Source organism: Paucilactobacillus salsurae, assembly GCF_054784995.1.
In genome coordinates this window covers 1-57,671 of record NZ_BAAHWX010000006.1, presented here as the reverse complement: position 1 = coordinate 57,671, position 57,671 = coordinate 1, and the positions used below count along the sequence as shown (strand labels likewise).

Annotated in this window: 58 protein-coding genes and 1 pseudogene (1 of these 59 running past the window's edge); 52 read left to right on the top strand and 7 right to left on the bottom strand. The window is 38.6% G+C overall.

What is annotated here, in order from left to right; all coding sequences use genetic code 11:
* From rsmI to tsaD, 6 genes are all read left to right on the top strand, one after another.
* Positions 1-778, top strand: partial view of a 16S rRNA (cytidine(1402)-2'-O)-methyltransferase gene (gene rsmI, locus ACYVQZ_RS06650; RefSeq protein WP_461240625.1) — the 3' portion only. Its footprint begins 89 nt before the window's first position; 778 of the gene's 867 nt are visible here — the last part of the coding sequence; its start codon lies beyond the left edge, outside the window; it ends in the stop codon at positions 776-778.
* 20 nt (positions 779-798) lie between these two features.
* A complete protein-coding gene (locus tag ACYVQZ_RS06645; RefSeq protein WP_461240624.1) occupies positions 799-1,548 on the top strand; it encodes an acyl-[acyl-carrier-protein] thioesterase in 750 nt (249 codons plus the stop codon).
* 56 nt (positions 1,549-1,604) lie between these two features.
* Positions 1,605-2,600: a UDP-glucose 4-epimerase GalE gene (gene galE / locus ACYVQZ_RS06640; RefSeq protein ID WP_461240623.1), complete on the top strand. Its 996-nt coding sequence runs from the start codon at positions 1,605-1,607 to the stop codon at positions 2,598-2,600.
* Between the two features lie 115 nt (positions 2,601-2,715).
* Positions 2,716-3,441, top strand: coding sequence for a tRNA (adenosine(37)-N6)-threonylcarbamoyltransferase complex dimerization subunit type 1 TsaB (gene tsaB / locus ACYVQZ_RS06635; protein WP_461240622.1), 726 nt, complete (start codon positions 2,716-2,718; stop codon positions 3,439-3,441).
* A complete protein-coding gene (gene rimI, locus ACYVQZ_RS06630; RefSeq protein WP_461240621.1) occupies positions 3,425-4,006 on the top strand; it encodes a ribosomal protein S18-alanine N-acetyltransferase in 582 nt (193 codons plus the stop codon). The genes tsaB and rimI overlap by 17 nt, the downstream gene beginning before the upstream one ends.
* Position 4,007: 1 nt before the next feature.
* Entirely contained in the window at positions 4,008-5,033 is a 1,026-nt protein-coding gene (gene tsaD / locus ACYVQZ_RS06625) for a tRNA (adenosine(37)-N6)-threonylcarbamoyltransferase complex transferase subunit TsaD (protein WP_461240620.1), read from the top strand.
* A gap of 48 nt (positions 5,034-5,081) precedes the next feature.
* On the opposite strand, the gene ACYVQZ_RS06620 is transcribed toward tsaD, so the two are convergent.
* Positions 5,082-7,007, bottom strand: coding sequence for an ABC-F family ATP-binding cassette domain-containing protein (locus ACYVQZ_RS06620; RefSeq protein WP_461240619.1), 1,926 nt, complete (start codon positions 7,005-7,007; stop codon positions 5,082-5,084).
* A gap of 171 nt (positions 7,008-7,178) precedes the next feature.
* Between ACYVQZ_RS06620 and ACYVQZ_RS06615 the strand changes: the two genes are divergently transcribed.
* The 4 genes from ACYVQZ_RS06615 (at position 7,179) to ACYVQZ_RS06600 (ending at position 12,022) form a co-directional block, all read left to right on the top strand.
* On the top strand, positions 7,179-7,829 hold the full coding sequence (locus tag ACYVQZ_RS06615) for a redox-sensing transcriptional repressor Rex (protein WP_461240618.1): 651 nt from the start codon (positions 7,179-7,181) through the stop codon (positions 7,827-7,829).
* Positions 7,830-8,008: 179 nt separating this feature from the next.
* Positions 8,009-8,293, top strand: coding sequence for a co-chaperone GroES (gene groES, locus ACYVQZ_RS06610; RefSeq protein WP_461240617.1), 285 nt, complete (start codon positions 8,009-8,011; stop codon positions 8,291-8,293).
* Between the two features lie 53 nt (positions 8,294-8,346).
* Complete coding sequence (groL, locus tag ACYVQZ_RS06605) at positions 8,347-9,972, top strand: chaperonin GroEL (protein ID WP_461240616.1); 1,626 nt, start codon at positions 8,347-8,349, stop codon at positions 9,970-9,972.
* A gap of 211 nt (positions 9,973-10,183) precedes the next feature.
* A complete protein-coding gene (locus ACYVQZ_RS06600) occupies positions 10,184-12,022 on the top strand; it encodes an APC family permease (protein WP_461240615.1) in 1,839 nt (612 codons plus the stop codon).
* A gap of 82 nt (positions 12,023-12,104) precedes the next feature.
* On the opposite strand, the gene ACYVQZ_RS06595 is transcribed toward ACYVQZ_RS06600, so the two are convergent.
* Entirely contained in the window at positions 12,105-12,743 is a 639-nt protein-coding gene (locus ACYVQZ_RS06595; RefSeq protein ID WP_461240614.1) for a YigZ family protein, read from the bottom strand.
* 64 nt (positions 12,744-12,807) lie between these two features.
* Between ACYVQZ_RS06595 and ACYVQZ_RS06590 the strand changes: the two genes are divergently transcribed.
* The 5 genes from ACYVQZ_RS06590 (at position 12,808) to prfB (ending at position 19,272) form a co-directional block, all read left to right on the top strand.
* Positions 12,808-14,127 carry an ATP-dependent helicase ComFA gene (locus ACYVQZ_RS06590; RefSeq protein ID WP_461240672.1) on the top strand — a complete coding sequence of 440 codons (1,320 nt, stop codon included), beginning with the start codon at positions 12,808-12,810 and terminating at the stop codon, positions 14,125-14,127.
* Between the two features lie 62 nt (positions 14,128-14,189).
* The gene (locus ACYVQZ_RS06585) at positions 14,190-14,810 is read left to right on the top strand and encodes a ComF family protein (RefSeq protein WP_461240613.1); all 621 of its coding nucleotides are present in this window, start codon (positions 14,190-14,192) and stop codon (positions 14,808-14,810) included.
* Between the two features lie 136 nt (positions 14,811-14,946).
* Positions 14,947-15,501: a ribosome hibernation-promoting factor, HPF/YfiA family gene (gene hpf, locus ACYVQZ_RS06580; RefSeq protein ID WP_461240612.1), complete on the top strand. Its 555-nt coding sequence runs from the start codon at positions 14,947-14,949 to the stop codon at positions 15,499-15,501.
* 216 nt (positions 15,502-15,717) lie between these two features.
* On the top strand, positions 15,718-18,081 hold the full coding sequence (secA, locus tag ACYVQZ_RS06575; protein ID WP_461240611.1) for a preprotein translocase subunit SecA: 2,364 nt from the start codon (positions 15,718-15,720) through the stop codon (positions 18,079-18,081).
* Between the two features lie 74 nt (positions 18,082-18,155).
* Positions 18,156-19,272, top strand: a protein-coding gene (prfB, locus tag ACYVQZ_RS06570; RefSeq protein WP_461240610.1) for a peptide chain release factor 2 whose coding sequence is annotated in 2 segments (ribosomal slippage) — positions 18,156-18,227 and positions 18,229-19,272 — 1,116 coding nt in all. Because the reading frame shifts where the segments join, the coding sequence is not laid out codon by codon here.
* A 39-nt stretch (positions 19,273-19,311) separates the two neighbouring features.
* Here the strand turns inward: prfB and ACYVQZ_RS06565 are convergent.
* Positions 19,312-20,067, bottom strand: coding sequence for a winged helix-turn-helix domain-containing protein (locus ACYVQZ_RS06565; protein ID WP_461240609.1), 756 nt, complete (start codon positions 20,065-20,067; stop codon positions 19,312-19,314).
* A gap of 181 nt (positions 20,068-20,248) precedes the next feature.
* On the opposite strand from ACYVQZ_RS06565, the gene ACYVQZ_RS06560 reads away from it, so the two are divergent.
* The 34 genes from ACYVQZ_RS06560 to ACYVQZ_RS06395 all read left to right on the top strand — a co-directional run bounded on the left by ACYVQZ_RS06560 (position 20,249) and on the right by ACYVQZ_RS06395 (position 53,456).
* Positions 20,249-21,112, top strand: a complete 864-nt coding sequence (locus tag ACYVQZ_RS06560; protein WP_461240671.1) for a phosphate ABC transporter substrate-binding protein — start codon at positions 20,249-20,251, stop codon at positions 21,110-21,112.
* A 13-nt stretch (positions 21,113-21,125) separates the two neighbouring features.
* On the top strand, positions 21,126-22,055 hold the full coding sequence (gene pstC, locus ACYVQZ_RS06555; protein ID WP_461240608.1) for a phosphate ABC transporter permease subunit PstC: 930 nt from the start codon (positions 21,126-21,128) through the stop codon (positions 22,053-22,055).
* Complete coding sequence (gene pstA, locus ACYVQZ_RS06550) at positions 22,045-22,935, top strand: phosphate ABC transporter permease PstA (RefSeq protein WP_461240607.1); 891 nt, start codon at positions 22,045-22,047, stop codon at positions 22,933-22,935. Before pstC ends, pstA begins: the two co-directional genes overlap by 11 nt.
* A 15-nt stretch (positions 22,936-22,950) precedes the next feature.
* Positions 22,951-23,745, top strand: a complete 795-nt coding sequence (gene pstB, locus ACYVQZ_RS06545) for a phosphate ABC transporter ATP-binding protein PstB (RefSeq protein ID WP_461240606.1) — start codon at positions 22,951-22,953, stop codon at positions 23,743-23,745.
* A gap of 13 nt (positions 23,746-23,758) precedes the next feature.
* Positions 23,759-24,514, top strand: coding sequence for a phosphate ABC transporter ATP-binding protein PstB (gene pstB, locus ACYVQZ_RS06540; RefSeq protein WP_461240605.1), 756 nt, complete (start codon positions 23,759-23,761; stop codon positions 24,512-24,514).
* 11 nt (positions 24,515-24,525) lie between these two features.
* On the top strand, positions 24,526-25,236 hold the full coding sequence (gene phoU / locus ACYVQZ_RS06535; RefSeq protein WP_461240604.1) for a phosphate signaling complex protein PhoU: 711 nt from the start codon (positions 24,526-24,528) through the stop codon (positions 25,234-25,236).
* A gap of 129 nt (positions 25,237-25,365) precedes the next feature.
* Entirely contained in the window at positions 25,366-25,509 is a 144-nt protein-coding gene (locus ACYVQZ_RS06530; RefSeq protein WP_461240603.1) for a hypothetical protein, read from the top strand.
* Positions 25,510-25,724: 215 nt separating this feature from the next.
* On the top strand, positions 25,725-26,039 hold the full coding sequence (locus ACYVQZ_RS06525; RefSeq protein WP_461240602.1) for a PspC domain-containing protein: 315 nt from the start codon (positions 25,725-25,727) through the stop codon (positions 26,037-26,039).
* A 15-nt stretch (positions 26,040-26,054) separates the two neighbouring features.
* Positions 26,055-26,414: a phage holin family protein gene (locus tag ACYVQZ_RS06520; RefSeq protein ID WP_461240601.1), complete on the top strand. Its 360-nt coding sequence runs from the start codon at positions 26,055-26,057 to the stop codon at positions 26,412-26,414.
* A 23-nt stretch (positions 26,415-26,437) separates the two neighbouring features.
* Positions 26,438-27,376, top strand: a complete 939-nt coding sequence (hprK, locus tag ACYVQZ_RS06515; protein ID WP_461240600.1) for an HPr(Ser) kinase/phosphatase — start codon at positions 26,438-26,440, stop codon at positions 27,374-27,376.
* Complete coding sequence (gene lgt, locus ACYVQZ_RS06510; RefSeq protein ID WP_461240599.1) at positions 27,377-28,201, top strand: prolipoprotein diacylglyceryl transferase; 825 nt, start codon at positions 27,377-27,379, stop codon at positions 28,199-28,201.
* 37 nt (positions 28,202-28,238) lie between these two features.
* On the top strand, positions 28,239-29,255 hold the full coding sequence (locus tag ACYVQZ_RS06505; protein ID WP_461240598.1) for an NAD(P)H-dependent glycerol-3-phosphate dehydrogenase: 1,017 nt from the start codon (positions 28,239-28,241) through the stop codon (positions 29,253-29,255).
* A gap of 60 nt (positions 29,256-29,315) precedes the next feature.
* Positions 29,316-30,215, top strand: coding sequence for a UTP--glucose-1-phosphate uridylyltransferase GalU (galU, locus tag ACYVQZ_RS06500; protein WP_461240597.1), 900 nt, complete (start codon positions 29,316-29,318; stop codon positions 30,213-30,215).
* A 136-nt stretch (positions 30,216-30,351) separates the two neighbouring features.
* The gene (gene trxB / locus ACYVQZ_RS06495; RefSeq protein ID WP_461240596.1) at positions 30,352-31,287 is read left to right on the top strand and encodes a thioredoxin-disulfide reductase; all 936 of its coding nucleotides are present in this window, start codon (positions 30,352-30,354) and stop codon (positions 31,285-31,287) included.
* A 289-nt stretch (positions 31,288-31,576) separates the two neighbouring features.
* The gene (locus ACYVQZ_RS06490; protein WP_461240595.1) at positions 31,577-32,359 is read left to right on the top strand and encodes an amino acid ABC transporter permease; all 783 of its coding nucleotides are present in this window, start codon (positions 31,577-31,579) and stop codon (positions 32,357-32,359) included.
* Positions 32,352-33,074, top strand: a complete 723-nt coding sequence (locus ACYVQZ_RS06485; RefSeq protein WP_461240594.1) for an amino acid ABC transporter ATP-binding protein — start codon at positions 32,352-32,354, stop codon at positions 33,072-33,074. Before ACYVQZ_RS06490 ends, ACYVQZ_RS06485 begins: the two co-directional genes overlap by 8 nt.
* A gap of 14 nt (positions 33,075-33,088) precedes the next feature.
* On the top strand, positions 33,089-33,946 hold the full coding sequence (locus tag ACYVQZ_RS06480) for a polysaccharide deacetylase family protein (RefSeq protein WP_461240593.1): 858 nt from the start codon (positions 33,089-33,091) through the stop codon (positions 33,944-33,946).
* Between the two features lie 18 nt (positions 33,947-33,964).
* Complete coding sequence (locus ACYVQZ_RS06475) at positions 33,965-34,810, top strand: polysaccharide deacetylase family protein (protein ID WP_461240592.1); 846 nt, start codon at positions 33,965-33,967, stop codon at positions 34,808-34,810.
* A complete protein-coding gene (locus ACYVQZ_RS06470) occupies positions 34,807-35,526 on the top strand; it encodes an aspartate/glutamate racemase family protein (protein WP_461240591.1) in 720 nt (239 codons plus the stop codon). The genes ACYVQZ_RS06475 and ACYVQZ_RS06470 overlap by 4 nt, the downstream gene beginning before the upstream one ends.
* Before the next feature lie 15 nt (positions 35,527-35,541).
* Positions 35,542-36,351: a transporter substrate-binding domain-containing protein gene (locus ACYVQZ_RS06465; protein WP_461240590.1), complete on the top strand. Its 810-nt coding sequence runs from the start codon at positions 35,542-35,544 to the stop codon at positions 36,349-36,351.
* 110 nt (positions 36,352-36,461) lie between these two features.
* A complete protein-coding gene (locus ACYVQZ_RS06460; protein ID WP_461240589.1) occupies positions 36,462-38,189 on the top strand; it encodes a phospho-sugar mutase in 1,728 nt (575 codons plus the stop codon).
* 76 nt (positions 38,190-38,265) lie between these two features.
* Positions 38,266-38,901 carry a YfbR-like 5'-deoxynucleotidase gene (locus tag ACYVQZ_RS06455; RefSeq protein ID WP_461240588.1) on the top strand — a complete coding sequence of 212 codons (636 nt, stop codon included), beginning with the start codon at positions 38,266-38,268 and terminating at the stop codon, positions 38,899-38,901.
* A gap of 107 nt (positions 38,902-39,008) precedes the next feature.
* Positions 39,009-41,012, top strand: coding sequence for an excinuclease ABC subunit UvrB (gene uvrB, locus ACYVQZ_RS06450; RefSeq protein ID WP_461240587.1), 2,004 nt, complete (start codon positions 39,009-39,011; stop codon positions 41,010-41,012).
* 17 nt (positions 41,013-41,029) lie between these two features.
* On the top strand, positions 41,030-43,867 hold the full coding sequence (gene uvrA, locus ACYVQZ_RS06445) for an excinuclease ABC subunit UvrA (RefSeq protein ID WP_461240586.1): 2,838 nt from the start codon (positions 41,030-41,032) through the stop codon (positions 43,865-43,867).
* A 79-nt stretch (positions 43,868-43,946) separates the two neighbouring features.
* Positions 43,947-44,417: an S-ribosylhomocysteine lyase gene (locus tag ACYVQZ_RS06440; RefSeq protein ID WP_461240585.1), complete on the top strand. Its 471-nt coding sequence runs from the start codon at positions 43,947-43,949 to the stop codon at positions 44,415-44,417.
* 181 nt (positions 44,418-44,598) lie between these two features.
* On the top strand, positions 44,599-45,822 hold the full coding sequence (locus tag ACYVQZ_RS06435) for an argininosuccinate synthase (RefSeq protein ID WP_461240584.1): 1,224 nt from the start codon (positions 44,599-44,601) through the stop codon (positions 45,820-45,822).
* Positions 45,823-47,208: an argininosuccinate lyase gene (argH, locus tag ACYVQZ_RS06430; protein WP_461240583.1), complete on the top strand. Its 1,386-nt coding sequence runs from the start codon at positions 45,823-45,825 to the stop codon at positions 47,206-47,208. It begins immediately after the preceding gene.
* A 69-nt stretch (positions 47,209-47,277) separates the two neighbouring features.
* Positions 47,278-47,817 carry an HdeD family acid-resistance protein gene (locus ACYVQZ_RS06425; protein ID WP_461240582.1) on the top strand — a complete coding sequence of 180 codons (540 nt, stop codon included), beginning with the start codon at positions 47,278-47,280 and terminating at the stop codon, positions 47,815-47,817.
* 74 nt (positions 47,818-47,891) lie between these two features.
* The gene (rapZ, locus tag ACYVQZ_RS06420; RefSeq protein WP_461240581.1) at positions 47,892-48,776 is read left to right on the top strand and encodes an RNase adapter RapZ; all 885 of its coding nucleotides are present in this window, start codon (positions 47,892-47,894) and stop codon (positions 48,774-48,776) included.
* Positions 48,773-49,771, top strand: a complete 999-nt coding sequence (locus ACYVQZ_RS06415; RefSeq protein ID WP_461240580.1) for a gluconeogenesis factor YvcK family protein — start codon at positions 48,773-48,775, stop codon at positions 49,769-49,771. Before rapZ ends, ACYVQZ_RS06415 begins: the two co-directional genes overlap by 4 nt.
* 19 nt (positions 49,772-49,790) lie before the next feature.
* Positions 49,791-50,726, top strand: coding sequence for a DNA-binding protein WhiA (gene whiA, locus ACYVQZ_RS06410; protein ID WP_461240579.1), 936 nt, complete (start codon positions 49,791-49,793; stop codon positions 50,724-50,726).
* A gap of 209 nt (positions 50,727-50,935) precedes the next feature.
* Entirely contained in the window at positions 50,936-51,403 is a 468-nt protein-coding gene (locus ACYVQZ_RS06405) for an FMN-binding protein (protein WP_461240578.1), read from the top strand.
* A gap of 3 nt (positions 51,404-51,406) precedes the next feature.
* Positions 51,407-52,165, top strand: a complete 759-nt coding sequence (locus ACYVQZ_RS06400; RefSeq protein WP_461240577.1) for an FAD:protein FMN transferase — start codon at positions 51,407-51,409, stop codon at positions 52,163-52,165.
* Between the two features lie 13 nt (positions 52,166-52,178).
* Complete coding sequence (locus tag ACYVQZ_RS06395) at positions 52,179-53,456, top strand: FAD-binding oxidoreductase (RefSeq protein WP_461240576.1); 1,278 nt, start codon at positions 52,179-52,181, stop codon at positions 53,454-53,456.
* Positions 53,457-53,515: 59 nt separating this feature from the next.
* On the opposite strand, the gene clpP is transcribed toward ACYVQZ_RS06395, so the two are convergent.
* The gene (clpP, locus tag ACYVQZ_RS06390) at positions 53,516-54,112 is read right to left on the bottom strand and encodes an ATP-dependent Clp endopeptidase proteolytic subunit ClpP (RefSeq protein ID WP_461240575.1); all 597 of its coding nucleotides are present in this window, start codon (positions 54,110-54,112) and stop codon (positions 53,516-53,518) included.
* 192 nt (positions 54,113-54,304) lie between these two features.
* Positions 54,305-54,451 (bottom strand): hypothetical protein, encoded by a 147-nt coding sequence (locus ACYVQZ_RS06385; RefSeq protein WP_461240574.1) that lies wholly within the window; start codon positions 54,449-54,451, stop codon positions 54,305-54,307.
* Between the two features lie 224 nt (positions 54,452-54,675).
* Between ACYVQZ_RS06385 and ACYVQZ_RS06380 the strand changes: the two genes are divergently transcribed.
* Positions 54,676-54,801, top strand: coding sequence for a hypothetical protein (locus tag ACYVQZ_RS06380; RefSeq protein WP_461240573.1), 126 nt, complete (start codon positions 54,676-54,678; stop codon positions 54,799-54,801).
* A gap of 99 nt (positions 54,802-54,900) precedes the next feature.
* Complete coding sequence (locus ACYVQZ_RS06375; RefSeq protein WP_461240572.1) at positions 54,901-55,821, top strand: L-lactate dehydrogenase; 921 nt, start codon at positions 54,901-54,903, stop codon at positions 55,819-55,821.
* Between the two features lie 95 nt (positions 55,822-55,916).
* Here ACYVQZ_RS06375 and ACYVQZ_RS06370 read toward each other — a convergent pair whose 3' ends face one another.
* The gene (locus ACYVQZ_RS06370) at positions 55,917-56,648 is read right to left on the bottom strand and encodes an MIP/aquaporin family protein (protein WP_461240571.1); all 732 of its coding nucleotides are present in this window, start codon (positions 56,646-56,648) and stop codon (positions 55,917-55,919) included.
* A 458-nt stretch (positions 56,649-57,106) separates the two neighbouring features.
* On the opposite strand from ACYVQZ_RS06370, the gene ACYVQZ_RS06365 reads away from it, so the two are divergent.
* Positions 57,107-57,589: a hypothetical protein gene (locus tag ACYVQZ_RS06365; protein WP_461240570.1), complete on the top strand. Its 483-nt coding sequence runs from the start codon at positions 57,107-57,109 to the stop codon at positions 57,587-57,589.
* Here ACYVQZ_RS06365 and ACYVQZ_RS06360 read toward each other — a convergent pair.
* Positions 57,554-57,671 (bottom strand): annotated as a pseudogene (locus ACYVQZ_RS06360) (IS5/IS1182 family transposase); the annotation flags it as partial. The gene ACYVQZ_RS06365 and the pseudogene ACYVQZ_RS06360 overlap by 36 nt on opposite strands.

Here is a 57,671-nt window from a genome sequence, read left to right as displayed (position 1 = left end):
TCGTGCGGTTGATACATTAAAGCAGGTTGATTTAATCGCCGCAGAAGACACCCGTAACACACAAAAGTTATTAAATCACTTTGAAATTGACACTAAACAAATTAGTTTTCACGAACATAATACGCAAGAACGGATTCCTAAATTAGTTGCATTGCTAAAAGAGGGGCAATCAATTGCACAAGTCAGCGATGCGGGAATGCCGTCAATTTCTGATCCGGGAAAAGAATTGGTTGCAAGTTGTGTGGCACAAAATATTACGGTGGTGCCATTGCCAGGCGCCAATGCGGGCTTAACCGGATTAATCGCTTCTGGGTTAGTACCACAACCATTTTACTTTTTTGGTTTCTTACCACGCAAAAAGACGCAACAAATTGAACAATTACAAGTGCTGTCACAAAGAGAAGAAACGATGATTTTTTATGAATCTCCGTATCGACTAAAAAAAACAATGCTTAATGTAGCTGCTGCGCTAGGGGATGACCGACAAATCGTATTGGCGCGCGAAATTACTAAGAAGTATGAGGAATTTGTGCGTGGACGTGTGGGTGAAATTAATGATTGGTTGCAAGACAATGAACCCCGCGGTGAATTTGTCCTGATTGTGCAAGGTCATCCACAAGAAGAGACAACTGTAGCAGTCTCACAAGATGATGCTCTGTCTGTTGTTGATGAATTGATTGCTGCAGGCCAAACACCGAATAGTGCCATTAAACAAGTTGCCAAACAGTTTGACTTAAATCGTCAAGAACTGTACAAGCAATACCACCACCTGGCCTAAAGGAGAGGATTTGATTTAAGATGCTTGCAAAAAACGAATTTGAAATGCCACATACAATTACATATTACGAGTGTGATCCAACCGGTAAATTATCGATTGACATGCTGATTAATTTAATCATGTCAGTTTCGGAAGAACAATCACGATCTTTAGCAGTTGATACAAAAGTTGTTGCTAAAATTGGTGGTGGGTGGGTTATTACCAACTACGAACTGCAGCTGACTGATTTACCTGCCGAGGGTGATCATGTGATTTTGGGCACCCGCGCAACGGCATACAATAAATATTTTGCTTTTCGTGAATTCTGGCTAAAAAACGAAACCGGTGATGAGTTGGTTCATATTAATGGCATGTTTGTCTTTATGGATTTTGCCACCCGGAAAATGGCCGCCATTCCAAACGCAATTATTGAACCATTTTCGTCCAAACAGGTTAAAAAGATTCCCCGCATTGATCGACCACAAAAGCTAGATACTGAAGCAATCGACACGAAACAAGATTATCGGGTCCGATACTTTGATATTGATTCAAACCAACATGTCAATAATGCGCATTATTTTAGCTGGATGCTAGATGCACTACCAGCTGATTTCTTGAAGCACCATCAATTAACAAAAATGACGATTAAATTTGAACGGGAAGTTCGCTATGGGCAAACGATTAATAGTCAAGTTAGTCAACCACAACCTGATGGTGACAAGTTATTTACTAATCACCAAATTGAATTAGATGGTGACATTCATGCGCAGGCAAATTGCTGGTGGCAATGAAACTTCGACTGACATTGTGGTAAACTAGAAACATTAATTATTCAAGGAGGAACAACATGGCTATTTTAGTAGCAGGTGGGGCTGGATACATTGGCTCACATATGGTGGCAAGACTAGTAGAACAGGGTCAAGAAACCGTTGTTGTTGATAATCTATCTACCGGACACAAAAAAGCAATTAACGCAAAAGCAAAATTTTATCAGGGCGATATTCGTGATCGTAAAGTGTTAGACACAATTTTTGAAAATGAATCAATTGATGCAGTCGTCCATTTTGCCGCATTCTCAATTGTGCCAGAATCAATGGAAAAACCATTGAAGTATTTTGATAACAATACGGGTGGGATGATTACCCTTTTAGAGGCAATGCAAGCACACGATGTTAAAAAGATTGTCTTTTCATCCACTGCGGCTACTTATGGTGTTCCAAAACAAATTCCAATTAAAGAAACTGATCCTCAAGACCCCATCAATCCTTACGGTGAAAGTAAATTAGCCATGGAAAAAATGATGCATTGGGCAGACGTTGCTTATGGGATTAAGTTTGTAGCATTACGATACTTTAATGTGGCCGGTGCTAAAGAAGATGGCACGATTGGTGAAGACCATGGACCAGAAACACATTTAGTTCCCATTATTATGCAAGTTGCTCAGGGTAAACGTGATGAATTGAGTATTTTTGGGGATGACTATAACACTCCAGATGGCACAAATGTGCGCGATTATGTTCACGTAATGGATTTAGCGGATGCTCACATTTTGGCACTTAAATATTTGAATGCCGGCAATGACAGTCAAGCCTTTAATTTGGGCTCATCAACTGGTTTTTCCAACAAACAAATGTTAGAAGCGGCGCGCGAAGTAACGAAACAACCAATTCCAGCTAAATTAGCTCCCCGTCGCCCTGGTGATCCAGATTCACTTGTTGCTGCGAGTGATAAGGCACGAACAATTTTGGGATGGCAGCCACAATTTGACGACGTTCATGATATTATTGAAACAGCTTGGAAATGGCATTCAACTCATCCTAATGGGTATGATGATCGTAAGTAATGATTAAATTATGCAAAAGAGCAGGGATTCTTGCTCTTTTAGTTTGCAAAAAAACCTAAATAGGTTAGTATTCGTTGTAGCAGGAATTATGTAAGAAGTTTCGAAGGGAAAATAAATGAAGATTTTAGCGCTGGATACATCTAATAAACCACTGAGTGTTGCTTTGTTGGAAGACACAAAACTGGTGGCACAAACCACCCTGAAAGTTGCCAAAAACCATAGCAGCTATTTGATGCCAGTGGTGGAAAATTTATTAGCAGTTGCTGATTGGCAACCAGAAGACCTCCAAAGAATTGTTGTGGCTGATGGGCCGGGGTCATATACGGGCATTCGGATTGCTGTGACAACTGCGAAAACGTTAGCAGCCACACTGAACATTGAATTAGTGGGTATTTCCAGCTTAGAGTTAGTTGCTCAAAATATTCTGACGGTCAGTCCAGAAAAAAATGCGATTGCTTTTTTTGATGCCCGTCGTCAAAATGCATTTGTGGGTGGTTATCAAATTAACCAGGGTAGCACGGTTAACTATTTACCCGATCAACATATTAGTATTAGTCATTTAATTGAACAAATTAAACAATACGCACAGCCGGTCGTCGTAGTAGGAACTATCACGGATGAGTTCAAAACATTAGCGGCAAGTGAGCCGTTGATTCAAATTGGCAGTCCGTCAGCTGCAGTGCCGCAAGCAGGTATATTAGGAATGCTTGGCATAAGTCGCCAACCAATTACTGATGTCGATGCTTTTATTCCCAGATATTTAAGAGTTACAGAAGCCGAAGCAGTATGGCAAAAATCACATCCAGGAGAAATTAATCAGACTTATGTTCGTGAAGTTTAAAAAATGGCTAAAAGATGGTCGCCAGCGACGTCGCAAAGATGAAATTGCTGACGCGTTAGCAATCAAAAATGCCATCGTTGATATTAACGATGTGGATTATTTTATTGCGCGAGCACAGATAACTGATGTGCCTGAAATTCTACAAGTGGAGCAACAAATTTATGGCGCTACGCCATGGAACGAAAATGCGTTTGTCCAAGAAATTCGTCGCAAGCGAGACCGACTTTATTTAGTTGTCCGTAAAAATGATATGTTGATTGGCTTTGTTGGCTGTTCATTTGATCGTGTCCATAATGAGTCGCATATTACAAATATTGCAATTACACCGGCCTATCAAAATAAGGGAATTGGTCGTTATTTGTTGCAGTATTTGTTGAAGATTTCTGCTGCTGTTGATATGCATGTAATTAGCTTGGAAGTGCGAATCAGTAATGAAAACGCGCAAAGACTGTACCGCAAAATGGGCTTTTTAAAACGAAAAATAAAAAAGGGTTATTACTTAGGTGATCATGAGGATGCACTCGAAATGGTTCTCGATTTATCCTATTTAAAGGAGCAAGATTAAGTTGGCAAAACGAAATTTAATTTTAGCATTTGAAACGAGTTGTGATGAAACTAGTGTGGCCGTTATTGAAGATGGCCATCAAATATTATCAAACGTCATTGCAACTCAGATTGCTAGTCATCAACGTTTTGGTGGTGTGGTGCCAGAAGTGGCTAGTCGTCACCACATTGAACAAATTACGCACTGCTTAAATGAAGCGTTAGAGATTGCAGATGTGAGTTACGAAGATCTGAGCGCGGTTGCTGTAACCTATGGCCCCGGATTAGTGGGTGCGTTATTGATTGGGGTTAGTGCTGCCAAAACGGTTGCATTTGCGCATCATTTACCATTAATTCCAGTCAATCATATGGCTGGGCATATTTATGCAGCACGCTATGTGACAGATTTTGAGTACCCACAAATGGCATTATTGGTATCCGGTGGGCACACAGAGCTTGTGTATATTGAATCTGAATATGATTTTAAGATTTTGGGTGAAACGCGAGACGATGCAGCCGGTGAAGCCTATGATAAAATTGGACGAGTATTAGGTGTTAACTATCCAGCCGGTAAAACCATTGATGAATGGGCTCATGAGGGGCGAGATACCTTTAATTTTCCGCGAGCTATGGATAAAGAAGACAATTTTGATTTCAGCTTTAGTGGCTTGAAAAGTGCTTTTATTAACACGGTTCATAATGCACAACAAAGACAGACACCGTTAGATAAAAAAGATCTTGCAGCTAGCTTTCAACAAAGTGTTGTTGATGTGTTGGCGCATAAAACTCAGCGTGCATTAAACGATTATCCAGTTAAACAGCTCATTTTGGCTGGTGGGGTAGCAGCCAACCAAGGTCTGCGAGACCGACTTACTGAAGAGGTTGCCAAACATCATCCTAATACTGAATTGATTATGGCACCATTAAAATTATGTGGTGACAATGCAGCAATGATTGGCGCAGCTGGTTATGTGGCTGCTAAACAAGGCGATAGAGCAGATATGGCGTTAAACGCCGATCCTGGACTCTCATTTGCATCATTAGCATAAAAAAACACTGTTTGCGAAATTTATTATTCCGACAACAGTGCTTTTTTGTTATGAGAAATTTTCAAGTTCTTCTTCAAGCTGAGTCCAATCACTTTCACAGATTGCAATTTTTTCCGCGATTGCCGTCATTTGTGCTTGTGCATCAGCTGATTTTTGGGCGTCAGAATAAACTTCTGGCGTAGCCATCGTTAATTCTAATTGCGCCTTTTGGTTTTCTAAATCATCAAGTTGCGTTTCTAGCTCATCCACTTGACGTTGGAGCTTACGTTGTTTTTTTTGCGTTTCTTTTTGTTGTTGATAATCTTGATTTGTGGGGACGGTTTTGGTTGTAGCAGTGACGGATGTTACTGCCGATGTTGCCTGCTTTTCGAGTTGTTCGAGATAGATGTCATAATCGCCCTTATAGTGGGTCATTTCAGTTTTAGTTAACGCTAAAATGTCTGTGGCCACTTGATTAATAAAGTAACGATCATGAGAAATAAACAGAACAGTGCCTTCGAAATCATTGATGGCTTGTTCTAAAATTTCTCGACTATCAATGTCTAAGTGGTTTGTTGGTTCATCCAAAATAAGAAAATTAGCTTCTTCGAATGTTAACTTGGTGAGTAACAAACGGGCTTTTTCACCACCGCTTAGGGCGTGGACAGGTTTAAACACATCTTCACCAATAAATAGAAAACTACCGAGCAAAGAACGTATTTCTTTTTCGTCAACTGTGAGATGATCATCCCAAATTTCGTCGAGTACCGTTTTATTTGGGTGTAATAGCTGTTGCTCTTGGTCGTAATAGCCAATTGTAACGTTAGTGCCTAATTTCATATCACCTTGAATAAAATCGATTTGATGTAAGATTGATTTTAGCAACGTAGATTTACCGACACCATTGGCACCAATAATGGCATAGCGGCGAGGTTTTCGCACTTCAAAAGTAATCGGGCCGGCAATTTTTTCTTGGTCATAGCCAATCACGGCGTGGTTGACTTGCAAGACAATTTCACCGCTGGAATGTTGGGCGTGAAATGAAAAATGCATAGATTGGCGATCATCTGTGACAGGTCGTTCCAAGCGCTCCATCTTTTCGAGTTGTTTTCGTCGCGCTTGAGCTCGTTTAGTTGTCGAAGCCCGCACAATGTTTTTATTAACAAAGTCTTCCAACTCATTAATTTTTGCCTGTTGTTGATCGTAATGTTTCTGTGCCACAATTAAATTATGAGCTTTTTGGTCAACAAAAGCCGAGTAATTACCAGTGTAGTGAGTGAGTTCATGATGATCTAAATCATAGACCTGTGTAATCACATGATCTAAAAAGTAGCGATCATGTGAAACGAGCAATAACGCACCTGAGTAACTTTTTAAGTAATCTTCTAACCAAGACAAAGTCGCCATGTCAAGGTGATTAGTAGGTTCATCTAAGATTAGAATGTCTGGACGTTGAAGTAATAGTTTTGCCAATGCGAGTTGTGTTTTTTGGCCCCCGGATAAAGAATTAATCGGTGTTTCGTAGTCAACGTTTTCAAAATGAAAGCCATGTAAGACACCCCGAATATTTGTTTCAATCTGAAAGCCCCCAGCCATATCGAAGTCATGTTGTAGCTGATCATATAAGGTTAACGTTTTTTCATAGTCCGGAGTTGCAGGATCTAGAGTGGTAATTTTTTGCTCAAGCTTGTGAATTTGTTGTTCCTGTGCATGTAGATCACTAAACACATTATCCATTTCAGCCCAAATATTATTTTGGCTATCTAAGCCTTGATCTTGCGCTAGGTAACCTAATGTTGCTCCTTTTTTGAGACTGACGGTGCCATCATCAGGGGTCGTTAGTTGCGCAATTATTTTTAATAAGGTGGTTTTTCCAGCTCCATTGCGGCCCACAAGACCGATACGGTCACTGGTTTGCACTTGCAGATTGATATTGTGAAATAAAACATCCGCACCAAATTGCCGTTTCACGTTATTTGTTTGTAACAGTAACATTTAATTTAACCTCATTTGTTTAATAACTTGATTGTATCATAAGTCTTGATCAAGCTTCGACTCACAAAAAATAAATAAATTATTTGCAAAAAGTTTCACAAATTGAGAAGTTATGCTAGAATATTAAGTAACGTGAATTTCACAATCAAGTCATTTAAGGAGGGAAGTATCATGGTGAACCGAAAGATTCCTCGGGCAACAGCCAAGCGACTTCCAATTTACTATCGCTATTTAAATATTTTATTGGATGCAAATAAACGCCGTGTTTCTTCAACAGAGCTCTCTGAAGCAGTGCAGGTTGACTCTGCCACAATCAGACGCGATTTTTCGTATTTTGGCGAACTCGGAAAGCGCGGATATGGGTACGATGTTGAAGATTTATTGAACTTTTTCAAAGAAATTTTGAATCAAGATAAATTGACTAATGTTGCTTTAATTGGTGTTGGTAATTTGGGACACGCGTTATTAAACTTTAATTTCCACCAAAATAGCAACGTACGTATCAGCGCAGCTTTTGATGTGAATGAAAATATTATCAATACTGTTCAAAGTGGTGTACCCGTTTATGCGATGGATGAAATGAGTGAACAACTCCAAGAACAACAAATTGATGTTGTCATTTTAACTGTACCAGAAAGCACAGCTCAAGGAGTGACCGATAAATTAGCTCAAATTGGTGTCCATGGTATTTTGAACTTTACACCATTACGTTTGTCTGTTCCAAAAACGTTGCGTGTTCAAAACGTTGATCTAACAAATGAATTACAAACATTAATCTATTTTATTGATCATTATACAAACAATAATGAACCAGAAGAATAGTTTCTAAACAGAGTCGTACCAGGTGGTAAGGCTTTTTTATTTTGTCATGATTTATGATTTGAAAAATGTGTTCGTAATTCTTGCAATTGAGTCAGAAAATGTTATAGTAGATTTTGTGATTAGCACTTGAGTATGTCGAGTGCTAAAAATAATATTTTTAAATTGATGGAGGGATAAACGTGTTAAAACCATTAGGAGATCGCGTTGTTCTACAAGCTGAACAAGAAGAAGAAAAAACAGTTGGTGGCATTGTATTGGCATCAAATGCCCAAGAAAAGCCAACTACTGGAAAGGTCATTGCCGTTGGTGCCGGAAAGACACTTGATAACGGTGATAAGCTTGCTCCTTCAGTTAAAGAAGGCGACCGTGTATTGTTTGATAAATATGCAGGTAACGAAGTTGAATATGAAGGCGAAAAATATCTAGTTGTTCATGAAAAAGATATTGTCGCAATCGTTGACTAGGGAATAATCGATTTTAAATAATCAAACAATTTTTTATGAGGTGAATTGAAATTATGGCAAAGGAATTAAAATTTTCTGAAGACGCCCGCACAAAAATGCTTAAAGGTGTCGACAAACTAGCAAATACAGTTAAAACAACAATTGGACCAAAGGGTCGTAACGTTGTGTTGGAACAATCGTATGGCTCACCAACCATTACAAATGATGGTGTGACAATTGCCAAGGCAATTGATTTGGAAGATCACTTTGAAAACATGGGTGCTAAGTTGGTTTCAGAAGTTGCTTCAAAAACTAACGATATTGCCGGTGATGGAACAACGACTGCTACTGTATTGACGCAAGCAATTGTCAATGAAGGTATGAAGAACGTGACTGCTGGTGCTAACCCAGTTGGTATTCGTCGCGGAATTGAATTAGCTACTAAAGCTGCAGTTGATGAATTACACAAGATGTCTCACGAAGTTAAGACTAAGGATGACATTGCCCAGATTGCTTCAATTTCAGCTGCTAACCCAGAAGTCGGTAATTTAATTGCTGATGCAATGGAAAAAGTTGGTAACGACGGTGTCATCACCATTGAAGAATCTCGTGGTGTTGATACAACCTTGGACGTTGTTGAAGGAATGCAATTTGATCGTGGCTATATGTCACAATACATGGTCACTGACAACGATAAGATGGAAGCCGATCTCGACAATCCATATATCTTAATCACAGACAAGAAGATCAGCAACATTCAAGACATTTTACCATTGTTACAATCAGTTGTTGAACAAAGCCGTTCACTATTAATCATTGCTGATGATATTACTGGCGAAGCTTTACCAACCCTTGTTTTGAACAAGATGCGTGGAACCTTCAATGTTGTTGCTGTTAAGGCCCCTGGTTTCGGTGACCGTCGTAAGGCACAACTTGAAGATATCGCTATTTTAACTGGTGGTACAGTGATTACTGACGATCTTGGTTTGAACTTGAAAGATGCAACGATTGATCAATTAGGTCAAGCTAATAAAGTCACGGTTACTAAAGAAAACACAACCGTTGTTGAAGGCGCTGGCGCCAAAGAACAAATTCAAGAACGTGTTGACCTATTGAAGGGTCAAATTGCTGAAACAACTTCAGACTTTGACAAAGAAAAACTTCAAGAACGCTTGGCTAAATTAGCTGGTGGTGTTGCTGTTGTCCGTGTTGGTGCCGCAACAGAAACTGAATTGAAAGAAAAGAAATATCGTATTGAAGATGCTTTGAATGCAACCCGTGCTGCCGTTGAAGAAGGATTTGTTTCTGGTGGTGGTACAGCCCTTGTTAATGCCATTGATGCCGTTGCTGCTGTGAAAGCAGATGGCGACGAAGCTACTGGTGTTAAGATTGTGCAACGTGCATTGGAAGAACCAGTTCGTCAAATTGCTGAAAATGCTGGTCTTGAAGGCTCAGTGATTGTTGAACACTTAAAGGGTGAAAAGCCTGGCGTCGGTTACAATGCTGCAACAAATGAATTTGAAGATATGGTTGCTGCTGGAATTGTTGATCCAACCAAAGTTACCCGTTCAGCATTACAAAATGCTGCTTCAGTTTCTGCCTTGTTGTTAACGACTGAAGCTGTTGTTGCTGACAAGCCTGAAGATAATCCAGCACCAGCACCTGCTGCTCCAGCAGGTGGTATGGGCGGTATGATGTAAGCTCAGTAAATTAAATAATAAAAGATTGCGACGTTAATGCCGCAATCTTTTTTTGTTTTAAAAGACAAGGCGAAGTCTGATTAGTTGTGTTAGAGTAATAGATGTCTATAATAAGAATTCCAAGAATTTCCGGAATTTTGGTAGTATTGTGAAATTTCGTGTAGTACAATTGCTTTTGTTCAATTTTTATTGACAATGAGGAGAGATTATCATGTGGCGTTATTTGAAGCGCTTATTAATTGGTAAACCATTAAAAACACTCGATGAAGGCAATCAACATTTAACTAAGTTTAAAGCGTTGGCGTTGCTATCTTCAGATGCCCTATCATCAGTAGCATATGGTACCGAACAAATTACAACGGTTTTACTGACATTATCTGCCGCGGCACTGTGGTATTCATTACCCATTGTTGGCATTGTTTTAATTTTACTGCTAGCGATTACGCTATCATATCGTCAAATTATTCATGCCTATCCTAGTGGTGGTGGAGCATATGTTGTTGCCAGCACTAACTGGGGCCAAGAAGGTGGCTTAGTTGCCGGTGGATCGTTATTGGTTGACTACATGTTAACGGTGGCCGTATCAACGACTGCCGGGACTGAAGCAATTACTTCCGCAATTCCAGCACTGTATCCATATTCAGTTGGAATTGCGGTCATCATTGTCTTTTTAATTATGGCAATGAATTTACGTGGTATGAGCGAAAGTGCTAATTTATTAACGATCCCAGTGTATTTCTTCGTTGTCATGCTCACAATTATGATTATCTGGGGTATTTTTAATATCTCGACTGGTCACATTGAGTACCATGCGACTTCTGCAATTGGGAGTTATGTACCAGGCATGTCTGCGGTACTTTTTATTCGGGCCTTTTCTGCGGGTTCATCTTCACTAACTGGTGTGGAAGCGATTAGTAACGCCGTGCCAAACTTTAATAAACCGCGTTCACGTAACGCCGCGAATACATTAGCAATTATGTGTTTGATTTTGGCATTCTTCTTAACAGGTGTTACGTTCCTGAGTTACTATCTGGGTACTATTCCATCAACGCATGCCACTGTTTTGTCACAAATTGGGGCATCAGTTTTTGGAGGACATGGTATTGGTTATTACTTACTCCAACTTTCAACAGCTATGATTTTAGCGGTTGCTGCGAATACTGGATTCTCAGCTTTTCCAATCTTAGCTTTTAACTTAGCAAAGGATAAGTTCATGCCACATGCATTTATGGACCGTGGTGACCGTCTTGGTTATTCTAACGGCATTATCATGCTAGCCATTGGTGCGGTTGTCTTAATTTTCATTTTCCATGGTCAAACCAATGCTTTGATTCCGCTCTATGCTGTTGGTGTGTTTGTGCCATTTACTTTGTCACAATCAGGGATGATCATTCACTGGTTTAGAGTTCGTGAAGGTTTTTGGTTAGGTAAATCACTGATCAACTTAGTGGGTACATTGATCTCATTTAGTTTAGTGATTTTCTTGTTCTGGCAACATTTTGATAAGGTATGGCCATATTTAATTATTATGCCGCTGTTACTGATGTTGTTCCATAAAATTCGTGAGCATTATAAGAAAGTTGCCAAACAATTACGCGTGGCTGGTAAAACACAAGTCCAAATCAAAGACTTTGATGGCGCTACAGTGATTGTGTTGGTCAGCAATGTGACGAGAGTGACCGCAGGAGCGATTAACTACGCCCGTTCAATTGGGGACTACGTGATTGCAATGCACGTTTCTTTTGATGAGAATCCGGGCAAGGAACATAAGACTGCTAATGAATTCAAAGCAGAGTTTCCTGATGTGCGATTCGTCGATATTCACTCATCATATCGTTCAATTGCAACACCAACCTTACGATTTGTGGATGTGATTGCTAAACGAGCAGCCGCTAGAAATTATTCAACGACTGTACTAGTGCCGCAATTTGTACCGCGTCATCCATGGCAACGTGCATTGCATAACCAAACTAGTCTACGATTGAGAACGGTGCTAAATTCACGTGAGAATATTATCGTTTCAACCTATAATTATCATTTAAAAGAATAGTGTGCAAAAAACACTGATTATTTTCTGGGAATTAACGTAAAAAAGGCATTATCACAAATTTTGTGATAATGCCTTTTTTGGGCTAACCGAGAAAAGGAATTTCATGATATCGAGGTTCACCAAGCGCAAAGGACACTTGATTGTGCAGCAAATCAACAATTTTCTGCTTCATGGCGTCAACATTTTTCTCATCAATAAAGATGGTAACAGTAACGTCCACACCATATTGTTCATCAACAATTTCTAAGTGTTGTTGCTGTAAAAAATAGGTCAATGTATCGTGATTTTGATAGGCAAATTCGATGGCTAAACTAGCTTGAAGGACCTTTTGAACTAATCCAGCCTCATGAATAGCTTGTGTGGTTGCATTGCTATACGCACGAATTAATCCTCCTGCACCTAACTTAATACCGCCAAAATAACGCGTCACAATTGCCAAAACGTTATGCACTTCTGTCAGTTGTAGCGATTCAAGAATCGGAACACCAGCTGTGCCACTTGGTTCGCCATCATCGCTCTGTCGTTGAATATGGTCCTGATCGCCTAGAACGTATGCAAAACAATTATGGTTGGCTTTGCGATGTTCTTTTTTGGTCACCGAAATGAAGTCTTTGGCCATTTCTTCATTTTCAATGCGAAATACGGAACAAATAAATCGTGATTTTTTAATAATTAATTCAGATTGATGATCATGTGCAATTGTTAAAGATGGTTTAGTCATTTGAATAAATCCTTTTTGAAGAAAATTGTTATTTTGTCGTATTTAAGTTTTGGAGGGTGATTTTATTAAAGTTGAAAATATGTACGGCAGAAGATTACTCACTACTGAAGTTAACGATAACGAAATTTTACCAAATTTACAACGCTTGCCAACCATGACGGTCAAAAAAGATTATGTGATTTGTCATCGTTGTAACTCCAAACTACCTAAACAAAGAGTTGCGCTACCAGCAGTACATTACTATTGTGATCAATGTCTTAATTTAGGTCGAGTCAGCACCTTAGAGCAGTTTTGGTATTTACCGGAGCCAAATCAATTTTCTGAAATAAAAAATTCGCTCACGTGGCAAGGACAATTATCCATGTTGCAAGAACGATGCTCGACAGAAATTTGTCAGGCGTTAGCAAAGCATGAACGCCATTTGCTGTGGGCAGTGACAGGTGCTGGGAAAACCGAAATGCTCTTTCAAGCAATTAGCCAAGCTTTGCAACGGGGTGAACGTGTCGCCATTGCTTCACCACGAGTGGATGTTTGTTTAGAACTTTACCCAAGACTGCAAGCTGCTTTTCAGCATCATGAAATTTGCTTATTACATGGTCGCCAAAAGCAGCCATATTTTTACGCACAGCTAACCATCTGTACGACGCATCAATTACTGCGCTTTTTTCACGCCTTTGATAACTTAATTATTGACGAGGTGGATGCATTTCCGTTTGCCGCAAATCAGCAACTTTTATTTGCGGCTGATCAAGCTGTCAAAAAAACAGGTGGCTGCTTATATTTAACAGCTACACCTAGTAAAGAATTATTAGCACAGACCAGAACAAAGAAATTAGCAATCACCTATTTGCCGTTAAGATATCATGGCCACTTATTACCAACGATTCAGCTCAAAATGGCGGTCAAATGGCGCACACAATTAAAACAGCAACGGTTACCACAATCACTTGTTTTAGCAATCAAAAATCGAATCAACAAAAAGAGACGATTCCTACTGTTTGTTCCTCACGTTGCAGATTTACCACATATTGCTGCAGCTCTTAAAAAAATAGTTTCTGATACCATCTTTATGACCGTTCATGCAGCCGATCCGCAGCGATTAGAGAAGGTACAAACTATGCGTGATCAAAAAATTCAATTTTTGGTAACGACGTCGATTTTGGAACGAGGGGTTACGTTTCCAGAAATCGATGTATTGGTGCTGGGCGCTGATGATTCCGTTTTTTCAAGTGCGGCGTTAGTTCAAATTGCAGGGCGTGCCGGAAGATCAGCAAAGCGACCGACGGGGGATGTTTTGTTTTGGGTGAGCTGCTATACCCGCAACGTACGTGCAGCGTGTCAGCAAATTAAATTTGTCAATCGAAAAGGCAAGGCACTGCAATGAATCAGTGTGTGTTGTGTCAAAAGGTAATTAACTTTAAATTATCTTTAAAGCAAGTACTGTGGTTGGGCCCAATTGAAGAACCGTTGGTTTGCCAAACGTGTTGGCAAACATTTAAAAAAATCGGGCCATCAATCTGTCCTGGTTGCGGGAACAGTCAAAATGATACTAGTATTTGTTTAGATTGTCAGAAATGGCAAAAACGCTATGGGTATCTAGTAAATAATAGGGCACTCTTTGAATACAATGATGCATTTAGCGACTACATGCAAAAATATAAATTTCAAGGTGATTATCAGTTAAGAGTTGTTTTTCAGGATATATTTAACCAGTTTGTGACTAGCATAGGAGCAGATATTATTATTCCTATTCCAATAACTCACCATACCATGGACACACGAGGCTTTAACCAAGTTATAGGTTTTTTAAAGACTAATTTTTATGATGAAACGGTATTAAAACATAAGTCTGAAAGTAAAGAAACTCAGTCATTAAAAACAAGACGAGAGAGGTTAAACATGATACAACCTTTTGAAATAGTATCCGGCAATTGTGACAAGCTAACTAATCAACATGTGTTATTAGTTGATGATGTCTACACAACAGGACGAACTTTGTATCATGCGGCACAGTTAGTCAAACGATACCAGCCACAATCGGTGACTAGCGTGACATTGGCGCGTTGATTATTTTTTTATAAAAACGTTACCATTTCAATTGTGTAACGGTCTGGACTCATCTATAATATAAGTAAGGATATGAGAAGAGTGGTCCTTCTGATATCAGAACAAGTATTGCTTGTACTGAAGGGAGAGATTTTCTATGCTTAAGTTTAATATTCGTGGTGAAAATGTTGAGGTTACACCAGCAATTCGGGAATATGTGACAAAACGAATTAGTAAATTAGAAAAATATTTCGACAATAACGTGGAAGCAACTGCCCATGTGAATTTGAAAGTTTATTCCAATAAGACTTTCAAGGTGGAAGTCACGATTCCATTACCATACTTAACATTAAGAGCTGAAGAAACATCACAAGATATGTATGGGAGTGCTGACTTGGTAACTGATAAACTCGAACGTCAAATTCGTAAATACAAGACTAAAGTCAACCGAAAATCTCGTGAAAAAGGATACAAAAATCTGGAGTTTGTTCCAAGTGAAACGCCAAAAGATGAAGAAGATAGCATTGATTTAAACATTGTGCGGACAAAGCAAGTTTCTTTGAAACCAATGGATAATGAGGAAGCAATTTTACAAATGGACATGTTAGGACATGACTTCTTTGTTTTTGAAGACGCTGAAACAAACGGTACAAGTATTGTTTACCGGAGAAATGACGGTCGCTATGGACTGATTGAGGCCAATGGTGATTAAGTAGTAACAGTAATTTAATCTAAATAAAAGCTGCGGTAAACTGTTGGTTTATCGCAGCTTTTATGTGATTTGTTGTTTAAGAAAATAGTTAATTGGGTGAATCTTAGTTCAATTGTTTTAATTATATGTAAATAATGATAGAATATAGCGTGATACTCTAATCAAAATTAAATTTTAAAAAATTAATCAGTATTTGGATACAGAAGGGGTTTATGAATGGCTAATGTACTAAAAAAAATGGTCGAAAGTGATAAAGGCGAACTGAGACGAATCAGCAAATTAGCTGATAAAGTTGAAGACCACGCGCAAGAATATGCGGATCTCACAGACGAACAATTAAAAGCAAAAACAGATGAATTTCGCCAACGTTATCAACAAGGCGAAACATTAGATCAATTATTACCAGAAGCATTTGCGGTAGCTCGTGAAGGAGCAAAGCGTGTCTTAGGATTGTATCCATTCCATGTACAAATTATGGGTGGAATTATTCTGCATGAAGGAAACATTGCAGAAATGAAAACTGGTGAAGGTAAGACATTAACTGCCACGATGCCGGTTTATTTAAATGCCATTAGTGGCCTGGGTGTCCACGTGGTCACAGTTAACGAATATTTGTCGGCTCGTGATGCAACAGAAATGGGTGAATTATATAACTGGTTAGGCTGTAGCGTTGGTATCAATGGTTCAGAAAAATCACCTGATGAAAAGCGGGCAGCTTACGCATCTGATATTACTTATTCCACAAACGGTGAAATTGGATTTGATTACTTACGTGATAACATGGCTGTCTATAAAGAAGATCAAGTTCAACGTGACTTGAACTTTGCGATTGTCGATGAAGTGGATTCAATTTTAATTGATGAAGCGAGAACACCACTGATTATTTCTGGTCCTGGAACGGGAACAAGTAAGCTGTATCAGCGAGCAGATCGATTTGTCAAAACGTTGACTGAAGAAGACGACTACACCATTGACTTGGAATCAAAGACTGTGGCGTTAACTGATCAGGGAATTAAAAAAGCTGAAAAGTATTTTAATCTAGATAATCTATATGACACAGACAACACTGCGTTAACTCACCATTTGGACCAAGCTTTACGTGCTAACTACATCATGTTACTTGATAAAGATTACGTGGTTTCAGACGGTGAAGTTTTGATTGTTGATTCATTTACTGGACGGACAATGCCTGGTCGTCGTTTCTCAGACGGTTTGCATCAAGCGATTGAAGCCAAAGAACATGTTGAAATTCAAGAAGAAAACAAGACAATGGCCAATATCACTTATCAAAACTTGTTCAGAATGTATAACAAGCTTTCCGGTATGACTGGTACTGCTAAAACAGAACAAGAAGAATTCCGCGAAATTTACAATATGGAAACTTTAAGTGTGCCAACTAACCGCCCAGTTGCGCGATTAGATGAACCAGACTTATTATATCCAACGCTCAAAAGCAAGTTTGCGGCAGTTACCAAACGGATTAAGAGCCTTTACGAAAAGGGTCAACCTGTATTGGTTGGTACTGTGGCAGTTGAAACATCTGAATACCTATCAGACCTTTTAGACCAAGAAAATATTCCACATGTGGTTTTAAATGCGAAAAACCACGCACGTGAAGCTGAAATTGTTAAAAATGCTGGTCAACAAGGTGCCATCACGATTGCCACCAACATGGCTGGTCGTGGAACGGATATCAAACTTGGACCGGGCGTGGTCGAACGCGGTGGTCTAGCCGTTATTGGAACTGAACGACATGAATCACGACGGATTGATAACCAACTTCGTGGCCGTTCTGGTCGTCAAGGAGATCCTGGTTTGTCACAATTTTATTTATCACTGGAAGATGACTTAATGCGCCGTTTCGGTGGTGATCGCATTAAAGCATTTTTGGATCGGATGAAAGTTGATGACGAAGATGCCGTTATCAAGAGTCGATTACTATCTCGTCAGGTTGAATCAGCTCAAAAACGTGTTGAAGGTAATAACTACGACTCCCGTAAAAATGTGTTGCAGTATGATGATGTGATGCGTGAACAACGTGAGATCATCTATAAAGAACGACAACAAATTATTACGGAAACTGATTCTTTGAAGTGGGTCCTCATGCCTATTATTGAACGCACGATCAAACGCAGCGTCGATAACCATACAATGGGTAATGAATCTGAATGGGAATTAGAAGACATCATTGAGTTTGCAACAGGTGTCTTGGTCAAGCCAGAAACCATCACAGAAAATGATTTGAAGGGCTTAAGCCGTGAAGAAATCATTAATAAACTCACTGGGCTTGCTAAAGATGTCTACGCAGAAAAAGAAAAACAATTATTTGATCCAGCTCAAATGTTGGAATTTGAAAAAGTTGTGCTATTGCGTGTAGTTGATGCGCATTGGACTGATCACATTGATACAATGGATCAATTCCGTCAGTCTGTGGGACTTCGTGGGTATGGTCAATTAAATCCCCTTGTTGAATATCAAACTGCTGGATACCATATGTTTGAAGAAATGGTTGCAGATATTGAATATGAATCAACTAGATTATTTATGAAGTCTGAAATCAGACAAAACGTTACTCGTTAATTTAAAGAGAAAGCCTTGGACATCCTTGTTCCTCGCTTTCTTTTTTATTGAAAAGCACCATTGGAGGAAATATTGTGGAATTAACAGATGCAAAAAAAAGTATAGAAGAAATGCAACAAGAAATTGCGAACTTCGGGAGGTCTCTTTGACCTCGATGCGTTGAATGAACGCATTGCAGAAAATGAAGCACGTATGGCTGAACCGGACTTTTGGAACGATCAAAATAGTGCACAGCCAGTGATTGAAGCGACCAATTTATTAAAAAACAAACGCGATAATTTTCTGACGTTACAAGATGGATTGGATAATTTAATTGTGACTTTGGAACTACTACAAGATGAGTCCGATGCACAAATGCTGGCCCAATTTGAAATAGACTTAAAAACGCTACAAACGCAGTTAGAACATTATAGATTGGATCAATTACTAGATGAACCTTATGATGCAAACGGAGCCATTTTGGAAATTCATCCTGGTGCTGGTGGCACAGAATCTCAAGACTGGGGTGCAATGTTACTCAGAATGTATACGCGTTGGGCGCAGCAACATGAGTTTACTGTTGAAACGGCAGATTATGAAGTTGGCGAAGAAGCGGGCATTAAAAGTGTGACTTTGATGATTAATGGGCATAATGCGTATGGTTATTTACGTTCTGAACGTGGTGTGCATCGGCTAGTTCGTCTTTCTCCGTTTGATGCAGCTGGACGGCGACATACTTCGTTTGCTTCGGTCAATGTTATGCCCCAATTAGATGACACGACAGAGGTTGATATTAATCCTGACGATTTGCGAATCGATGTGTTTCGTTCCAGCGGTGCTGGTGGTCAACACATTAATAAGACCTCATCAGCGGTCCGAATCACACATCTACCAACTGGAATTGTTGTTGCATCACAAGCACAACGTTCGCAACTGCAAAATCGGCAAACGGCCATGAGCATGTTAAAAGCGAAATTGTATCAATTGGAAGAAGAAAAGAAGGCTAAAAAGCGTGCAGAAATTCAAGGTGAACAACTAGATATTGGCTGGGGCTCCCAAATCAGATCGTATGTCTTTCACCCATATACGTTGGTTAAGGATCATCGAACTAATCATGAATCTCATGATGGTCAAGCAGTCATGGATGGAGATTTAGATCCATTTATTGACGCATATTTACAATGGAAACTCAGTTTAAAAAATCCGAATTAAAAAAATCCGTTATGTCTGTGAAATGACGTAACGGACTTTTTATTTGAAATTAAGTATTTTTTGATCAATCGGCGTTGTATTTTTAAAAATATAACCAAATCCGCGTGCCGTTTGAATCAGTTGCGGCTGTTTAGGATCATCCTCAATTTTATCACGTAAGTGGCTAATGTGAATATCAACCATCCGTGAGGTGCCAATGATATCGTATCCCCACACACCTTCTAATAATTGTTCGCGACTCAGAACATTATTTTGGTGTTTCATCAAATAAATAAGTAATTGAAACTCTTTAGCCGTTAAGCCAAGATCCAGTTTATTTTTATAAACTTTGTACTGATTTAAATCAATGCTGAGATTTTCATAGCTGACGGTATTATCAACTGAGGTGTCATTTGTTGTCTTATCTTCAGATATTGCCGGATTTAATTGTTGATACAGCCATAAACGATGTTTCAAAATGGCGAAAATGGTCGGATAATTAAACGGTTCAGTTAAGAAATCATCAATGTGCAAATCAAATAAGGCACCGATATCAACTTTATTTTTATCAGCAGTTAACAGCATGATGGGGCCGGTTAATTGTGAACGAAACTGAGTAATAAAGGTGGTGGATTCAGCCAAATTGGCTGAATCCAGATCCCAAATAACACCAGCCACTTTTTTTTGAGTTAAAGTCTCAGTGGCACTTGTGGCTGAAGTTGTGTTTTCAACGAACCAGCCTTCATTGTTGGCATGGGCGTTAATGGGAATAAATAAAGGAATTTGGTGTGTCATTAACAAAATATGCAAAGACAAAAGCAAACCTCCTCGTTTTCCGAATAGAAGCTACTTTAACTTTATCATAGTTGCACTGAAAACATAAAATATCTAATTGCATTATTCACATTAATTTACACAAAATTTACATAAAGACCATTTAGAATTTACATACTCCGTTTATAGTGAACTTATCAACTAACAAAGGAGCCTATGGATGATGAAGCGTAAGACCGGAATTGCCCTAATTGCTATTTTAAGCCTCTTAACGTTTGGATTATCAGCTTGTCAGTCAAAATCAGCCATCAAAAAAGTAACTGTAGTTGGATCAACAGCATTGCAGCCGTTGGTCGAACAAGCAGCGCAAACTTATCAAAATACGCATCAAAACGTCAATATTACCGTTCAAGGCGGTGGTTCGGGCACTGGACTGAGTCAAGTTCAAGAAGGTGCTGTGACAGTTGGTAATTCAGATGTCTTTGCAGAACAACAAAATGGTGTTAAAGCGCATAAATTAGTTGATCATCAAGTTGCGGTGGTCGGAATTGTGCCTGTGGTCAATAAAGATGTTGGAGTTACTAACGTTTCCATGACACAGTTACAACAAATTTTTACCGGTAAATTGACTAATTGGCGACAACTTGGTGGTAAAAACATCAAAATAACAATCATTAATCGTGCTCAAGGTAGTGGTACAAGAAAAACTTTTGAAGATACAGTTTTAAAGAAAAAAACACCGATTAAATCTCAAGAACAAGAAGCGAACGGGACGGTCCAAAAAATTGTGGCAAATACGCCAGGTGCGATTAGTTATGTGGCATTTTCTTACGTGAATAACCAAATCAAGGCTTTAAAAATTGATCATGTTACACCCAACTCCCAAAATGTCACAACTAATCGTTGGCAGCTTTGGTCCTACGAGCATATGTATACACTAGGTCAGCCAAATCAAACAACGACCCGCTTTTTAAACTATATTCAATCTGAAAAAGTTCAGACACAGGTTGTGAATAAAATGGGCTACATCAGCATTCATGATATGCAGGTTAAAAAAGATCAACATAATGTAGTCACACCAAAATAAGGAGGACTTTCTGATGGATGACATTAAAAAACGGCTCTTAAATCCGTCTAAAGCAACCCGGCAAGAATTTGTTGGTCACTGGATTGCCAGAATATGTATCGGTCTTATTATCGTCTTAGTAGTCAGTATTTTATACTTTATTACCTCACGAGGTTTGGCAACATTTTTTAATGATCACGTGAATGTGTTTAAGTTTTTATCGGAGTCAAATTGGAATCCTGGCAAGGTGGATGCAAGTGGTAACCAACAGGTCGGGGCGTTACCGATGATTGTGACTTCATTTGGTGTCACCATTTTAGCTGCATTATTAGCAACGCCGTTTGCCATCGGTATCGCCCTTTTTATGAGCGAAATTGCACCTAAAAAAGGCACTAAATTAATTCAAGCAGTGATTGAGCTGCTGGTCGGCATTCCATCAGTTGTGTATGGGTTTATTGGGTTAACAGTAATTGTTCCGGCCGTGCGTCATTTATTTGGCGGTAGTGGGTTTGGTATTTTGTCAGCCACCTTTGTCTTATTCGTGATGGTATTACCCACCATTGCTTCGCTATGTTTAGATAGCATTCGGGCGGTACCCCTGCATTATCGACAAGCATCCCTTGCTTTAGGTGCGACCAGATGGCAAACCATTCACAGGATTATTTTAAAAGCTGCACTACCTGGTATTTTAACGGCCATCATTTTTGGAATGGCCCGTGCTTTTGGTGAAGCACTAGCGGTACAAATGGTGATTGGTAATTCGGTCATGATGCCGCACAATTTAGTATCACCATCAGCCACTTTAACGAGTCAATTAACCACGCAAATCGGCAACACGGTAATGGGGACGTTGCCGAATAATGCACTTTGGTCACTAGCACTCATCTTGTTAGTCATGTCATTAATCTTTAATTTAATCATTCGATTTATTGGAAAGCGAGGCAGACGACAATATGAATCCTAAATCAACTGACAAATTAGCAACTGGTGTGATTATTGTATTGACTGCCAGCGTAGTTTTGATCCTGGTGGCGTTAATTGGCTTCATTCTCGCCAGTGGGGTCCCCCATATTTCATGGCATTTCTTAACGGGTGTTTCTGAATCTTTCAGTGAAGGTGGCGGGATTCGCGATCAGTTATTTAACTCTTTGTACTTGCTCGTTTTAACGTTACTAATTTCCATTCCGTTAGCTTTAGGAGCAGGAATTTATTTGGCTCAGTACGCACCAGATAATGTGATGACGCAAATTATTCGCACGACAATTGAAGTATTGAGTTCTTTACCATCTGTTGTTGTTGGACTGTTTGGTTATTTATTATTTGTGATTAAGTTCAATTTGGGTTTTTCTATTTTAGCCGGGGCAGTGGCACTTACCTTTTTCAACTTGCCACTGTTAACACGTAACATTGAAGAATCACTACGAGCAGTTCCAAACCTGCAACAAGAAGCAGGCCTTTCGTTAGGGTTATCTAATTGGAAGACAACGACCAAAGTGATTTTACCGACAGCGATTCCAAGTATTATTACAGGAATCATCTTAAGCTCAGGACGCATTTTTGGTGAGGCCGCCACTTTGATATACACCGCCGGGCAAAGCGCGCCGCAGGTTAGCTACACCAATTTTAATTTATTTGACCCAATCAGCTTTTTAAATCCAATGCGACCGGCAGAAACATTAGCCGTTCATATTTGGAAGTTAAATACGGAGGGCATTACACCCGATGCGAATATCATTTCTAGTGGGGCATCGGCCGTGTTAATTATCATTATTTTACTGTTCAACTTTGGTGCTCGCTATGTCGGTAATGCAGTTTACAAAAAATTAACTGCCAGTGAAAGTTAAAGAAGGGATTCGTCAATGAAAAATTACGATGTTCATGATCAATTCATTACAGAGATTCATGATGAAGTAGCACTATCAACCAACGATTTACAGGTATTGTATGGTGATCATCAAGTCGTGTTTGATGCGAATTTGAAATTTCCGCGGTTTAAAATTACCGCACTGATTGGTGCATCTGGTTCAGGTAAGTCGACCTATTTACGATCGTTAAACCGTATGAATGACAAAGTTGCCACCGTTCACGGCCAAATTATGTATCGTGATCTTGATATTAACTCGTCTCAAATCAACGTGTATGAGTTACGCCAACAAATCGGCATGGTTTTTCAACGCCCGAATCCATTTGCTAAATCGATTCGTGAAAATATTCTATTCGCCCCTAAGCAACATGGTGTTAGTGATAAGCACGAATTAGAGAGACGTTTAGAAGAGAGTTTAAAGCAGGCGGCGATTTGGGACGAAGTTAAAGATAATCTTGATAAGAGTGCTCTTTCATTGTCAGGCGGGCAACAACAGCGAATTTGTATCGCCCGCGCCATTGCCATGCAGCCGGATATTCTATTAATGGATGAACCTGCTAGTGCTTTAGATCCGATCTCAACCGCCAAAATTGAAGAGACAATGAAACAACTTAGTCAAAACTACACCATTATTATTGTGACCCACAACATGCAACAAGCATCGCGAATCAGTGATTATACAGCCTTTATGCACATGGGACGCATCTTAGAATTTAACCAAACAGCAACCATTTTTACACAACCGAAAATTAAAGCAACCGAGGATTATATTTCAGGTAACTTCGGCTAAGGAGGTGCAGGGTATGACGGCAATTATTACATCGGAAAATGTCCATTTATATTATGGCAAAAAAGAGGCTTTAAAAGGTGTTGGTCTTGATTTTGAGCGCAATCAAATTACGGCACTTATTGGTCCTTCAGGATGTGGTAAATCGACATATTTGCGGTGTTTAAATCGTATGAATGATTTGATTACTGACGTGACCATTACTGGAAGCATTCGCCTGAATGACCAAGATATTTATGCGCCAAACATGGATGTTGTCGCATTACGAAAAAAGGTGGGGATGGTGTTTCAACAACCAAATCCATTTCCGTTTTCAGTCTATGAAAATATTGTTTATGGTCTGCGACTAAGCGGCATCAAAGACAAGCAGGTGTTAGACGAGCGCGTAGAAACTAGTCTGAAACAAGCAGCCATTTGGGACGAAGTTAAAGATTCACTTCATAAAAGTGCGTTATCATTTTCAGGCGGCCAGCAACAACGAATCTGTATTGCTCGTGTGTTAGCCGTTTCACCAGAAGTTATTTTGCTTGATGAACCAACCAGCGCGTTGGACCCCATCTCAAGTGATAAAATTGAAGAAATGTTGGCAGAAATAAAAAAACAATACACGATTATTATGGTGACCCATAATATGCAGCAGGCATCACGAATTTCGGATAAAACAGCTTTTATGTTAGATGGACACTTGATTGAATACGATCAAACCAGTAAGCTATTTTTAAATCCAAGTCGCCAGGAAACAGATGATTACTTAAATGGAAAGTTTGGATAGGAGGATGAACCATGCACGAATTATTCGCCGATGAACTAAAAAAACTACAAGGCCGTTTCATGGAAATGGGAATTGATGTGAGTGAACAAATCTATCAGTCTACGAAGGCCTTTATTGATCATGATAAACAATTAGCAAATAAAGTAATTGATGAAGATGATGGTACCAATGATGAAGAAATCCAATTAGAAAAACGCGCGCTCAATTTGATTGCCTTGCAACAACCGGTGGCGACTGATTTTCGAATTATTATTACGATTTTAAAAGCTAGTACTGACCTGGAACGAATGGGTGACCACGCGGTGGGCATTGCCAGAGAAACAATTCGCGTCAAGGGAAATCGGCGCGTTAAGGAAATTGAAGAAGCAATTGCTGAAATGACTGCGACAGTTCGCTCTATGTTAGAGCAAGTGCTAGATGCTTATGTCAACGGAAACGAAAAGCTGGCGCGTGAGGTAGCAAAACAAGATTTGATCTTGGACAAGCAGAGCATTTTAATTCGCGACCGAATTATGAGTGAAATGAAAAAAGATCCACAAACAATTACTGCCAATTCCGGTTATTTGAATGTCAATCGCTTGATGGAACGCATAGGCGATCACATTGTCAATTTGGCTGAAGGAATTGTGTATGGTGTTTCTGGCAAAATTGTGGAATTAAATCCGGGGAAATCAGATCCCGAAGCGCTACAAAAGTTATTGAATGAAGAAGAACAAAAATAAACAGTCTAACGATATCTCATAACTTAAACAAAATTTGTGTCACTTTTCAAAATTAGCACTATAATGAACAGTGAAACATGATCAGACAATGATCAGGTTTGGTGTACTTTGTAAAGAGGTGAATCGAACATGGCAAAGCTTAGTAAGCAACAGAAAAAAGCAATGATCGAACAGGCCGAAGAACAACGTGCTAAAAATCCACAACCACAAAAAAAGGAATCTGGATTTGCAACCATTGATCACGAAGCTGAAAAGTTATCGGATCAAAACTAATTGACCAATTATTGATAACAGTTAAAACACGCGCAGGCGTGTTTTTTTTAATCAATCATTAAAAGAGTTGTAAGCCAATCTGCAATCTTTGAAACGGACTATAATTTTATGGTAAACATGGTAAAATAGGCGTATCGTTTGAAAAACTATTTTAAATTTGCGCTAAATAATCGTAAACGATATGATAAGACTAGTTCAGAATAGGGTGGAAAACTATGAGATCAAAAGAAACAAAAAAATTAACTAAATCAGCAACCGATAAAATGATCGGTGGTGTCATGGGTGGCTTTGGCCAATACTTTGGTATCAATTCAAACTACATTCGAGTTGGCTTTGTTATTTTATCAGTGTTAAGCAGCAGTTTTCCGGGCATTTTAGTTTACATTTTATTAATGGCAATTATGCCGGATGATCCAAAGCAACCAAGTTTAAAAGACTATTTAAATAAATTCACTGGTCAATCAGAACCAGAAAAGCCACAATCACGTAAAGTGGTTCATGATGCTGATGAAACAGATGAAAAAGACTAAGGAGTAACTGCAATAGTGGGATTTTGGACAAGAATTTTAATTAATACACTTTTATTTATTGCGATAGCGGGATTCTTTTCACACAGTGGTGCGTTTTACGTCTCTAGTATTTGGGTGGCTTTTGTAGCTAGTTTGGTTTTAGCAGTGTTGAATGCACTCATTAAACCGATTTTATTTATTTTGTCATTACCCATTACGATTGTTACGTTGGGTCTGTTCAGTGTCGTTTTAAATGCATTTATGCTACAAATGACGTCATATTTTGTCGGTTCAAATGAATTTCATTTTTCCTCATTTGGAATGTCAATAATTGTGGCCATTATCATTTCAGTATGTAATACCATCATTTCTAGTCACTTTTTGAGTCGTGATTAGACATTTCTAAGGAGGAGATTTTTTTGGCAGAAATTGTCACAGTGGCCGATTTGGTCAAAAATACAAGATTGACAGTCTTACAGGGCGATGACTTTTTAGATCGGCCAATTACGACGAGCGATATTTCGCGACCGGGGCTGGAATTAACTGGTTATTTCAAATATTATCCAGCAGCGCGAGTTCAATTGTTGGGCATTACTGAGACTTCATTTACCAAAAATATGACCCACGATGAATTACTAATGGTGATGCGCAAAATGTGTGCGAAGGAAACACCGGCTTTTGTGGTTTCAACTAACTTAGATGTCCCAAAAGAATTGAAACAAGCGGCGCAAGAAACGCATATTCCGATTTTGGGGACACGCCTGACGTCATCACGAGTACTTAGTAACATGACTTTTTATCTGAGTGGTCGATTAGCTCAACGGCAATCAATTCACGGTGTCTTAGTTGATATTAATGGCATCGGCGTTTTAATCACGGGTGATTCTGGTGTCGGTAAAAGTGAAACAGCGCTTGAATTAGTCCGCCGTGGTCATCGCCTGGTGGCCGATGATCGAGTGGAAGTCTATGCACAAGATGAACAAACATTAGTTGGTTCTGCACCAGCTATTTTGCAGCATTTAATGGAAATCCGTGGCATCGGCATCATTGATGTGATGAACTTATATGGTGCTGGTGCAGTGATGCAAGAAGACGATGTCGACCTCATTGTCCATCTGGCTTCTTGGTCACCCGATACACAATTCGATCGTCTCGGCGATAAAGGCGATAGCCAAACAATTCTAGATGTGATTGTGCCTAAGGTTTCAGTACCAGTGAAAACTGGTCGTAACCTGGCAATCATTATTGAATCAGCGGCAATGAATTATCGAGCACAAACAATGGGATTTGATGCTACGAAAGTGTTTGATGATAATCTTAATAAACTAATTCAAGAAAATTCGAAAAGAGATAGCTAAATGAATGACTTTCAACTTGCAGTTGCGGCCTTAAACCCAATTGCTTTAAGACTAGGACCACTACAAGTGCATTGGTATGGTGTGATTATTGCCTCTGGGGTGATTTTGGCACTTATTTTGTCAGTGGCTGAAGGAAAACGGGTCGGGGTTAAATCTGACTATTTCTATGATTATATTTTATGGGCATTACCAGTTGCACTCATTAGTGCGCGGGCCTATTACGTCATTTTTGAATGGCCGTATTACTCAAGGCATCCAAGTGAAATTATTGCCATTTGGGATGGTGGGATTGCCATCTATGGTTCCTTAATAGGGGCATTAATTGTGTTACTAGTCTTTTGCCGGTATTATCAGATTTCACCATGGCAGATGTTAGATGTCGTTGCGCCAACCGTTATTTTGGCCCAAGGAATTGGCCGATGGGGTAACTTCATGAATCAAGAAGCATTTGGCCATGTGACCAGCAAAGCATTTTTAACTGGGTTGCATTTACCAAATTTTATTGTCAATCAGATGTATATCCACGGGGCTTATCGGGTTCCTACTTATCTGTATGAATCTGTTTGGGACGTGTTAGGTTTCATTGTATTAGTTGCCTTACGGCATAAAACGCACTTGTTTAAACGAGGAGAAGTTTTTCTAGCTTACGTCATGTGGTATTCAGCAGGGCGCTTTTTTATCGAAGGAATGCGAACGGATAGTTTGATGATTGGTAATACGATTCGTGTTTCGCAGCTCCTATCACTAGTCTTATTCTTTGGTTCAATTATCATTATTATTTTTAGACGCAGAAAAACAACATTACCATGGTATTATAGTAAATAAAATCACCGTCACTAAATGTTAAAGGAGAATGGTTCCAATGGCAGAAAAAGTTGCAGTTCTAGGTGCAGGTTCATGGGGTAGTATCTTAGCTAATTTACTGACCGAAAATGGTCATGACGTAACCCTATGGTCCCATAATGAAGAACAAGTAAATGTGTTAAATACGCAACACGTTAATCCGCAATATATGCAAAACTTTACTTACTCAGATCAATTAAAAGCAACCACTGATTTAAAGCAGGCAGTTGATGGCGCAACTACGGTTTTGATGGTTATTCCAACTAAGGGCATCAGAGAAGTGGGTTCTAAGTTAGGCCAGGTGTTAGCTGACTTAAACCAAAAACCATTACTTATTCATGCCACTAAGGGTCTCGAACAAAATACGTATAAACGGCCATCGGAAATGTTGGCTGAAGAAATTGCACCTGCTAATCGTAGTGCAATTGTGGTCCTTTCAGGTCCTAGTCACGCTGAAGATGTTGCCCGCCGCGATTTGACGCTGGTTACTGCAGCCTGCAGTGATTTGAACGCTGCCAAAAAAGCACAAGATTTGTTTAGTAATGACTATTTCAGAGCTTATACTAACGATGATGTGATTGGTGCAGAATTTGGTGCAGCACTGAAAAATATTATTGCGATTGGGGCAGGAATTATCCACGGTCTCGGCTACCATGACAATGCCAAGGCTGCGTTAATTACTCGTGGTCTGGCTGAAATTCGTCGCTTAGGGGTAGCCTTTGGGGCTAACCCATTTACCTTCGTTGGGTTGTCTGGTGTCGGTGATTTGATTGTGACGGCTACTAGTGTGAATTCAAGAAATTGGCGTGCCGGTGATCAATTGGGTCAGGGTAAGTCACTAGATGATGTGATTGAAGACATGGGCATGGTCATTGAAGGTGTCTACACAACAAAAGCCGCTTATGAACTAGGCAAACAAAGAAATGTGAAAATGCCAATCACAGAATCAATTTATCAAGTGCTGTACGAGCATCAAGATGTGAAGGTTGCTATTGAAGGATTAATGCAACGAGAAGTCACATCTGAAATTGAATAATTAATATGGTAAAATGATAATTGTGATTCTGAGAGAACATGAAAGGACTACCTAGTTAAAATGAAAAAAGTAAGAAAGGCAGTTATTCCTGCCGCTGGATTGGGAACAAGATTCTTGCCAGCTACCAAAGCATTAGCAAAAGAAATGTTACCAATTGTTGATAAACCTACGATTCAATTTATCGTAGAAGAAGCTCGTAAATCTGGTATTGAAGATATTGTGGTGGTTGACGGTAAGAGCAAACGCTCAATTGAAGATCATTTTGATTCAAACCCAGAACTAGAAAATAATTTAATTGAAAAACATAAAGATGAAATGTTGAAATTGGTTCAAGAAACAACTGATATCAACCTTTACTTTATCCGTCAATCACATCCTCGTGGTTTAGGGGATGCCGTGATGACCGCTAAAGCTTTCGTTGGCGATGAACCATTTGTCGTGATGCTCGGTGATGATTTAATGGATGATAAAGTACCATTGACGCGTCAACTCATGGATAGTTTCGAAGAAACAGGTGCTTCAACTTTAGCTGTGATGAAGGTGCCTCACGAGGACACTGCAAAATACGGTGTGATTAATCCAAACAAGGAAGTTAAACCAGGATTATACAACGTATCTAATTTTGTTGAAAAACCAGAACCTGATAAAGCACCAAGTGACTTGGCCATTATTGGTCGTTACTTGTTAACACCAGAAATTTTTAAGGTGTTAGAAGAAACTGCTCCAGGTAAGGGTGGCGAAGTTCAACTGACAGACGCCATTGATACCTTAAATAAGACACAACGTGTATTTGCCCATGAATTTAAGGGTGAACGTTATGATGTTGGTAATAAATTTGGTTGGATTCAAACCAATATTGAATATGGTTTGAAGCATCCCCAAGTTAAAGATGAATTACGTGATTACATCAAAAAGATGGGCGCTAAATTATCTGCTGAAGATGCCAAATCAAAAAAATAATTTAAATCAGCGACTGAGCTTTTGCGCAGGCGCTTTTTTAGAACAAATTACTTACAAATGATAAGCTAAAAAATGGACAAATGAATCAATCCAGTGTATCTTATATTCATTATTCAAGATGAGGGGACGGATAAAAATGGCAAAAAGTTACGACGTTGTAGTAATTGGTGCAGGACCTGGCGGCATGACCGCTGCGCTCTATGCATCTCGAGCAAACTTATCAGTATTAATGCTTGATCGCGGTATTTATGGTGGTCAGATGAATAATACTGCTGAAATTGAAAATTATCCTGGGTTCAAGTCTGTTCTAGGACCAGACCTGTCAAAAGAAATGTATGAAAGTTCGACTCAATTTGGGGCCGAATATACTTATGGAACCGTTGAAAAAATTGAAGTAAATGGTGCCACTAAAACTATTACAACTGATATGGATACTTATGAAGCAAAAGCAATTGTGATTGCCACTGGCTCAGAATATAAGAAGTTAGGCGTCCCTGGTGAAGAAGACTTTTCTGGCCGTGGTGTTTCATACTGTGCGGTCTGTGATGGTGCATTCTTTAAAAATAAACACGTCGTTGTTGTCGGTGGTGGTGACTCAGCGATTGAAGAAGGTATTTACTTAACGCAATTAGCTGACAAAGTTACTGTTATCCATCGTCGTGATCAACTGCGTGCACAAAAGATTATTCAAGAACGTGCTTTTGCAAACGAAAAAATGGATTTTGTTTGGAACACGAATGTAGAAGAAGTGCTGGGTGATGAGCAAAAAGTCTCTGGTGTAAAGGTTAAAAATAATCAAACTGGTGAAGAATCTGTGATTGATGCCAGTGGTGTTTTCATTTACGTGGGTGTTCTACCAATGACTGAATCATTTACCGATCTAGGAATTTTAGACGAAAATGGTTGGGTAGAAACAAACGACCAAATGGAAACCAGTGTCCCTGGTATTTATGCCATTGGCGATGTGCGCGACAAGAAGTTGCGCCAAATTACCACTGCGATTGGTGACGGTGGAATTGCCGGCCAAGGTGTCTTCAATTACATTGAATCTTTAAAAGCACAGAAAGTATAGTTTTAAAATATAATTAGAAAGAGCAACGAATAAAAGTTCGTTGCTCTTTTTTGTATTTAAACATCAAAAGTATGAATATTTAAAACACTTAAAAAAATAGGGTCCAATAATTTGGATAGTAAATTACAAAAAAATGTTAATAATTCTATTTTTATACTTGACTATACGTGATAATAGAATTATTATTCATTATAATGTTTTGCCTTTGACGTAGTTACATAAAGAAAATTGAATTTTTAATCAATTTACGATCAAGTATATACATAAATTCATCTAAGGAGAGATAGTATTGGTCAAAAAAATAATCAAAATTCTATTATTAGCGACTTTATTTTTGATGGTCCCTCAAGTTGCGCATGCAGATGTGATTTCGAGTCATAACCAATTAATGAGTGCATTGAATGTCGGTAATATGCATTTGCAATTTGGCAGAATTTTTCCGTACAAAAACGTTTTTTTAAATGGATTACTCAATACGCTTAAAATTACTGCAATTTCACTAATTGGTGGAACAGTATTAGGTGTGCTGCTTGCAATGGCGAAAGTTTCAAAAATTAAAATATTGAAACCAATCGCACAAGTTTACACGTCAATTTTTCGTGGAACTCCTTTGATGGTACAACTATTTTTGGTATATTTCGCCACGCCTCAATTGTTTCATTATGATATTCCGGCATTTAGCGCTGCTGTGATCACTTATTCACTGAATTCGGGCGCTTATGTTTCTGAAATATTAAGAGGTGGAATTGAATCAGTTAATAAAGGGCAGACAGAAGCTTCATTAGCCCTTGGTGTCAGCTCGCGTGCGACAATGTTCGATATTGTTATTCCACAGGCGTTGAGAAGTGTACTACCGGCACTTGTCAATGAGGCAATTGCATTGTTGAAAGATTCATCCTTGGTTGCCACCATTGGAATGCTTGATCTTATGAGAGCCTCTCAAACTGCAATGAATGCAACCTATTTAGCATTTGAACCATTTATTTTGGTTGCAATTGTGTACTATATTTTGGTTATGATACTAACATCATTTGCTAAACAGTTGGAAAAGGGGATGAAAAAGAGTGCTTGAAATTAAGAATTTAAAAAAGAATTTCGGTCAACTGAAAGTTTTAAAGGGTGTTGATTTAACAGTTAATAAAGGACAAGTGGTGGCAATTATTGGCCCATCTGGTTCCGGTAAGTCAACACTACTCAGATGTATCAACTTGCTAGAAAAACCGAGTTCTGGATCGATTGAAATTATGGGTCAAGATATTCTAGCTAAATCAACAAATATTCAGAATATACGTGCAGAAGTTGGAATGGTGTTTCAACACTTCAATTTGTTCCCACACATGACGGTTTTAGAAAACATGATGTATGCTCCATTGAAGCATAAGCAGGGAAGCAAGAAAGAAATAGAAACACGGTCAATGAATTTGTTAAAAGAAGTTGGTCTAGTAGAAAAAGCACAGGTTTATCCAAATAAGTTATCGGGTGGCCAAAAGCAAAGAGTGGCCATTGCTCGTGCTTTAGCAATGCAACCAAAAATGTTGTTGTTTGATGAACCAACGAGTGCATTGGATCCAGAAATGGTCAAAGAAGTACTCAATGTCATTAAAGGATTGGTCAAAACAGGAATCACAATGGTGATCGTCACACATGAAATGGCATTTGCTAAAGAAGCAGCTGACAAAGTGTGCTTTGTTGATGAAGGTGTCATTGCTGAACAAGGAGCTCCAGATGAATTTTTTAATCATCCACAAACTGCAAGATGTAAGGAGTTTCTAGAAAAAATGCTATAAAAGGAGTGATTTGATTGAACTTTCAAACTCAAAAAACAAAAAAAGTGTGGCCAGATGGCAAAAAATTTGCTTTTTCGTTGTGTTTTGATGTTGATTCTTGGACCATCTGGAAGTTACGAGCAAACGATTATCAAAATGGCGATAACTACATTCGTTCACTGAGTTTGGGTGACTATGGTGTCGAATGTGGTGTCCAAAATATTTTGGATATTTTGGATCGTTATCATGTAACTGCCACTTTTTTCGTACCAGCAATTATTATGAAACAAAATTCTCAACTAATTAAGTTGATTCAATCAAAAGGGCATGAAATTGCACATCATGGGTATGCACATGAGTATGACTATGGTGAAACAGCAAGAGAGCAACTGAAGTATATAAATCAGTGCCAACAAATTTTTGAGGACGTTATTGGTCATCCAGCAACGGGCTTTCGACCTACTGGTTCACTATTACCCGAGGTAGTTGAAAAATTAAGTGAAAATTCAAATAATCTATATTTAATTTCAGAAAAAGGCGCAGAAAGACCTTATTATAAAAAAGTTAATGAAAAAACAACGTCTCTAATTGAATTGCCAGCCAGAATCGAATTTGATGATTACTATCAATTATCCTACAATTACTTTCCACCACAGCCGGAAAGTCTTGATCGAATTGCCCCGTATGAAGATGTTTTGACGAATTACAAAGCAGAAATAGACGGTGCTCACGAATTTCAGGCTCATTGTATTACTGCCTTTCATCCTCAAGTTTCAGGTACGCCAGGTAAATCAATAATTCTTGCTAAAATGATTGAATATTTACAAAGTTTTGATGATTTATGGTTGGCGCCTTGTAAAGAAGTAGCAATGTATTGGCGGCAAAATTTTTAAATGAAAGAGGGCAAGCTGATGAAGGATAAAAGTATTTGGCCTCAGTCTTATCAAAGTGCTAGTTCAGTGACCATCAACTTAGATGGACAGTATCGTTGGATGGGACTTTATCCTGATAAATCCGATAGTCAACTTAAAGCATTAAAAGTTATGGGGCAAAACAGTATTGAAAATGGTTTGCCACGCATGCTTGCAGTTCTTGAACAGCAAGCTGTTAAAGCCACGTTCTTTGTTTCTGGCACCATTGCCAGACATTATCCTGACTTAATTAAACAAATTGATAATGCTGGACACGAACTGGCTAGTTTCGGTGACCAAAATGAAAATTATGCACTTTTGAATACTCAGCAACAAGAAAAATTAATTATTAACAGTAAGAAAAGTATTGAAAATATTGTTGGACACTCAATTTATGGTTTTCGTGCACCTGAAGGGGAACTGACCACGCAAACATTACAACTTGCAAAAAAAGCCGGATATCGGTATTCGAGCAATCTTTTTAGCGATATTAAACCGTTTCAAAATAAAATTGGTGACCAACAGACTCTTCTAGAAATTCCGTCATCATGGGCATTAAACGATTTGCCATATTTTATTGCTAATTTTGAACCCGTTGAACCTGCTGGCCAGTGCCGTATTTCAAATTATGATGATGTGTTAAATAATTGGAAATTTGAAATTGACGGGTATCGACAACTTCACGGATGTAGTGTTTTTCAGTTGAATTCACAAGCAAGTTCAACGCTTGGACGTTTGCAACTGTTTAAAAAATTATTAATTTATTTAAAACAAAATTCTGATATTTGGTTAGCAACTTGTGGTCAGATTGCTCAACAAACAGCAGCAAGTGAGGGTGTTCAATGATGAAATTGGAAATTATTAATCCAGATTGTGGATTAATACGATCAGATCTTGAAAAGCGACAGAATTACTTGCAAAAGGTTACTGATGCTAACACAACGCTGTGGATGGATTCTACTCAAAATAATAATATTTATATTGATTCCATGACAGATGCAGCGTTAGCGACACCAGAAATCGTTCAAATCGGGATACAGGCTTATAAAAACGGATTTGATGGTATCGGTATTTATTGTTTCAGTGATCCTGGAGTCGATGCATTGCGAGAATTACTTCCAATACCAGTAATCGGAGCAGGCATGACGTCTATGAGTGTTAGTACATTGCTAGGTGAAAAAATTTCTTTAATTATAACTAGTAGTTCTTTGATTAAAGAGAAATATTTATTTTTAAGAAGAAATGGTATTGATTTAAATCGTATTTCTTCAATCAGAGGACTAGATTTAGAAAGCAATGATACAAAAAAAATAACGCAAAAATTTGTAGATGTTGCCAAACAATGTGTGAATGATGGTGCTGATGTGATTGTGATCGCTTGTCTTGCCTACAATCAATACGCAGAAAAAATTATGAATGAAATTGATGTTCCAGTAGTTAATCCAGGTTTTTCGTTAGTCAATACGTTGGAACTAGTTGTTAAACAAAAAATATCGCAAAGTAAAACAAGTTATCCACAGCCAGTAAGAAAAACACGGTACTGGCAAGGTGGATCAATTTAAATTAGAGGTGGAAAAATGAAAAAACAAAAATTAGCTTTTATATTAGCAAGTCTGTTAACTTTGATCTTAGTTGTGGCCGGTTGTGGTTCAAAAAAAACGTCTACCAGTAGTGATTCATCTAAACCATTATCTGGAAAAACTTATACAGTGGCGATTAATGCTACTTTTGCCCCTTTTGAATCTACGAAAATCAATAAAAATACGGGTAAAACTGAATATGTTGGATTTGATATGGATTTACTAAAACAAATGTCTAAAGATTTAGGCTTTAAGTATAAAATCAAGAATATGGAGTTTAAAGGTTTAGTGGGCGCGTTGCAGAGTGGACGTGCTGACATGGTAATTTCTGGAATTTCACCAACTGCCGAACGGAAAAAATCTGTCGATTTTACCGATGCATATTTCACGGCCAAAACGGCTGCACTATATAAAAAGAAAACTGCTTTTAAAACAAATGATAGCTTGAAGGGCGTCAAAGTTGCTGCAGTATTTGGTACTGAATATGATGACCTTGCTAAAGCTGACGGAGCAAAAACGACTTCATTAGATAGTAGTCCAGCTGCATTACAAGAACTTAACAACGGAAATGTTAAGGCTGTCATTATGGATGCTTCTCAAGCAGCACTAAAATCAAAAGAAAATAGTAAACTTGGCTATTCTATTTTGTCTACTGAAAATAAAGTTTCGAGTCAATTTGCTATTGCATTACCAAAAAATTCAAAAAACACCAAACAATTTAATAAAGAATTGAAAAAATTACAAGATAATGGCACAATCAAAAAATTGACAGTTAAGTGGATGGGTAAAGAGTTTGTACAGAAGTAAATTGAAATGAAGATGCATAAAAGCATCTTCATTTTTTATTTTTTTTCAAAACCATTTTAGAATGCGGTATACTGAAAATTGAAATTAATACGAAATAGGAGATGCGACCAGTGTGTTGGAAAGAGACTTATCAAACTTGGTTACAAGAACCAACATTAGAAAAGAACTTAAAACAAGAACTAGATCAAATCAAAAATGATGATAAACAACTAGAAGATGCCTTTTACGCACCATTGTCATTCGGGACAGCGGGAATGCGAGGCCTATTAGGACCAGGTATCAATCGAATGAACATCTATACGGTACGACAAGCAACTGAAGGCTTGGCTCGTTTTATGGATACTTTAGATGACCAAACAAAGAATCGTGGTGTGGCAATTAGCTTTGATTCGCGGCACCATTCACAAGATTTTGCTCATGAAGCTGCACAAGTATTGGGTGAACATGGCATTAAGAGCTTTGTGTTTGAAAGCCTGCGCCCAACGCCTGAATTGTCTTTTGCAGTGCGTCATCTGCACACATATGCAGGTATTATGATTACTGCTAGCCATAATCCAAAGGAATATAACGGCTTTAAAATTTATGGAGAAGATGGCGGTCAAATGCCACCAAAAGAATCCGATTTAATTACCAGCTATGTTCGTCAGGCTGGCGATTTATTTGCGATTAAAGTAGCTGATGAAACACAATTGCTTAGCGATGGGACAATGAAAATCATCGGTGATGATGTGGACCAAGACTATTTAGCAGCCGTCAAAACTGTGACCATCAATCCTGAGTTAGCTAAAGAAATGGGTAAAGATATGAAATTAGTCTTTACACCATTACACGGTACTGGTCAAATGCTGGGCGAAAAAGCATTGAAGAACGCGGGTTTCACCAATTATACGATTGTGCCCAGTCAGGCAAAGCCTGATCCTGAATTTTCAACTGTGACAAAACCTAATCCAGAAGATCCTGAAGCCTTTAAACTAGCAATTGAATTGGGTCAACAAATTGATGCGGATGTATTAATTGCGGTTGATCCAGATGCCGATCGGTTAGGGACGGCGGTTCGTCAACCAGATGGTAACTACCAATTGCTAACTGGTAATCAGATTGCGTCAGTATTGTTACATTATATTTTAGAAGCTCATAAACAAGCTGGGGATTTACCAACGAATGCCGCAGCAGTGAAATCAATTGTGTCATCTGAATTTGCAACTAAAATTGCCAACAGTTATGACGTTGATATGATCAATGTTTTAACGGGATTCAAATACATTGCCCAACAAATTGAACACTTCGAAGCCACTGGTGAACATACTTATATGTTTGGTTTTGAAGAAAGTTATGGTTATTTAATTAAGCCATTTGTCCATGATAAGGATGCCATTCAATCGTTAGTTTTACTTGCTGAAGTAGCTGCTTATTACCGCAGCCTTGGCAAGACACTGTATGATGGCCTGCAAGAACTATTTAATAAATATGGATATTTCCGTGAAAAGACCATTTCACAAACCTATGCAGGGATTGATGGCGCTGATAAAATTAAAGCCCTCATGAACAAATTTAGAAATGAAGCACCAAAAGCGTTCGCGGGTCATCAAATTTTGGCAACCGAAGATTTTACTACCCAAGAAAAAACGTTTGCAGATGGTCATCAAGAAGCAATCAGCCTGCCAACGGCGAATGTTTTGAAGTATATCTTAGATGATGAATCCTGGATTGCCATTCGACCTTCGGGAACTGAACCAAAATTAAAATTTTATGTCGGTACAAATGCTGATAGTGCCAAAGGTGCCGAAGACAAACTGAGTGCTTTTGAACAAGCACTAAATGAGTTTGTGGCAGAATAGTTAATTGAAATTGTTAAAAGGAATGTGACCAAACGACGTGTTGGGACATTCCTTTTTTTGAAAGGAAGAATGACTAATGGGAATGCATCAATATTTAAAAAGTTTAAGTGATTTAGAAATGCTCAACCGAGCACCAGGTTATTTCAAATTTGAACGCCATACGGTCGCTGCACATTCATTTAAAGTGACACAAGCTGCTCAGATGTTAGGTGATATTGAAGAAAATGCTGGTCAACAGGTTGATTGGCGTTCTCTTTATGAAAAGGCGCTTAATCACGACTACACGGAACGATTCATTGGTGATATCAAAACACCTGTTAAATATGCCACCCCAGCACTGCGAAAAATGTTGGCCGATGTGGATCAGTCGTTAACGCAAAACTTCATTGAAAATGAAATTCCAGTTGAATTTCAGCAAGCGTATCATCGGCGCTTTGACGAGGGCAAGGATGATTCGCTAGAAGGCAAAATTTTATCTGTTGCAGATAAAATTGATTTGATGTATGAGTCATTTGGCGAAATTCAAAAAGGTAATCCTGAAACGGTGTTCACAGAAATTTATCGGGCTAGTTTGCAAACGATTGTGTCGTTTAAACAGATGAAGTCGGTCCAGTATTTTTTGACCCAGATTTTACCAGATTTAATTGCTGATAGTGTTAACGACCAAGACCATCTGCGCTCGATTACTGAGGAAATTTTGGCGTCGAACTAGACCAAAACAGCTCGCTAGACGAATACATGTTCGTATGTTAGTATTGATAGACGCATGTATACGTTATAAAATGAAGTGATAGAATTACTATCGGAGGGGGCTTTAGCGTGATTTATCGCCAACCAGATAAACCGTTTGATTTGGTTTCAAAGTATCAACCAACTGGTGATCAGCCTGAGGCAATTAAAGAGTTAACGCAAGGAATTGAAGATGGTGACAAAGCTCAGATTTTATTGGGTGCAACAGGAACAGGAAAAACGTTTACCATTTCTAATGTGATCAAAAACGTGAACAAACCCACGCTTATTTTGTCACACAATAAAACCTTGGCTGGTCAATTATATGGAGAATTCAAAGAATTTTTCCCCAATAATGCCGTTGAATATTTTGTGAGTTACTATGATTACTACCAACCCGAAGCCTATGTTCCTTCAAGCGACACTTATATTGAAAAAGATTCCTCAATTAATGACGAAATTGATAAATTACGGCATTCCGCAACGAGTTCTCTTTTGGAGCGCAATGATGTTATCGTAGTGGCTTCGGTATCAAGTATTTTTGGATTAGGTGATCCAAAAGAATACCAAGATCACACGTTATCGCTCCGTGTGGGAATGGAAATTGAACGTAACCAACTATTACGAGAATTAGTCGATATTCAATTTGAACGCAACGATATTGATTTTCAACGTGGCCGTTTCCGCGTTCATGGCGATGTTGTGGAAGTCTTTCCGGCATCTCGTGATGAACGGGCACTGCGCATTGAGTTTTTTGGTGATGAAATCGACCGTATTCGTGAAGTTGATTCATTGACAGGTGAAGTAATTGGCGATCGTGATCATGTTTCAATTTTCCCAGCGACTCACTTTATGACAAATGATGATTCTATGGAAAAAGCGATTGATGGCATCTCCAAAGAATTGGATGAGCGCCTCAAGGTTTTAAATGATGCCGGTAAGTTGCTTGAAGCTCAGCGTCTAAAGCAACGGACGGAATACGATATCGAAATGCTACGTGAAATGGGTTATACCTCAGGAATTGAAAACTATTCACGCCATATGGATGGTCGTAAACCGGGCGAACCGCCATACACATTGTTAGATTTCTTCCCCAAAGATTTCTTATTAGTCGTTGATGAATCCCATCAAACGATGCCGCAAGTGCGGGGGATGTATAACGGTGACCGAGCACGTAAACAAATGCTGGTTGATTATGGCTTTCGTTTGCCAAGTGCCTTAGATAACCGACCATTAAAGTTAGCTGAATTTGAACAACATATTAATCAAGTGGTCTATATGTCAGCCACTCCTGGACCGTATGAAGAAGAAAAAACAGATAAAGTCGTTCAGCAAATTATTCGACCAACTGGGTTACTTGATCCAACGGTTGAAGTCCGACCTGTGATGGGCCAGATTGATGATTTGGTTGGTGAAATCAATAAGCGCATTGAACGTAACGAACGTGTCTTTGTCACGACTTTGACTAAAAAGATGTCAGAAGATTTAAGTGATTATTTGAAAGACTTAGGTCTCAAAGTTAAGTATTTACACAGCGATATTAAAACACTCGAACGAACGCAAATTATTCGAGATTTACGACTGGGTAAATTTGATGTGTTGGTTGGAATTAATTTGTTACGTGAAGGAATTGATGTGCCTGAAGTTTCTTTAGTTGCCATTTTGGATGCAGACAAGGAAGGCTTCCTACGTAATGAGCGATCATTAATTCAAACGATTGGTCGAGCTGCCCGTAATGAAAATGGGGCGGTTATTATGTATGCCGATACCGTGACGGATTCAATGAAAAAAGCAATGGATGAAACGGCTCGCCGTCGTAAAATCCAGGATGCTTATAATAAGGAACATGGCATTACACCGCATACCATTCAAAAAGAAATCCGTGATGCGATTGTGGTTACGAAAGAAACCGATGATTCTGGTAGCAAGGATGATTTTACACAACAAGACTTTGCCGATATGGCTAAAGATGATCAACAAGAAATGTTGAAACAATTAGATGAACAAATGAAGTCAGCGGCCAAACGACTGGACTTTGAACAAGCAGCAACATTACGAGATACAATTCTCGAATTAAAAGCACAAGTTGAGTAGACGTGGAGGATATTGAGTTGGCAAATGATAAAATTGTGATTCATGGTGCACGAGCACATAATTTAAAAAATATTGATGTCACAATTCCGAAAAATAAATTAGTAGTTGTGACGGGTTTATCTGGCTCCGGAAAAAGTTCACTCGCATTTGATACGTTATATGCGGAAGGGCAACGGCGGTATGTCGAAAGCCTGTCTGCATATGCCCGTCAATTTTTAGGACAAATGGATAAACCAGATGTGGACTCAATTGACGGATTATCGCCTGCCATTTCAATTGATCAAAAGACAACTTCCAAGAACCCACGTTCAACTGTTGGAACAGTTACTGAAATTAATGATTATTTGCGGTTGTTATGGGCACGGGTAGGAACGCCAATTTGTCCCAATGATCATATTCCAATTACGAGTCAATCACCGGAACAAATGGTTGATCGTGTCCTGGAATTACCAGAACGAACCAAATTACAAATTATGTCACCAATCGTGAGAAATAAAAAGGGCGGCCAAAAAAAGACCTTTGAAAAGATCAAACGCGAAGGGTTTGTTCGCGTGGAAGTCGACGATGAGACTTATGACATCGATGAAGTGCCCGAATTAAATAAAAACCAAACGCATTCAGTCAACATCGTTGTTGATCGGATTGTTGTTAAAAGTGGTATTCGTTCACGATTGTTTGACTCATTTGAAGCAGCGTTACGTTTAAGTGATGGTTATGCCACTGCTGACGTTATCGGTGGTGAAAAGATTGCCTTTTCAGAACAGTATGCCTGTCCAATTTGTGGCTTTACTGTGGGTGAATTAGAACCACGTTTATTTTCATTTAATGCACCACTAGGCGCTTGTCCAGATTGTGAGGGACTTGGTGTCAAGCTTGAAGTTGATCAGGATTTGGTTATCCCCGATCGTTCATTGACATTAAATGAAGGGGCCATTATTCCGTGGAACCCGATTTCTTCACAATATTATCCTGAAATGCTTGCTCAATTTGCTAAGCAAACTGGAATTGATATGGATACACCTTTTGAAAAATTATCTGCTAAGCAACAAAAGATGATCTTATTTGGCAACGGTGAAAAACCATTTCATTTTCATTATGAAAATGACTTTGGTGGGGTTCGAGACGTTGATGTGCCATTTGAAGGTGTGATTAACAATGTTGAACGTCGGTATAAGGAAACCAATTCTGATTTCACTAGAGATCAAATGCGTAAATATATGACTGAATTGACCTGTCAAACATGTGGTGGTTATCGACTTAATCCACAAGCTTTGAGTGTCAAAGTTGGCGATATTCACATTGGGCAAATTTCTGAACGCCCCGTTAGTGACGAAATTCCATTTTTTACAAAATTAAATTTGTCTGAACAAAATGAAACGATTGCTAAACCAATCATCAAAGAAATCATTGATCGATTGACGTTCTTACAAAATGTTGGGTTAGATTATTTAACTTTGAGCCGCTCAGCCAGAACGCTTTCTGGTGGTGAAGCACAACGAATTCGTTTGGCGACTCAAATTGGTTCTAATTTGTCGGGTGTGTTATACATCTTGGATGAGCCTTCTATTGGGTTACATCAACGCGATAATGATCGCCTGATTGCATCACTAAAGAAGATGCGCGATCTCGGTAATACATTAATTATCGTTGAGCATGATGAAGATACCATGCGCGCCGCAGATTATATTGTCGACATTGGTCCTGGTACTGGCGAAAATGGTGGCTATGTCATGGCCGCTGGAACACCAAAGCAAGTTGAACGTTCTACTAAGTCATTAACGGGCCAGTATTTGTCTGGAAAAAAATATATTTCAGTACCAAAAGAACGTCGGGCTGGTAATGGTAAAAAAATTACGATTACAGGCGCTGCCGAGAATAATTTAAAAAATATCTCAGTAGACTTTCCACTAGGTAAATTTATCTCGGTCACCGGTGTGTCAGGTTCCGGTAAATCCACATTAGTGAACTCAATTTTGAAGCGCGTGCTGGCTCAAAAGTTGAACCATAATTCTGAAAAACCTGGTAAGTACAAGACAGTTCGTGGTGTTAAAAATATTGAAAAAGTGATCGATATTGATCAAGCGCCAATTGGTCGGACTCCACGTAGTAATCCAGCTACTTATACGGGGGTATTTGATGATATTCGCGGTTTGTTTGCGCAAACTAATGAAGCTAAATTGCGCGGTTATCAAAAGGGTAGATTTAGTTTTAACATTAAAGGTGGTCGCTGTGAAGCATGTCACGGTGACGGAATTTTAAAAATTGAAATGAACTTTCTTCCGGATGTTTATGTACCATGTGAAGTTTGTCATGGTAAACGCTATAATTCTGAAACACTCGAAGTTGAATATAAAGGCAAAAACATTGCTGATGTTTTGGATATGACCGTTGAAGAAGCACTCGACTTTTTTGCAGCAATTCCAAAGATCACGCGCAAACTACAAACGATTGTCGATGTTGGTTTGGGTTATGTACGCATGGGCCAACCAGCCACCACATTATCTGGTGGTGAAGCACAACGGATGAAGTTAGCTTCAGAATTGCATAAACAATCAAGTGGTAAGAGTTTTTATATTTTAGACGAACCAACTACCGGATTGCATACCGACGATATCAAGCGCTTATTGGACGTTTTGCAACGCCTAGTAGATGCAGGCAATACCGTTTTGGTGATTGAACATAATTTGGATGTCATTAAGACAGCCGATTGGTTAATTGATCTCGGTCCTGAAGGTGGTGCTGCTGGTGGTCAGATTGTGGCAACTGGGACACCAGAAGAAATCGCTGAAGTCAGTGAGAGTTATACCGGCCAGTATCTGAAACCAGTTCTCGAAAAAGATAAATCACGAGTGTAAATTCAGGTTTTCAAGATGAATACTTGTTATTTATCGTGATCCTTGTATAGTAAAGGTAAATACAAAAGGAGTGATTTTTTTGGCAAAGATTGAAAGTTTTCAATTAGATCATACAAAGGTGTTGGCACCTTACGTTAGACTCATTACTGTTGAAGAAGGACCTAATGGTGATAAGATTTCTAACTTTGACCTGCGACTAGTTCAACCCAATGAGAATGCAATTCCTACTGCGGGATTACACACAATTGAGCACATGCTGGCAGGGTTACTACGTGACCGCATGAGTGGTGTTATTGATTGTTCACCATTTGGCTGCCGTACTGGGTTCCATCTCATTATGTGGGGTGAACATGATACAACAGAAGTTGCCAAGGCATTAAAATCATCTCTAGAATTTATTAGTACAGCTAAATGGGAAGATGTACCAGGCACAACAATTGACAGTTGTGGTAACTACCGTGATCATTCCCTATTTTCTGCACAGGAATGGGCTAAGAAGATTTTAAGCGAAAAAATTTCAACTGATCCATTTGTTCGTCATGAAATTTAATTAAATTAAACGATAAAAAACGACAATCTTAATAGATTGTCTTTTTTTATACAAATTAATGGCTTATAAAATGCATAAAAATTGTATTTATCCATTTTATATGAATAAATACTTGATTTTATGGATACGGCGTGTTACTGTATGTAGCATAGTAAATCCTATGAACGGGGGAAAAAGAGACATGGCAAACGAAAAAATTGTATTAGCATATTCAGGAGGTTTGGATACCTCAGTTGCGATTAATTGGTTGAAGGACAAAGGTTACGATGTAATTGCAGCTTGTATTGATGTGGGTGAAAAGGGTAAGGATTTAGATTTTGTCCATGACAAAGCGCTAAAAGTGGGTGCTGTTAAATCGTATGTAATTGATGCAAAGGAAGAATTTGCTAACGACTATGTGTTAGTTGCCTTGCAGGGCCATGCATTGTATGAAGGTATTTATCCACTTCTTTCGGCACTTTCACGCCCTTTGATTTCTAAAAAATTAGTGGAAATTGCTCATCAAGAAGGTGCGACAGCAGTTGCTCATGGTTGTACCGGAAAAGGTAATGATCAGGTTCGGTTTGAAGTTGCCATCCATGCTCTCGATCCGAAGATGAAAATTGAGGCACCAATTCGTGATTGGCATATGTCTCGTGAAGAAGAAATTGATTACGCTAAAGCACACAATGTGCCGATTCCAATTGACTTAGATAGTCCTTATTCCATTGATCAAAATCTCTGGGGCCGGGCAAATGAATGTGGTATTTTGGAAGATCCATGGGCTGCTGCACCAGAAGATGCTTTTGATTTAACCAATGCCATTGAAAATACGCCTGATGAACCTGAAGAAATGACCATCGAGTTCAAGCAAGGGGTTCCCGTTGCTTTAAATGGTCAAAAGTACCCATTGGCCGATCTGATTATAAAAGTTGAGGCAATCGCAGGTAAACACGGAATTGGCCGTATTGATCATATTGAAAACCGGTTGGTCGGCATTAAATCACGTGAAGTTTACGAAGCGCCAGCAGCGGCAGTATTAATGCACGCTCATAAAGATTTAGAAGATCTGACATTTGAACGTGAATTAGCTCATTTCAAACCCTTAATTGAACAAAAATTAGCAGACACTATTTATAATGCATTATGGTTTTCACCATTAATGACTGCCATGACTGCTTTTATTAAGGAAACACAAAAAGTGGTCAACGGGACGGTTCGTCTCAAATTATTCAAAGGTAACATTATGACCCAAGGTCGTAAGTCAATTAATTCTCTTTACGATAAGAGCTTGGCAACATATACGTCAGCAGATGAATTTGATCAGCAAGCTGCAGTTGGTTTCATCAAACTGTGGGGTCTACCAACTCAAGTTTATTCACAGGTTCAAGACAAGGCACAAAAAGCAAAGGACGGGCAAAAATAGATGAGTACAGAAAAACTATGGGGTGGTCGTTTCACACAAGCAAGTGAACATTGGGTTGACGAGTTTGGAGCTTCTATTGCATTTGATCAACAGTTGGCGCAAGAAGATCTTACTGGGTCACTTGCACACGTTAAAATGCTCAAGGAAACAAATATTTTACCTGCTGAAGATGCAGATCAAATTATTGCTGGATTAGAAAGTCTAGTTAAGCAATTACACGAAGGTAAACTGAAATTTTCGGTTGAAAATGAAGATATTCATCTCAATCTAGAAAAAATTCTGACAGACCAAATTGGACCTGTGGCAGGTAAGTTACACACAGCACGTAGTCGTAACGACCAGGTAGCCACCGACTTTCACCTGTACGTCAAAAATCAAATTCCAAATGTTATTGATGAATTAAAGCAATTACAACAAGTGATTGTCAATTTAGCTAAGGACAATGTTGAAACAATCATGCCGGGCTACACGCACATGCAACATGCTCAACCAGTTTCATATGCCCATTATTTATTAGCCTATTTTGACATGTTTCAACGGGATGTTGAACGTTTTGAATTTAACACTAAACATGCAGACATCTCACCATTAGGAGCAGCGGCATTGGCCGGTACCACATTTCCAATTGACCGGGAATTTAGTGCAAAAGAGCTAGGGTTTAGTGATGTGTATCATAATAGCTTGGATGCTGTTTCTGATCGTGATTTTGCACTTGAATTCCTGAGCAATGCGGCTATTTTAATGATGCATTTGACACGTTTTTGTGAAGAAATCATTCTATGGTGTACCTATGAATTTAATTATTTAGAGCTATCGGATCAATTTTCAACAGGATCATCAATTATGCCGCAAAAAAAGAATCCGGACATGGCTGAACTTATTCGTGGTAAAAGTGGCCGGGTGATTGGCGACTTAATGGGCTTGCTAACTGTGATGAAGTCATTGCCATTAGCCTACAATAAAGATATGCAAGAAGATAAAGAAGGCGTTTTTGACACAGTCAAAACCATTTTGCCAAGTCTGCATATTTTTACGAAAATGTTAGCCACATCGCATGTTAATAAAGATAAAATGGCCCACGCGACCGACAATGATTTTTCCAATGCCACTGAACTAGCTGATTATTTGGCTAGTAAAGGGATTCCATTTAGGCAAGCACACGAAATCGTTGGTAAGTTAGTATTACAAGGGATAGAGACGCATACAACGCTACAAGAAATTCCATTAGCTGAATATAAGAAAATATCACCACTAATTGAAGACGACGTCTATCACGACCTAGAAAGTAAAGTGGCTGTTCAACGGCGTCAATCACTAGGTGGCACTGGTTTTACACAAATCAACCAAAACCTAAAACGAGCACAACAATTAATTGAACAGCGTTAATAATTGAACTTCCTCCTTAAATTAATTACTATCAAGTTAGATAGTCGTTGACTAAAGGAGGTTTTTTGAATGGATTTTAAAGATCATCGCTGGGGCTTTGACTGGAATGAATTTATTATGGGTATTCTGTGTCTGATTGCAGCTTATTTAATTATTCGGTTACCAAATGTTGGCCTGACTGGCTTAGTGATTTTATTTGGTGTTTTAGCGTTAATTAGCGGGATTGCAACTCTAGCAGGTTATTCGAAACTCAAACGTGATACTGGGATTCGTGGTACTTTTGCGTTAGTCATGGGTATTTTTGATATTATTGTCGCCATCTTCTTTCTAGTTGATATCCCTAGTGGCATTACGACTCTTGGCTTTTTATTTGCGGCCTGGTTTTTGGTTGATTCACTGGAACGCTTGTTGGTTAGCAGTCATTTGAAGTTTTTTGGCACAGGCTATTTCCTCTTTTCAGTTTTTCTTGATATTTTATGTTTGATTATTGCCTTTTTACTGTTGATCAACCCATTCGTCTCTGCATTATCGTTGAATTTGTTGCTAGCTATTTATCTAGTCATTTTTGGTATCAATGCCTTAGTCATCGCGTTTGCACGACGAAATTAGGATTAAAATAGAAATGACACACCCGGTATGTTACAATTGATGAACTGATCTAAATCTCAAGGTGGGGGTCAATTATGAGTAAACATTTGGAAGTCGTTATTATTACAGGTATGAGTGGCGCGGGGAAAACTGTTGCAATGCAAAGTTTCGAAGATTTGGGCTACTTTGTGGTTGATAATATGTTGCCTAATTTACTCTCACGATTTTTAGATATTGTGAAAGAATCTGTCTCAATTACTAAAGTGGCACTAGTTGTAGATCTAAGGTCAAAGGATTTTTATGATCAAATTCAACCCGCGTTTGAAGAATTGCGCAATCGCCAAGATGTGACAACGCAGTTACTATTTTTAGATGCCACCGACGAAGAACTGGTTTCTCGTTATAAAGAAACGAGACGATCTCATCCATTAGCACCGCAAGGTCGTGTTTTAATGGGCATTGAGACAGAACGTCAATTATTATTAGAATTAAAAAATCAGGCAGAAGTGGTCATTGATACCTCTAAATTGACGCCACGACAACTCAGACAACGCATCATTGATAATTTCAACAGTGATCACCACACCATGTTTTATGTTGAAGTACTGTCGTTTGGCTTTAAATATGGGTTGCCATTAGATGCAGATATTGTTATGGATGTGCGTTTCTTGCCAAATCCGTACTACATTAAGAAACTACGACCACTAACCGGTAAAGACAAGGCCGTTAGCGATTATGTCATGCGGCAAGATGCGACAGAAGATTTTTATCAACATTTCTATTCGTTGTTAGTCGATATTTTGCCTGGTTACCAAAAAGAAGGTAAAAGTAGTCTGACGATTGCCATTGGCTGCACTGGTGGACAACATCGTTCAGTCGCCATTGCTGAAAGATTAGCGCAAGAACTGGGACAACAATATAAGGTCAATGTGAGTCATCGCGACATTGAAAAAAGAAAGGAGTCCACGAATCGATCATGAAACCTACTAACAAACGTCGACCACGCATTGTTGTGATCGGTGGTGGAACTGGTCTTCCTGTTATTTTGCATGGGTTGCGGGATAAGGATGTGGATATTACTGCGATTGTTACGGTGGCAGACGATGGTGGGTCCTCAGGTGTTTTACGCAATTATATTAACGTCGTGCCTCCTGGAGATATTCGTAACGTACTCGTTGCATTGTCTGATATGCCTAAAACAGCGCTAGATATTTTTCAATATCGTTTTGATTCATCTGATCAGTTTTTTGCAGGTCATGCCATTGGGAATTTAATTATTGCGGCACTAACAGAAATGAAATCTGGGGTGTTCGAAGCAGTTCAAGAATTATCACAAATGATGCAGATTCACGGCCACGTCTATCCTGCCGCAAATGAACCATTGGTGTTAAGTGCCGAGTTTCAAGATGGTACTAAAATAAAAGGCGAATCAGAAATTACGGCGCAACATAAACCTGTTAAACGTGTATGGGTTGATCCGGCCAATTATCACGATAACCATCAAGCACAAGCGGTGCCTGAAGTGATCGATGCAATTTTAAATGCTGATCAAATTGTGTTAGGACCGGGAAGTTTATTTACCAGTATTTTGCCGAATCTCATGATCGAAAACGTGGGTCAGGCGGTTTGTCAGACCAATGCGGAAGTCATTTATATCTGTAATATTATGACTCAAAAGGGTGAAACTGATGAATTCAGTGATGCCCAACACATTGCTGTTTTAAATCGTCATTTACACCACCAATTCGTGGATACGATTCTGGTTAACACGGAACAAGTGCCGAGTGATTATATGGATTTTCAAAGATGGAATGAATTATCTCAACCGGTAAAACACGATTTTCAAGGTCTACGTGATCAAAATGTCCGTGTTATTTCAGCAAACTTTTTACAGTTGCGTGACAATGGGGCCTTTCATGATGGTGAAAAGGTAGTCAATGAATTATTAAATCGATTACATCAAGCGCATTTTTGATTTGAATGGAGTGATCAGTTTGTCTTATGCGAGTGAAGTTAAAAAAGAGTTAACGGGACTAGAGGTCCATTTAAAAAATGCCAAGGCTGAATTAATGGCACTCATCAGGATGAATGGTGCCCTAAGTATTGCCAATCATCAACTTGTCTTAAACGTGCAAACAGAAAATCCGGCAATTGCCAGACGCATTTACCAATTGTTAAAGGATTTCTATCACGCCGAAAGTGAACTGATTGTGCGCAAGAAAATGAAATTAAAGAAAAACAATCTCTATGTCGTCCGCTTACGCCATGATGCTCAAACTATTTTGGCAGATTTGGGTATTTTAGAAAACCTTCAACTTAAAGAACAGGTACCATTAGAGTTATTACAAGATGACGGCATGATTCGTTCTTATTTGCGCGGGGCTTTTTTAGCCGGGGGTTCTGTTAATAATCCGGAAACATCTCGTTATCATTTAGAAATTTATTCATTATACGAAGAGCACAATGCAGTGATCGCGCAGATGATGAATCAATTTGATTTGAATGCACGCGTCACGAACCGTCGTTCTGGGTTTATTGTCTATTTAAAAGAAGCCGAAAAAATTGCTGATTTCTTATCTTTGATTGGTGCCACGAGTGCCATGTTAAAGTTTGAGGATGTGCGAATTGTGCGCGACATGCGTAATTCTGTTAATCGGTTAGTGAATTGCGAAAATGCCAATATGGACAAAATTGCTAATGCGTCTAGCAAGCAAATTGAAAATATTAAATTTATTGATCAAACCGTTGGTCTCGGTAATTTGCCTGATAAACTGCGTGAAATTGCTGAAGCAAGGTTAGCACACCAGGAAGTTAGTTTGAAAGAACTGGGAGAGCTCGTCGCGAGCGGTCCCATTTCTAAATCTGGTGTCAATCATCGGTTACGAAAGATAAATGCTTATGCTGATCAATTGCGAGAACAGAGTGCATAAGAATTAAGGAGAATGTGAGAAATCACATTCTTTTTTATTTGGTTTGATTATAAAGTAATCTTTAAGCAAAAAGTCATAAAATTTTCATGGACAAGACATCTCTTTATCCTGAGATAGCGGATATACTTACACAATCATAAATTGCTTTTGAATTGAGTAAAATTTATACAATTCAGAATTAATATTAAATGCGAATGGGAAGTGGGACTATGAAAAAATGGTGGCAGCGTTTAATAGTCGTGGTGATTGCAATTGCGATTGTTATTGATGGATATTTTTTATTTTTCAAAAATAAGTTAACAATGACCCGTTCAGATACTGGTCAAACGAGTAGTAGCGAATCACAAAGTCAGTCAAGCTCAAGTACTTCATCAACTACAACGTCGTCAACGACTTACAAAGATGGTACTTATACAGGTAAAGCAACAACGACCAAGTGGGGTGATGTGCAAGTTCAAACAACCATTAAAAATGGCAAAATAACAGCGGTTAATGTATTGGAATATCCCAACGATAACGGTCACGATAAAGAAATTAATAGTCAAGCATTGCCGGTTTATAAAGCAGAGGCTATTAAAGCACAAAGCGCTAAAATTGATAGTGTCTCTGGTGCTAGTGAAACCTACAAAGGATTTACTGGTTCATTGCAAGACGCCCTAACACAAGCGGAGGACTAGCCAATGGATAACGTTCAAACAAAAGCATATCAATTTCAATCAATGACGATGCCATTTACGTTACAGTTTGCAAACCCAGAATTTAATGATAGCTTAAATGCAGATTTACAAAAAGTTATTCATCAAGTTCATCAATTTTTAGATCAGATTGACGCAGCTTTTTCACCATTTAAATCAGATTCGTTAGTGTCACAGTATCAAAGTGGTGATTTGAAAAATAATGAGATTACCGATCAATTTCGTGAGGTTTTTGGCATAGCCATTAAAGCCCAATCGATCACTGATGGTGCATTTACGCCGTTCTTTAAAAAACAGTATGATCCGACAGGAATTGTGAAAGGGTGGGCCATCCAACGGGCTTTTGAACGGTTTATGCAACCACTGATTGATGATGGCAAGGTTGTCGCCGTGTTATTAAACGGCGCGGGTGATATCCAATTGAGCACAAGTGACCAATCATCCTTTACTTGGCAAATTGGGATTGAAAATCCCACTGATTTATCCCAGCTAATTTATCGTTATGAACTAAAAAATGGTGCAATTGCTACTTCTGGATTCAGTAAACGCGGAGAACATATCATTCACCGAGATAAAACGGCACCGCTCATTCAGGCAACGATTGTTGCAAACGAGTTAATCGAAGCAGACCTACTGGCGACAACGGCAATTGTTATGGGAAAAACAAAGTTCACACAATTTGCACAACATCATCCAACCGCGGGGTTGTTAGTAGACGATCAGCAAGTTATTTCACGTATCTAAGGAGGTGGCGACAATGCTAAAACGAATTCCATTTATTCAATATCTGGTGTGGGCAGTCATTTTATTTGTTGTACCACTGCCATTAATTCAAGCCTTAGCAATGGGGTTACCAGCTATCTATAGCAGTGAGGCACTGGCAATTCAAACTGGTTCAATCGCCTATGTATGGTTTTTAGTTTCAATATATTTAAGTACACGACCAAAATGGTTAGACCGTTTGATTGGGTTACCAAGTATTTATTTTATTCATGGCATGCTCAGTATTTTTGGCATAGTCCTAGCTTACTTGCATAAAAGTGGAACGAGTTCAGCCGGACTGATTAAATTAACAGGGGATTGGTCGTTTGATCTATTTATAGGACTAATGATCTATTCTCTGGTATTTATGGCAGGGTGGTTGAGCAATCGTGTTAAAATTTTTGGGATGTTAAAGCATGGCTTAGAAAAAATTTTCAAACATGAGTTGTCAGTTTGGTTACATCGCCTCAATATCGTGGCCGTGATACTAGTATTTATCCACGTACAACTGATTTCTTATATCACAAGTATTAGTGCGTTCATTTGGCTTTTTGATGCGTATAGCCTGTTCGTGTTACTGGCTTATAGCTACACCAAAATTAAAAATGCGTACTTGCTGCCTACTGGTAAATTAATTGAAAAAAAAGAAATTGCACCCAATTTTTTTGAATACACAATTCAAATGTCTCATCCACAGCGCTTAACCATTAAGCCAGGCGATTATATTTTTATCAACTTTCCCCAAAAAGATCATTTGAAAGAACTGCATCCATTTTCGGTGGTTAATGATGTGCAACACGATGGTCAAATTGTCTTAGCCATTCGTGGTGATGGTGATTTTACCAAGCAGACACAGGAGTTAACAATTGGGTCGCAAGTTCAAATTGATGGCAGTTATGGCAAATTTGATGATGTCATTCAACAAAACCAAAAAGATGCTTTAGTTCTAATTGGTGGCGGTAGCGGCATCGTGCCACTTTTGTCGATTGTTCAGGCCTGTGATGATCGGCAAATTGATCTGTACTATTCAACCCATCGGACGGCCGATCTGATTTATGAGGAACAACTGAAAGCTTTAGCAGCACAACGTCGTAATTTAACCGTTCATATCCAAGAAGGAAGATTTAATACTGATCAAATCTTGCACTATTTAGATACGAATGCGGTTTATCTATTATCGGGTCCAAATAGCTTGGGTCGAAACTTTAAACAAGCATTGTTGCGCGCAAATGTTCCAGCAGATAAAGTTTATTATGAAGAATTTAGTTGGTAATTTTGTGACAAAAAAAGCGCCCTGATTGACTCAATCAGGGTGTTTTTAAGTCGTATTAATTATTTTTTCATATCTGAACTGTTTTGCATGATGCCATCTAATAACCCATATTCAACAGCTTCATCAGCTGTTAAGTAGTGATCACGTTCGGTATCATTATTAATTCGTTCAAGTGGTTGACCGGAATTGTCAGCTAAAATTTGATTAATCATTTTACGAGTTTTCAAAATTTCAGTTGCGGCAATTTCGATTTCAGTTTGTTGTCCTTGAGCACCACCAGATGGCTGGTGAATTAAGACTTGTGAATGAGGCAAACCAAAACGTTTGCCCTTTGCACCAGATGAAACTAACACACTGGCCATTGAAGCAGCCATTCCAGTAACGATGGTCTGAACATCAGATTTGATGAAGTTCATGGTATCGTAGATGGCCATTCCAGAAGTAACCACACCACCAGGTGAATTAATGTATAAGTAGATATCTTTAGTTGAATCTTGAGCGTCCAAGAACAATAATTGGGCGATAATGGAGTTGGCCATATCGTCTTCAATTGGACCGGACAACATGATAATACGGTCTTTTAATAGTCGTGAGTAAATATCATAGGCACGTTCGCCACGTGATGATTGCTCAATGACAGTAGGAACTAAGTTCATAGTGTTGCCTCCTTATTTAGCACTTAGCAGTATTGATTGCTAATCGTGTAAATGTAGTTTAACGCGTTGGTCAATAAAGGTCAAATGATTTATCTGCTTTATTGCACGTGTTTATTATACTGGATTTTAGCAGCTGGTGAAAGGAATACAAAAAAGGCTACGACAATAATTGTCATAGCTTTGGCGATGAAGTTATTTTTCGAGTGCTTCACTTAACCAACTTAATTCTTTTTTGGCACAGTCGTCATCAAGAGCAACGCGTTCTTGATCTACCGATGGATTGTTGTTAGGATCCTCGATATTACTGGCAGTAGTGTGCGTGCTTTTATCTAGTAACATAATACCATCTCCGAGTAAGTGTAATTACTTAGGTTATTGTTTACTACAAACACCATGATATTATATATAGGTATACTTGTCAAATCCCTTTGAAAATCTTTAAAAAGGGCACAGAGAAGATATTGGTATAGTTCAATTATAAAAAATGTATTTGCGTTTCCAGTGGTGAACCTTTATAATGGGAATGTTGATTTATTAAGAGAAGAAAATAAGGAGGCAATGACATGCGTAAGGCTCATCCAAATGGCGTTCAAGGTCGTCGGCCAGTTGCTCCAAAGTACAAGCGAGCATTGAAAGAAAAGAAAATTGAAGATTTACGTAAGTGGGCAAAACAAAAGCCAGCTAAGTAATTAAAATGACTTGAAGTATATATTTACTTCAAGTTTTTTTGTATAATTGCTTCAATGTCCATTTTTTATAGAATAGTCAAAATGAAAGGTTGATGGAAAATGCCAAGAAAAATTGCAGTTATTGGAATGGGTCACGTTGGCTCAACAGTTGCGCACTACATTGTTGCTAATGGCTTTGCGGATGATTTAGTGTTGATTGATATTGATGAAACTAAAGTTCAAGCGGATGCCCTTGATTTTGAAGATGCCATGCCTAATCTACCATTTCACACTAATATTTTTGTGAATGATTACCAACAATTGGCTGATACTGATGTGATTATTTCAGCACTTGGCAACATCAAACTACAAGACAATGCTAATGATGATCGTTTTGCAGAATTACCATTCACGAGTGCTGCAGTTAAAGACGTTGCTCATAAAATCAAAGATACCGGCTTTAATGGTTTGATTGTGGCGATTACTAATCCAGTTGATGTGATTACTTCAATTTACCAAGATATTACAGGTTTACCAAAAAAACATGTGCTTGGCACGGGAACATTGCTTGATTCAGCCCGCATGAAACGTGCTGTGGCCTCACAATTAAACATCGATTCACGTTCTGTGGTTGGGTATAATTTAGGTGAACATGGTAATTCACAATTTACAGCGTGGTCAACGGTTCGCGTTTTAGGTAAACCAATCACACAAATTGCTGCTGATCGTGGATTGGATCTTGATGCGATTGATGGTGAATCTAAGGCCGGTGGCCATCGGGTTTTCCATGGCAAAAAGTATACGAACTATGGGGTTGCCACAGCTGCTGTCTTGCTAGCCAACACGATTTTAAATAATGCGTTAACAGAATTACCCGTTTCTAATTACCGTGAAGAGTACGGCACCTACCTATCATATCCTGCAATTGTTGGGCGGGATGGCATTGTTGAACAATTAAAATTGGATTTAACAGACGAAGAACTCAAAAAATTACAAATTTCTGCCGATTACATTAAAACAAAGTTTGCAGAAAGTAATTAAAATAGACTATAAAAAATGTCACGGCTAACCGTGACATTTTTTAAATAAATTTTTTAATATTGAATTTTCCTTATTGTGGTGTCATGAAATAAATATTATCCAAATAATAGCTTAAACAAAAATGTTCCTACCACACCACCAAAAAGTGGTGCAACAACTGGTACCCATGAATAATTCCACTGAGAGGAACCTTTTTGTTTGAGCGGAATTAGGGCATGAACCATTCGAGGACCAAGATCTCGCGCAGGATTTAATGCCGGCCCGGTTGGCCCACCTAAGGAAACAACCAGTGCGAGCACTAGAATACCAACTGAAAAATTGGCTAATCCAATATTCGATTTGAAGGCCATCGTATGTGTCATCGTTAACGCGCCAAAAATTAAAATGAAAGTTCCAATAAATTCGTTAATGAAACCATCCACATTAGAATGAACAGCATCAATTGTCGAAAATGTACCTAAAATGGCCTCGTCATTGGTCGTTTGATCATAGTAGGGTTTATAACTAACTACAACTAATAATTGACCAGCAATTGCACCAGCAAACTGAGCACAAAGGTACGGAAGGACTTCGTTCCATGGAAATAGGCCATTAATGGCTAAACCTAGAGTCAATGCAGGATTTATGTGGTTGCCTGAAACGCTACCAATCATCATGGCTGGAATCAATACTCCGGCGCCATATCCTAAACCAATCAAAACCCAACCGCCATGATATCCTTTAGTACCCTTTAACTCGACATTGGCGACTGATCCGTTACCTAATGCAACTAAAAAGGCAGTTCCAATAAATTCTGCCACAACGCGAGTAAACAAACTATACTCCATAGTTTTTTCCTACTTTCTGTAATGGATGAACAATAAGGGAATGTCAATATTCACACAAGAACCATTTTAACAATGTAAGCGCTTTAAGTAAATGAAAAATTATACATTTTGTGAAAAGAATTCACTGATATATTAGTGTTCTAGAAACTTTTTCACAATCCTTTCAAAACTTACTATGGCATTAATAATTGATGATTAGAATTCATTTGAAATTGAGCAAAGAATTAATGAATATTTAAAGATAAAAAGGCATTTTATTCAAATGTTTGTGAAAAAAGGAATGAAATTATACTTATTGATTCAATCAGTGAAAAAATCCACAATTTGAGCGAACTTAAAAATCAAATTAAAAATTTTTTAAGTTGTGTTGGGAAGAAATTAAAACTTTGAAAATTTAAAAATTTATCAGATAGAAAATGATGTTAGTGTATTATTTAAAATGTAGTGAGGAGAATGTAATGACAAAAGAAATAATTAAATATGTAAAAAAAGCAAATAAATTTTTTATCATTGACTCAAAAAATGGTTATGCAGAACAAGGGAACGAGAAAGATGTTGATTTTGAAAAATATGTTTGGAATACAACTCGATATAACAAAATAGAGAAAAATGATTTATTTATCTACAGACGACCGCAGCGTGCTAGCAAAAATCATAAGTTTTATTTGTTCGGCTGTGGTCAATTTGGGGAAATTCAACATGGAATAACTACAGGTACAGTTTATTCATTGCTGTTAAATAGTTTTAAATTTAAAAAAGAGATTTATCAGGACAAGTTAGAAAAATTTGATTGGAATAGCAAGACACGAAAAGCAAATTCATGGGGAGGCTTTTTTAACCAATATGGAATTACTGAAATTGATAAAAATGATTTTGTAAATTTAGTAAATTTAGTTAGAACGTGTTTAGAATCTTTTCAAGAGTATTCGCAGGAAGGCTAAGCTAATCATCATCTTACTGGTGTTCAGCTTTCGCTCACAATTGCGCCAGAGGCGCCGATATTTTCCTAGCCAGCTAAAACTG

What these genes read in the sequence shown, in the direction of transcription:
- pstC (WP_461240608.1), top strand. Translation starts at nt 21,126, where the DNA reads ATGGATGACATTAAAAAACGGCTCTTAAATCCGTCTAAAGCAACCCGG.
- ACYVQZ_RS06645 (WP_461240624.1), top strand. Translation starts at nt 799, where the DNA reads ATGCTTGCAAAAAACGAATTTGAAATGCCACATACAATTACATATTAC.
- hpf (WP_461240612.1), top strand. Translation starts at nt 14,947, where the DNA reads ATGCTTAAGTTTAATATTCGTGGTGAAAATGTTGAGGTTACACCAGCA.
- ACYVQZ_RS06415 (WP_461240580.1), top strand. Translation starts at nt 48,773, where the DNA reads ATGAAACCTACTAACAAACGTCGACCACGCATTGTTGTGATCGGTGGT.
- ACYVQZ_RS06370 (WP_461240571.1), bottom strand. Translation starts at nt 56,648, where the DNA reads ATGGAGTATAGTTTGTTTACTCGCGTTGTGGCAGAATTTATTGGAACT.
- ACYVQZ_RS06375 (WP_461240572.1), top strand. Translation starts at nt 54,901, where the DNA reads ATGCCAAGAAAAATTGCAGTTATTGGAATGGGTCACGTTGGCTCAACA.
- ACYVQZ_RS06560 (WP_461240671.1), top strand. Translation starts at nt 20,249, where the DNA reads ATGAAGCGTAAGACCGGAATTGCCCTAATTGCTATTTTAAGCCTCTTA.
- pstB (WP_461240606.1), top strand. Translation starts at nt 22,951, where the DNA reads ATGAAAAATTACGATGTTCATGATCAATTCATTACAGAGATTCATGAT.
- tsaB (WP_461240622.1), top strand. Translation starts at nt 2,716, where the DNA reads ATGAAGATTTTAGCGCTGGATACATCTAATAAACCACTGAGTGTTGCT.
- ACYVQZ_RS06505 (WP_461240598.1), top strand. Translation starts at nt 28,239, where the DNA reads ATGGCAGAAAAAGTTGCAGTTCTAGGTGCAGGTTCATGGGGTAGTATC.
- ACYVQZ_RS06435 (WP_461240584.1), top strand. Translation starts at nt 44,599, where the DNA reads ATGGCAAACGAAAAAATTGTATTAGCATATTCAGGAGGTTTGGATACC.
- ACYVQZ_RS06395 (WP_461240576.1), top strand. Translation starts at nt 52,179, where the DNA reads ATGCTAAAACGAATTCCATTTATTCAATATCTGGTGTGGGCAGTCATT.
- lgt (WP_461240599.1), top strand. Translation starts at nt 27,377, where the DNA reads ATGAATGACTTTCAACTTGCAGTTGCGGCCTTAAACCCAATTGCTTTA.
- galE (WP_461240623.1), top strand. Translation starts at nt 1,605, where the DNA reads ATGGCTATTTTAGTAGCAGGTGGGGCTGGATACATTGGCTCACATATG.
- ACYVQZ_RS06470 (WP_461240591.1), top strand. Translation starts at nt 34,807, where the DNA reads ATGATGAAATTGGAAATTATTAATCCAGATTGTGGATTAATACGATCA.
- secA (WP_461240611.1), top strand. Translation starts at nt 15,718, where the DNA reads ATGGCTAATGTACTAAAAAAAATGGTCGAAAGTGATAAAGGCGAACTG.
- rapZ (WP_461240581.1), top strand. Translation starts at nt 47,892, where the DNA reads ATGAGTAAACATTTGGAAGTCGTTATTATTACAGGTATGAGTGGCGCG.
- ACYVQZ_RS06465 (WP_461240590.1), top strand. Translation starts at nt 35,542, where the DNA reads ATGAAAAAACAAAAATTAGCTTTTATATTAGCAAGTCTGTTAACTTTG.
- ACYVQZ_RS06455 (WP_461240588.1), top strand. Translation starts at nt 38,266, where the DNA reads ATGGGAATGCATCAATATTTAAAAAGTTTAAGTGATTTAGAAATGCTC.
- ACYVQZ_RS06400 (WP_461240577.1), top strand. Translation starts at nt 51,407, where the DNA reads ATGGATAACGTTCAAACAAAAGCATATCAATTTCAATCAATGACGATG.
- ACYVQZ_RS06380 (WP_461240573.1), top strand. Translation starts at nt 54,676, where the DNA reads ATGCGTAAGGCTCATCCAAATGGCGTTCAAGGTCGTCGGCCAGTTGCT.
- ACYVQZ_RS06425 (WP_461240582.1), top strand. Translation starts at nt 47,278, where the DNA reads ATGGATTTTAAAGATCATCGCTGGGGCTTTGACTGGAATGAATTTATT.
- ACYVQZ_RS06600 (WP_461240615.1), top strand. Translation starts at nt 10,184, where the DNA reads ATGTGGCGTTATTTGAAGCGCTTATTAATTGGTAAACCATTAAAAACA.
- ACYVQZ_RS06475 (WP_461240592.1), top strand. Translation starts at nt 33,965, where the DNA reads ATGAAGGATAAAAGTATTTGGCCTCAGTCTTATCAAAGTGCTAGTTCA.
- ACYVQZ_RS06620 (WP_461240619.1), bottom strand. Translation starts at nt 7,007, where the DNA reads ATGTTACTGTTACAAACAAATAACGTGAAACGGCAATTTGGTGCGGAT.
- rimI (WP_461240621.1), top strand. Translation starts at nt 3,425, where the DNA reads ATGTTCGTGAAGTTTAAAAAATGGCTAAAAGATGGTCGCCAGCGACGT.
- argH (WP_461240583.1), top strand. Translation starts at nt 45,823, where the DNA reads ATGAGTACAGAAAAACTATGGGGTGGTCGTTTCACACAAGCAAGTGAA.
- pstB (WP_461240605.1), top strand. Translation starts at nt 23,759, where the DNA reads ATGACGGCAATTATTACATCGGAAAATGTCCATTTATATTATGGCAAA.
- ACYVQZ_RS06405 (WP_461240578.1), top strand. Translation starts at nt 50,936, where the DNA reads ATGAAAAAATGGTGGCAGCGTTTAATAGTCGTGGTGATTGCAATTGCG.
- ACYVQZ_RS06530 (WP_461240603.1), top strand. Translation starts at nt 25,366, where the DNA reads ATGGCAAAGCTTAGTAAGCAACAGAAAAAAGCAATGATCGAACAGGCC.
- ACYVQZ_RS06595 (WP_461240614.1), bottom strand. Translation starts at nt 12,743, where the DNA reads ATGACTAAACCATCTTTAACAATTGCACATGATCATCAATCTGAATTA.
- pstA (WP_461240607.1), top strand. Translation starts at nt 22,045, where the DNA reads ATGAATCCTAAATCAACTGACAAATTAGCAACTGGTGTGATTATTGTA.
- ACYVQZ_RS06615 (WP_461240618.1), top strand. Translation starts at nt 7,179, where the DNA reads ATGGTGAACCGAAAGATTCCTCGGGCAACAGCCAAGCGACTTCCAATT.
- ACYVQZ_RS06365 (WP_461240570.1), top strand. Translation starts at nt 57,107, where the DNA reads ATGACAAAAGAAATAATTAAATATGTAAAAAAAGCAAATAAATTTTTT.
- ACYVQZ_RS06525 (WP_461240602.1), top strand. Translation starts at nt 25,725, where the DNA reads ATGAGATCAAAAGAAACAAAAAAATTAACTAAATCAGCAACCGATAAA.
- clpP (WP_461240575.1), bottom strand. Translation starts at nt 54,112, where the DNA reads ATGAACTTAGTTCCTACTGTCATTGAGCAATCATCACGTGGCGAACGT.
- phoU (WP_461240604.1), top strand. Translation starts at nt 24,526, where the DNA reads ATGCACGAATTATTCGCCGATGAACTAAAAAAACTACAAGGCCGTTTC.
- trxB (WP_461240596.1), top strand. Translation starts at nt 30,352, where the DNA reads ATGGCAAAAAGTTACGACGTTGTAGTAATTGGTGCAGGACCTGGCGGC.
- ACYVQZ_RS06385 (WP_461240574.1), bottom strand. Translation starts at nt 54,451, where the DNA reads ATGTTACTAGATAAAAGCACGCACACTACTGCCAGTAATATCGAGGAT.
- groL (WP_461240616.1), top strand. Translation starts at nt 8,347, where the DNA reads ATGGCAAAGGAATTAAAATTTTCTGAAGACGCCCGCACAAAAATGCTT.
- galU (WP_461240597.1), top strand. Translation starts at nt 29,316, where the DNA reads ATGAAAAAAGTAAGAAAGGCAGTTATTCCTGCCGCTGGATTGGGAACA.